The sequence below is a fragment of the Cryobacterium psychrotolerans genome (assembly GCF_900101115.1).
GTDB lineage: Bacteria > Actinomycetota > Actinomycetes > Actinomycetales > Microbacteriaceae > Cryobacterium > Cryobacterium psychrotolerans.
The window spans coordinates 1-57,671 of the sequence record NZ_FNFU01000014.1 but is presented as its reverse complement, the minus strand read 5'-3'; the positions used below and the strand labels follow the sequence as shown (position 1 = coordinate 57,671).

General features: G+C 69.6%; 46 protein-coding genes, 1 tRNA gene and 2 pseudogenes (1 of these 49 running past the window's edge). 27 read left to right on the top strand and 22 right to left on the bottom strand.

The window, feature by feature from the left end:
- The 4 genes from BLQ39_RS11655 to BLQ39_RS11640 form a co-directional block, all read left to right on the top strand.
- Window positions 1-537 carry the 3' portion of a phosphocholine cytidylyltransferase family protein gene (locus BLQ39_RS11655; protein ID WP_092324172.1) on the top strand. The gene continues 156 nt to the left of window position 1, outside the view, so the window shows 537 of its 693 coding nt (coding positions 157-693); its start codon lies off the left edge, out of view; the stop codon is at window positions 535-537.
- Between the two features lie 117 nt (window positions 538-654).
- The gene (locus tag BLQ39_RS11650; protein ID WP_241982932.1) at window positions 655-1,455 is read left to right on the top strand and encodes an ABC transporter permease; all 801 of its coding nucleotides are present in this window, start codon (window positions 655-657) and stop codon (window positions 1,453-1,455) included.
- Window positions 1,455-2,201 carry an ABC transporter ATP-binding protein gene (locus BLQ39_RS11645; RefSeq protein WP_092324169.1) on the top strand — a complete coding sequence of 249 codons (747 nt, stop codon included), beginning with the start codon at window positions 1,455-1,457 and terminating at the stop codon, window positions 2,199-2,201. Before BLQ39_RS11650 ends, BLQ39_RS11645 begins: the two co-directional genes overlap by 1 nt.
- A 149-nt stretch (window positions 2,202-2,350) precedes the next feature.
- Window positions 2,351-2,668: a hypothetical protein gene (locus tag BLQ39_RS11640; RefSeq protein ID WP_134575400.1), complete on the top strand. Its 318-nt coding sequence runs from the start codon at window positions 2,351-2,353 to the stop codon at window positions 2,666-2,668.
- Here BLQ39_RS11640 and BLQ39_RS11635 read toward each other — a convergent pair.
- Window positions 2,665-2,979, bottom strand: a complete 315-nt coding sequence (locus BLQ39_RS11635) for a helix-turn-helix domain-containing protein (RefSeq protein ID WP_092324165.1) — start codon at window positions 2,977-2,979, stop codon at window positions 2,665-2,667. The genes BLQ39_RS11640 and BLQ39_RS11635 overlap by 4 nt on opposite strands.
- Window positions 2,980-3,133: 154 nt before the next feature.
- Here BLQ39_RS11635 and BLQ39_RS11630 point away from each other — a divergent pair, with 154 nt between their 5' ends.
- Entirely contained in the window at window positions 3,134-4,036 is a 903-nt protein-coding gene (locus BLQ39_RS11630; protein WP_134575401.1) for a hypothetical protein, read from the top strand.
- A gap of 54 nt (window positions 4,037-4,090) precedes the next feature.
- Here the strand turns inward: BLQ39_RS11630 and BLQ39_RS11625 are convergent, their stop codons facing one another.
- The 7 genes from BLQ39_RS11625 to BLQ39_RS11595 all read right to left on the bottom strand — a co-directional run bounded on the left by BLQ39_RS11625 (window position 4,091) and on the right by BLQ39_RS11595 (window position 11,471).
- Window positions 4,091-5,425 carry a CDP-glycerol glycerophosphotransferase family protein gene (locus tag BLQ39_RS11625; RefSeq protein ID WP_135109431.1) on the bottom strand — a complete coding sequence of 445 codons (1,335 nt, stop codon included), beginning with the start codon at window positions 5,423-5,425 and terminating at the stop codon, window positions 4,091-4,093.
- 34 nt (window positions 5,426-5,459) lie between these two features.
- Window positions 5,460-6,362, bottom strand: a complete 903-nt coding sequence (locus tag BLQ39_RS11620) for a glycosyltransferase family 2 protein (protein ID WP_092324161.1) — start codon at window positions 6,360-6,362, stop codon at window positions 5,460-5,462.
- Complete coding sequence (locus tag BLQ39_RS11615; protein WP_092324160.1) at window positions 6,349-7,161, bottom strand: CDP-alcohol phosphatidyltransferase family protein; 813 nt, start codon at window positions 7,159-7,161, stop codon at window positions 6,349-6,351. Before BLQ39_RS11615 ends, BLQ39_RS11620 begins: the two co-directional genes overlap by 14 nt.
- A gap of 2 nt (window positions 7,162-7,163) precedes the next feature.
- Window positions 7,164-8,162 carry a glycosyltransferase family 2 protein gene (locus BLQ39_RS11610; RefSeq protein ID WP_092324197.1) on the bottom strand — a complete coding sequence of 333 codons (999 nt, stop codon included), beginning with the start codon at window positions 8,160-8,162 and terminating at the stop codon, window positions 7,164-7,166.
- A 181-nt stretch (window positions 8,163-8,343) separates the two neighbouring features.
- Complete coding sequence (locus BLQ39_RS11605) at window positions 8,344-9,936, bottom strand: S1C family serine protease (RefSeq protein WP_092324158.1); 1,593 nt, start codon at window positions 9,934-9,936, stop codon at window positions 8,344-8,346.
- 120 nt (window positions 9,937-10,056) lie between these two features.
- A complete protein-coding gene (locus tag BLQ39_RS11600; protein WP_134575411.1) occupies window positions 10,057-10,785 on the bottom strand; it encodes a hypothetical protein in 729 nt (242 codons plus the stop codon).
- Between the two features lie 110 nt (window positions 10,786-10,895).
- Window positions 10,896-11,471, bottom strand: a complete 576-nt coding sequence (locus BLQ39_RS11595) for a hypothetical protein (RefSeq protein ID WP_092324155.1) — start codon at window positions 11,469-11,471, stop codon at window positions 10,896-10,898.
- Between the two features lie 106 nt (window positions 11,472-11,577).
- Here BLQ39_RS11595 and BLQ39_RS11590 point away from each other — a divergent pair, with 106 nt between their 5' ends.
- Window positions 11,578-12,786 (top strand): aminotransferase class I/II-fold pyridoxal phosphate-dependent enzyme, encoded by a 1,209-nt coding sequence (locus BLQ39_RS11590; protein ID WP_092324154.1) that lies wholly within the window; start codon window positions 11,578-11,580, stop codon window positions 12,784-12,786.
- Between the two features lie 83 nt (window positions 12,787-12,869).
- Here BLQ39_RS11590 and BLQ39_RS11585 read toward each other — a convergent pair whose 3' ends face one another.
- Window positions 12,870-13,943, bottom strand: coding sequence for an alkene reductase (locus BLQ39_RS11585; RefSeq protein WP_092324152.1), 1,074 nt, complete (start codon window positions 13,941-13,943; stop codon window positions 12,870-12,872).
- Between the two features lie 129 nt (window positions 13,944-14,072).
- Here BLQ39_RS11585 and BLQ39_RS11580 point away from each other — a divergent pair, with 129 nt between their 5' ends.
- On the top strand, window positions 14,073-15,065 hold the full coding sequence (locus tag BLQ39_RS11580; protein ID WP_092324151.1) for an alpha/beta fold hydrolase: 993 nt from the start codon (window positions 14,073-14,075) through the stop codon (window positions 15,063-15,065).
- Here BLQ39_RS11580 and BLQ39_RS11575 read toward each other — a convergent pair.
- On the bottom strand, window positions 15,062-15,289 hold the full coding sequence (locus tag BLQ39_RS11575) for a hypothetical protein (RefSeq protein WP_092324149.1): 228 nt from the start codon (window positions 15,287-15,289) through the stop codon (window positions 15,062-15,064). The two genes, BLQ39_RS11580 and BLQ39_RS11575, sit on opposite strands and share 4 nt — an antisense overlap.
- 214 nt (window positions 15,290-15,503) lie before the next feature.
- Between BLQ39_RS11575 and BLQ39_RS11570 the strand changes: the two genes are divergently transcribed.
- Window positions 15,504-15,890, top strand: coding sequence for a DUF7882 family protein (locus tag BLQ39_RS11570; protein ID WP_241977186.1), 387 nt, complete (start codon window positions 15,504-15,506; stop codon window positions 15,888-15,890).
- Window positions 15,891-15,909: 19 nt separating this feature from the next.
- Here BLQ39_RS11570 and BLQ39_RS11565 read toward each other — a convergent pair whose 3' ends face one another.
- Window positions 15,910-16,755, bottom strand: coding sequence for a carbon-nitrogen hydrolase family protein (locus BLQ39_RS11565; RefSeq protein ID WP_092324148.1), 846 nt, complete (start codon window positions 16,753-16,755; stop codon window positions 15,910-15,912).
- A 147-nt stretch (window positions 16,756-16,902) separates the two neighbouring features.
- Between BLQ39_RS11565 and BLQ39_RS11560 the strand changes: the two genes are divergently transcribed.
- The 9 genes from BLQ39_RS11560 (at window position 16,903) to BLQ39_RS11520 (ending at window position 27,365) form a co-directional block, all read left to right on the top strand.
- Window positions 16,903-17,577, top strand: a complete 675-nt coding sequence (locus tag BLQ39_RS11560) for a response regulator transcription factor (RefSeq protein ID WP_092324146.1) — start codon at window positions 16,903-16,905, stop codon at window positions 17,575-17,577.
- Window positions 17,574-18,953, top strand: a complete 1,380-nt coding sequence (locus tag BLQ39_RS11555) for a sensor histidine kinase (RefSeq protein ID WP_092324145.1) — start codon at window positions 17,574-17,576, stop codon at window positions 18,951-18,953. Before BLQ39_RS11560 ends, BLQ39_RS11555 begins: the two co-directional genes overlap by 4 nt.
- Window positions 18,954-19,018: 65 nt before the next feature.
- On the top strand, window positions 19,019-20,563 hold the full coding sequence (locus BLQ39_RS11550) for a glycosyltransferase family 39 protein (protein ID WP_134475827.1): 1,545 nt from the start codon (window positions 19,019-19,021) through the stop codon (window positions 20,561-20,563).
- 4 nt (window positions 20,564-20,567) lie between these two features.
- Window positions 20,568-21,323 carry a polyprenol monophosphomannose synthase gene (locus tag BLQ39_RS11545; RefSeq protein WP_092324142.1) on the top strand — a complete coding sequence of 252 codons (756 nt, stop codon included), beginning with the start codon at window positions 20,568-20,570 and terminating at the stop codon, window positions 21,321-21,323.
- 116 nt (window positions 21,324-21,439) lie between these two features.
- Window positions 21,440-22,132, top strand: coding sequence for an NUDIX hydrolase (locus BLQ39_RS11540; RefSeq protein ID WP_092324140.1), 693 nt, complete (start codon window positions 21,440-21,442; stop codon window positions 22,130-22,132).
- A 70-nt stretch (window positions 22,133-22,202) separates the two neighbouring features.
- Window positions 22,203-23,582, top strand: a complete 1,380-nt coding sequence (nadA, locus tag BLQ39_RS11535; protein ID WP_092324138.1) for a quinolinate synthase NadA — start codon at window positions 22,203-22,205, stop codon at window positions 23,580-23,582.
- Window positions 23,583-23,584: 2 nt separating this feature from the next.
- Complete coding sequence (gene nadB / locus BLQ39_RS11530; RefSeq protein ID WP_092324136.1) at window positions 23,585-25,354, top strand: L-aspartate oxidase; 1,770 nt, start codon at window positions 23,585-23,587, stop codon at window positions 25,352-25,354.
- On the top strand, window positions 25,348-26,208 hold the full coding sequence (gene nadC / locus BLQ39_RS11525) for a carboxylating nicotinate-nucleotide diphosphorylase (RefSeq protein WP_092324135.1): 861 nt from the start codon (window positions 25,348-25,350) through the stop codon (window positions 26,206-26,208). Before nadB ends, nadC begins: the two co-directional genes overlap by 7 nt.
- An 11-nt stretch (window positions 26,209-26,219) precedes the next feature.
- Window positions 26,220-27,365: a cysteine desulfurase family protein gene (locus BLQ39_RS11520; protein ID WP_092324133.1), complete on the top strand. Its 1,146-nt coding sequence runs from the start codon at window positions 26,220-26,222 to the stop codon at window positions 27,363-27,365.
- 96 nt (window positions 27,366-27,461) lie between these two features.
- On the opposite strand, the gene BLQ39_RS11515 is transcribed toward BLQ39_RS11520, so the two are convergent.
- On the bottom strand, window positions 27,462-28,187 hold the full coding sequence (locus tag BLQ39_RS11515; RefSeq protein ID WP_092324132.1) for a maleylpyruvate isomerase family mycothiol-dependent enzyme: 726 nt from the start codon (window positions 28,185-28,187) through the stop codon (window positions 27,462-27,464).
- 244 nt (window positions 28,188-28,431) lie between these two features.
- On the opposite strand from BLQ39_RS11515, the gene BLQ39_RS11510 reads away from it, so the two are divergent.
- Window positions 28,432-29,862 carry a short-chain fatty acid transporter gene (locus tag BLQ39_RS11510; RefSeq protein WP_092324130.1) on the top strand — a complete coding sequence of 477 codons (1,431 nt, stop codon included), beginning with the start codon at window positions 28,432-28,434 and terminating at the stop codon, window positions 29,860-29,862.
- A gap of 128 nt (window positions 29,863-29,990) precedes the next feature.
- On the opposite strand, the gene BLQ39_RS11505 is transcribed toward BLQ39_RS11510, so the two are convergent.
- The 4 genes from BLQ39_RS11505 to BLQ39_RS11490 form a co-directional block, all read right to left on the bottom strand.
- On the bottom strand, window positions 29,991-32,366 hold the full coding sequence (locus BLQ39_RS11505; RefSeq protein WP_092324129.1) for an MMPL family transporter: 2,376 nt from the start codon (window positions 32,364-32,366) through the stop codon (window positions 29,991-29,993).
- 130 nt (window positions 32,367-32,496) lie between these two features.
- Window positions 32,497-32,570, bottom strand: a tRNA-Met gene (locus BLQ39_RS11500).
- A 162-nt stretch (window positions 32,571-32,732) separates the two neighbouring features.
- On the bottom strand, window positions 32,733-35,633 hold the full coding sequence (locus BLQ39_RS11495; RefSeq protein ID WP_241982933.1) for a UPF0182 family membrane protein: 2,901 nt from the start codon (window positions 35,631-35,633) through the stop codon (window positions 32,733-32,735).
- Window positions 35,634-35,747: 114 nt separating this feature from the next.
- Window positions 35,748-36,851, bottom strand: a complete 1,104-nt coding sequence (locus BLQ39_RS11490; RefSeq protein ID WP_092324127.1) for a YlbL family protein — start codon at window positions 36,849-36,851, stop codon at window positions 35,748-35,750.
- A 132-nt stretch (window positions 36,852-36,983) separates the two neighbouring features.
- Between BLQ39_RS11490 and BLQ39_RS11485 the strand changes: the two genes are divergently transcribed.
- Window positions 36,984-38,339 (top strand): zinc-dependent metalloprotease, encoded by a 1,356-nt coding sequence (locus BLQ39_RS11485; protein WP_422386380.1) that lies wholly within the window; start codon window positions 36,984-36,986, stop codon window positions 38,337-38,339.
- A gap of 186 nt (window positions 38,340-38,525) precedes the next feature.
- Window positions 38,526-39,302 (top strand): annotated as a pseudogene (locus BLQ39_RS16160) (TOMM precursor leader peptide-binding protein); the annotation flags it as partial.
- Window positions 39,303-39,309: 7 nt separating this feature from the next.
- Here BLQ39_RS16160 and BLQ39_RS11475 read toward each other — a convergent pair.
- Both BLQ39_RS11475 and nudC read right to left on the bottom strand, forming a co-directional pair.
- On the bottom strand, window positions 39,310-41,025 hold the full coding sequence (locus BLQ39_RS11475) for an ATP-dependent helicase (RefSeq protein WP_092324124.1): 1,716 nt from the start codon (window positions 41,023-41,025) through the stop codon (window positions 39,310-39,312).
- The gene (gene nudC / locus BLQ39_RS11470) at window positions 41,022-42,005 is read right to left on the bottom strand and encodes an NAD(+) diphosphatase (RefSeq protein ID WP_092324123.1); all 984 of its coding nucleotides are present in this window, start codon (window positions 42,003-42,005) and stop codon (window positions 41,022-41,024) included. The genes BLQ39_RS11475 and nudC overlap by 4 nt, the downstream gene beginning before the upstream one ends.
- A gap of 115 nt (window positions 42,006-42,120) precedes the next feature.
- Here nudC and BLQ39_RS11465 point away from each other — a divergent pair, with 115 nt between their 5' ends.
- Entirely contained in the window at window positions 42,121-43,374 is a 1,254-nt protein-coding gene (locus BLQ39_RS11465; protein WP_092324121.1) for a phosphotransferase, read from the top strand.
- Here BLQ39_RS11465 and BLQ39_RS11460 read toward each other — a convergent pair.
- Both BLQ39_RS11460 and BLQ39_RS11455 read right to left on the bottom strand, forming a co-directional pair.
- A complete protein-coding gene (locus BLQ39_RS11460) occupies window positions 43,275-46,727 on the bottom strand; it encodes an ATP-dependent helicase (protein ID WP_092324120.1) in 3,453 nt (1,150 codons plus the stop codon). The two genes, BLQ39_RS11465 and BLQ39_RS11460, sit on opposite strands and share 100 nt — an antisense overlap.
- Entirely contained in the window at window positions 46,724-49,972 is a 3,249-nt protein-coding gene (locus tag BLQ39_RS11455; protein ID WP_092324118.1) for an ATP-dependent helicase, read from the bottom strand. Before BLQ39_RS11455 ends, BLQ39_RS11460 begins: the two co-directional genes overlap by 4 nt.
- A 98-nt stretch (window positions 49,973-50,070) precedes the next feature.
- Here BLQ39_RS11455 and BLQ39_RS11450 point away from each other — a divergent pair, with 98 nt between their 5' ends.
- Window positions 50,071-50,295 (top strand): DUF3107 domain-containing protein, encoded by a 225-nt coding sequence (locus BLQ39_RS11450; RefSeq protein ID WP_092324117.1) that lies wholly within the window; start codon window positions 50,071-50,073, stop codon window positions 50,293-50,295.
- 8 nt (window positions 50,296-50,303) lie between these two features.
- The gene (locus tag BLQ39_RS11445; protein WP_092324115.1) at window positions 50,304-50,612 is read left to right on the top strand and encodes a hypothetical protein; all 309 of its coding nucleotides are present in this window, start codon (window positions 50,304-50,306) and stop codon (window positions 50,610-50,612) included.
- Window positions 50,613-50,670: 58 nt separating this feature from the next.
- Here BLQ39_RS11445 and BLQ39_RS11440 read toward each other — a convergent pair whose 3' ends face one another.
- The gene (locus BLQ39_RS11440; RefSeq protein ID WP_092324114.1) at window positions 50,671-51,387 is read right to left on the bottom strand and encodes a ferritin-like fold-containing protein; all 717 of its coding nucleotides are present in this window, start codon (window positions 51,385-51,387) and stop codon (window positions 50,671-50,673) included.
- Window positions 51,388-51,559: 172 nt separating this feature from the next.
- On the opposite strand from BLQ39_RS11440, the gene BLQ39_RS11435 reads away from it, so the two are divergent.
- Window positions 51,560-53,101 carry a DEAD/DEAH box helicase gene (locus BLQ39_RS11435; protein WP_092324112.1) on the top strand — a complete coding sequence of 514 codons (1,542 nt, stop codon included), beginning with the start codon at window positions 51,560-51,562 and terminating at the stop codon, window positions 53,099-53,101.
- A gap of 373 nt (window positions 53,102-53,474) precedes the next feature.
- On the opposite strand, the gene BLQ39_RS11430 is transcribed toward BLQ39_RS11435, so the two are convergent.
- Window positions 53,475-54,344, bottom strand: coding sequence for a PHP domain-containing protein (locus BLQ39_RS11430; protein ID WP_092324111.1), 870 nt, complete (start codon window positions 54,342-54,344; stop codon window positions 53,475-53,477).
- Between the two features lie 78 nt (window positions 54,345-54,422).
- Between BLQ39_RS11430 and BLQ39_RS11425 the strand changes: the two genes are divergently transcribed.
- The 3 genes and pseudogenes from BLQ39_RS11425 to BLQ39_RS15990 form a co-directional block, all read left to right on the top strand.
- Window positions 54,423-55,484, top strand: a complete 1,062-nt coding sequence (locus tag BLQ39_RS11425) for an endonuclease/exonuclease/phosphatase family protein (protein WP_092324109.1) — start codon at window positions 54,423-54,425, stop codon at window positions 55,482-55,484.
- 198 nt (window positions 55,485-55,682) lie between these two features.
- Window positions 55,683-57,221: an aminopeptidase P family protein gene (locus BLQ39_RS11420; RefSeq protein ID WP_092324108.1), complete on the top strand. Its 1,539-nt coding sequence runs from the start codon at window positions 55,683-55,685 to the stop codon at window positions 57,219-57,221.
- Window positions 57,222-57,371: 150 nt separating this feature from the next.
- A pseudogene (locus tag BLQ39_RS15990) lies at window positions 57,372-57,671 on the top strand (hypothetical protein); the annotation flags it as partial.

Sequence of the window (57,671 nt, the reverse complement as noted above, 5' to 3'; positions counted from 1 at the left end):
ATCGTTGTCGGATACAAGCTCGAGCACATCATCGAAGCGTTCCCGCAGGCATCCTTCGTGTACAACGAGCAGTACGACCAGACGAACACGTCGAAGAGCCTCATGCGCGCCTTGCAGGCATCCGCGCCCGGCGGCGTGCTGTGGATGAACGGCGACGTCGTCTTCGACCCGGCCATCCTCGACCGCGCGGCAGCCATGATGGCCCGCGACCAGTCGTTCGTCATGGTCAACACCGACAAGGTCTCTGACGAGGAAGTCAAGTACACGACGAGCGCCGAGGGATACATCAAGGAGCTCTCCAAGACCGTGAAGAACGGTCTGGGCGAGGCCGTCGGCATCAACTACATTTCCGCCAAGGACAAGGCGATGCTTCTTCGCCACCTCGCCAAAGTCGGCGACCAGGACTACTTCGAACGCGGAATCGAGCTGGCGATCGAGAAGAACCGACTCCTCGTCGAGCCCGTCGACATCTCCGACTTCTACGCCGTCGAGGTCGACTTCGCCGAAGACCTGGAGCGCGCAAACCTCTTCGTTTAGTCAACCGCGGCACGAGATCTGAAATAGGACGGGTGCAACCGGGCGAACAGCCCGGCTGCACCCGTCTTTCACGTCTTCCGTTCGGGGGCCGGGGCGGGCGCCCCTACGATAGACCGCGTGAGTAGTTACGCCGAAGTGCGCCCCGAGCAACGCACCCCGTTCGCGCGATACCGCCATTCGCTCTGGCTGCTCACCCAGCGTGACCTGCGGGTGCGCTACTCCACCTCGGTGCTTGGCTACTTCTGGTCCATACTCGACCCGCTCGTGATGGCCGGCATCTACTGGTTCGTCTTCACCCAGGTCTTCGACCGCACGGTCGGCAATGATCCGTACATCGTCTTCCTGCTCGCCGCGCTCCTGCCGTGGATGTGGTTCAACGGGGCGATCTCCGACTGCACGAGAGCGTTCCTGCGCGAGGCGAAGCTCATCCGTTCCACACGGATACCGCGCACGATCTGGGTCAACCGACTCGTGCTGTCCAAGGGCATCGAGTTCCTGGCATCCGTTCCGGTGCTGGTGATCTTCGCGGTGGCCTACGGCGCCCCCGTGACCCAGGGCATATTCCTCTTTCCGCTCGCCATCCTGATCCAGACGGTGCTCACGGCCGGAATCGGGCTCATGGTCGCGCCACTGGTCGTGTTCTTCCGCGACCTCGAACGCGCCATCAAGCTCGTGCTGCGCTTCCTCTTCTACGCGTCCCCGATCATCTACGCCACGAGCGACCTTCCGTCCGGGCTGCAGACCTGGGCCGCCTTCAACCCGCTCAGCGGACTGTTCAGCCTCTACCGCGCCACGTTCTTCCCGGAACAGGTCGACTGGTTCGTGGTCGGCGTGAGCGCCGTGATGTCGCTGATCTTCCTCGCCCTCGGCCTGTTCGTCTTTGCACGCACGGAGCGCGCCGTATTGAAGGAGATCTAGTGGCGGCCCCCGTGATCGCACTGACCGATGTCGGAATCCGGTTCCGCCGGAATCGGCGCGGACGTCGAAACTTCAAGGATCTCTTCGCCGGCCGGAAGCGCCGCAGCCGCCCGGGCGAGTTCTGGGCGCTGCGCCATGTCTCGTTCACGGTGCAGCGCGGGGAAGCGATCGGTGTCGTCGGCCGGAACGGCCAGGGCAAGTCGACGCTGCTCAAACTCGTCACCGGCGTCGTGCTGCCCGACGAGGGCACCGTGCACGTCGTCGAGGGCGTGGCTCCGCTGATCGAGATCACCGGTGGATTCGTGGACGACCTCAGCGTGCGCGACAACGTCTACCTGACCGCCGGTCTTCACGGCATGACCCGCAAGCAGATCGACTCGCGCTTCGATGACATCATCGAGTTCGCGGAGATCGCGGACTTCATCGACACCCCCTACAAGCACCTCTCGAGCGGGATGAAGGTACGCATCGCCTTCGCTGTCATCTCACGCCTCGAGGAGCCCATCCTGCTGGTCGACGAGGTGCTCGCCGTCGGAGACAAGGCGTTCCGCGAGAAGTGTTACCGGCGCATCGAGGAGCTGCTCGCCGGCGGACGCACGCTCTTCTTCGTCTCGCACAACGAACGCGACCTGCGCCGGTTTTGCACACGCGGTCTCTACCTCGACAAGGGCGACCTCGTTCTCGACGCGTCCATCACTGAGGTGCTCGCCCGCTACAACGCCGACTACGGCATCAAACCAGCCTGACCTCGCCCCGCGGTCCGGCCGGGGTGCGGCGCGCAGCCCGGCCCGGCGTCTCCTCCACAGGGGCCGCCCCCACCGCCTTGCCATCGCATCCGCCGGCCGGCGCCGCGGGACGCGCCGGCACGTCGGATGCCGCCGCTACCGTGACCGCCATGACAGCCAACGACAAACAACGGGTGCGACGCCTCTCCTCGACTCCCCTGCCCATGGCCTACCGCGTGCCCTGGCGCGTGGACCGCCGCCACGCCCCCACCTACCTCCTGGTCAACGCCGGGCCCGAGCCACTCTGGGGCGTGTCCGCGAGCATCGTCGGCGCGGCCGTTATGGGCGCCTCCGCGCCGCGGCGACTGCTCCCCGGCGAGGCTCTCCCCGTCACGGTTCGCGGCCGCGAGATCGCACGGGACACCGTGCTTGTCGTGCGCTGGTTCCGGCCGTGCGGTGACGAGTACCTGTGGCGGGTGAGCTTCTAGCCGCGTCCCCGGCGCGCCCGGGCTTCCTGCTCGCGCCGGAAGTCCAGGGCCGTGTAGCTGTCGCGAGTGGGCGGCAATTGCTCGTCCGTGAGCCCGACGAGCAACTCGCTCGGCTCCAAACCGAGAACGACGGCCAGCCGGATGAGGGTGTGAAAGGTCGGGTTTCCGTGGCCGCGGTCGATGCGCGCGTAGTTGGACACGTTCAGCCCGGCGAGGTGAGCCACCGTCTCCTGGTTCAGAGAGAGGGCGAGCCGCCGTTCGCGGAGCCGGAGCCCCAGGATCCGGGACGCTTCAGATTTCGGCTCAGGCATCCCTCATGTTTAGTTGCACGGTTTCTTAGGCACCAGATTGTCTAGGCGCAGGGCTTTTATGCGTGACGAGTCCCGACAGGCTCGACCACCGGAGGGGTCCCGACCACCGGGGGCGCATGCGTAAACTCGAGGGACGACCATGGAGGGATGCGCAATGGCCAGGAAAGCGAAACCGATCATTTCGGAAACGGGCGGGACGCCCATGGGCGGGCAACTGCCGTCCGGGGTCGCCAAGGGGTTCGACCGCCTGATGGCGATCCATCGCCCGGCGGTGCTCGCTCACATCCGTGACATCCGTCGCCGCAACCCCGGCGCGACCCCCGATCAACTCATCGTGATCCTCGAGCGGCGCTACCTGACAGCGGTCACGACCGGGGGCGCCGCCGTTGGCGCAACCGCCGTCATCCCGGGAGTCGGTACCGGCATCACACTGGCCCTCTCCGGCGTGGAGACGGCCGGGTTCCTCGAAGCGACGGCCCTCTTCGCGCAGTCGGTCAGCGAGGTGCATAACATCGCCATCGAGGACCCGGACCGCGCTCGCGCGCTGGTGATGACCATGATGCTCGGCCGTGAAGGTTCGGATCTCGTACGCCAGCTCGCCGGGCAGTTCTCCGGAGGCGGAACCGCCAGGACCGCGTACTGGGGGGAATTGGTCACCACCAGCATGCCGCGCGCGATCCTCGGGCCGCTCACCGACCGACTGAAGAGCGCGTTCATCAGGCAGTTCGCGGCCAAGGGCGGCGCAAGCCTGATTGGCAAGGCAGTTCCGTTCGGGATCGGCGCCGTCATCGGCGGGGTCGGCAACCGCATCCTGGGCCGGAAGGTCGTGCTGTCCTCCCGCCTGGCCTTCGGGCAGCCCCCTCAGCACTACCGCCAGGAGCTTGACCCTCGTGTGCGCGAGATCACGGTCGGTGCCGGCCGGATGGCCCAGCTCGGCCAGGGCGCGCGCTCGGCGCTGCCGCGGGCCCTGCAGCGGCGGAAGCCTGTCCCGCACGCGGACCTCATGCCCGAACCGCCCGCCGGACCGGTGGTCCCGATTCCGCCGGCCGGCGGCTGAGGCGGCCGGGGCGGCCGGGGCGGCTGGCGCGGCTGAAACGACTGTGGCGGCTGACTAGGCCGCGTCGCTGCCCTCGGTGTCTTCGCTGGCGCCTTCGCTGGCCTCTTCGCTGTTGCCGTCGCTGCCCTCGAGCATTCCTCGCTCGTCGACGACTTCCGGTTCGCCCGCGTGCAGCGCGGCGAACCGCTCCCACTCGTCCATCAGGTGCTGCACCGCGGCGTGGAACCGGGCCGTGGCCGCTCCCGGCGTGGTGTCGCCGAAATATCGCTGCACCCACACAGCAAGGCGCGCCTCGGCCGTCGGGTCGTGCGTCAGCCGATCCACGTCAGCCACGACGTCGGCGGCGTCGGCGGAGTGCAGCCACTCGCAGTCGGACAGGTAGCCGCTCGTGTCGATTTGCGCGACCGGGTTCAGCGGCCGGGTCACCATGAGCGGCTTGCCCGTGGCGAGCCGGTCGTAGACCATCGCTGAGATGTCGACGATGGCGACATCGGCCGCCGAGAGCTGCCAGCCCAGGTCTGCCCCGGTGTCGTAGATGTGCTGGGCCGAGGAGTCGCGGGCATTGGCCGCCTCGATCGACGCGATGATCTGCTTGTTCGCCGCCGCGTAGACGGAATCGATGACGCCGCTGCGGGGGTGCGGGCGGTAGATGACGCGGTGCCGTCCGGTGCCGAGCAGCGCCGACACGAGGGCGACGCCGTGCGTCGCGATGGAGCCGTAGGCGGCCGCGGGGCGGTCGCCTTCCCATGTCGGGGCGTAGAGCACCACCTGGCGCTCATCCGGCGCGTAGGGCAGCTCACCGGTGAAGTAGTCGGCCTGGGGCCGCCCGATCTTGATCGCCCGCTTATCGAAGTCGTAGTCCCACAGCACCTTGTTCAGCCGCGCAAGCGCGGCATCGCCGGCCACGAACGAGTAGTCGTACGCCTTGAACTGGTTGGTGACCATGTACATTTTGTCGCTCTCACCGTGATTGATGAAAACGTGCCAGCGACGCCCGTAGCGCATCATCTGGAAGTTCCTGGCGTTCTGGTTGACGTAGAAGACGATGCGGATGTCCTGGTCCGCGATCACGTCCTCGAGGTCGGAAACCTTGCGCACGTGGGCGACGGGGAGGGGCGATTCCTCCAGGAGCGTGAGGGTGCCGCCGCCGGTACGGCTCAACACGAGCACCGGCCAGGTCTCGGCCAGCCTGGCGAGCGGCTTGTACCACTGGCGCATCTGGTACATGTTGACCGGGCCGTCGGCGAAGTACACGGCGATCTTGAAGTGGTTCGCCGGTAATTCCACACCGGCCTCGCGTCGTTCCCGCAGCAAACGCGACACCTTGCGGGACGAAACGGCGTCCTTGACCAGCTTGAACGCAAGCTTGATGTCTTTTTTGATACCCACGTTTCCAGCCTACCCAGCCTGCGGCGGCGAAGAGTCAGACGACAGGAGGGCGCCCGGCCAGCGTCATGCGCCAGAGCGTGCGGGCGGACAGGGGACGGTGCTCCCCCGGGTCGGTCGCCCATCCTTCACGCCAGCCCTCGAACCAGGCCGTCAGGGCCGGCCTGTTGCGTGCCCAGCGCAGCACCTGGATGGCGGTCCACGACCCGACGTAAATCGGGATGAAGAACGCCGGCAGGTTCCGGCGCGCCAGCCACACCCGGTTGCGAGCGTTGAGCCGGTAGTACTCGGCGTGCCTGGTGGGGTGCATCACGGGGTGATTCGCCTCAAGGTCGCCGGCGTACCAGACGCGGAGCCCCTGGTCCCAGACCCGCCAGGCCAGTTCGATGCCCTCGTGGGCGTAGAAGAATGGTTCTGCCCAGCCGCCGGTCGCGTCGAAGACGGCGCGCGGCATCAGCACGGCGCCCTCCCAGACGGAGAACACGTCGCTTGAGTGGGTTGCCTGGCCCTTGAGGATGCGCGGGATCCACCGCCGGGGTGAGCCGGGGTCCCCGGGGTCGACGACCCGGGGCTGCAGCAGGCCGATGCTCGGGTCCGCACGGAGTTTGTCGATCGCGTCGATCAGGAAGTTCGGGTCGGGAATGCTGGCATCGTCGTCGAGGAAGAAGAGGAACTCGCCGCTGACCTGCGAAACCCCGCGGTTGCGGCCGGCCGGGATGCCGAGGTTCGTCGGCAGCCCGAGGGAGGTGACCTCCTTGGGCAGGCCGGTCGGCTGCCAGCCGTTGCCGACGCAGACGATGTCGAGGTGCACCCCCTGCTGGGCCAGCAGGCTGCGGATGCCGCGATCCAGGTCATCCGGCCGCGTTCCCTGCGTAAGCACGACGACACCGACGGTGGGTGTCGAGTTCGGGGCTGGAGTGTTCCGGCTAGGAGCGGACACGCTTGGAGGCCATGATTGCGACGAAGTGGCCGATGAGCGCCAGGAAGGCAAGCGGGACCAGGGCGATCAGCACGGCGCGGTCGACCAGCGGCTGGCCGGCGAAGAGGCCCACGAGGGCGGCGACGAAGATCAGCATGGTCAGCTCGACCGAGTGGTACAGCCGGTGGAAGGGCAGGAAGCGGGCCAGGCGACGGAGTTTCACGAGGGTGCCGGAGGTGGGCGCCTTCTCCCCGTGTGTGTCGGCGAGCTTCGTCAGGCCGGCGTTGGCCCGGGCGACGTGGACCATGTCGTTGAGCGCTTTGTTCAACACGATGATGAGCGCGAGCAGGACTCCGAGGGTCGTCCAGAGGAAATCCGCCGGGGCCTCGAACGGGTACGCGGCCGCACGGATGCCGAGGGCAATCGGGATCAGCGCCTCGGTGCTGTAGTGGCCGACCTTGTCGAGGAAGACGCCGGCGGGCGAAGACGTCTTGCGCCAGCGGGCGACCTCGCCGTCGCTGCAGTCGATGAGCATCTGCAGCTGTCCGAGAACGAGGGCGAGCAGGGCCCCCCAGATTCCGGGGATGAGGAGCGCGGCCGCGGTCGACCAGCCGACCAGGATCATCAGGCCGGTCACGCCGTTGGCCGAGATAGGAGTCTTCAGCAGCATCCACGTGACATACGGAGAGAGGTCGCGCAGGTAGAGCGAGGCCGTCCAGTGTTCGGCGTTGGCACGCAGTCGAACCTCGGGCGGTTGCGCAACGGCGCGGAGCTCGGCGATGGAGGAGGGCCGTGCCGCCGCCGGGGTGCCTGGCGTCATAGTTACCTTCCCGCGTGTGCGGTGATGTTGCTCGTGAGTTTGAGGTAGCCGAGCACGAAGCCGACGCCCCAGCAGAAGTGGATGCACGGCAAGACTACGAGAAACCAGAGGGCAGCACGAAACCCGTCGGGGCGCGTCACCGCGATCGTAGCCGCCAGCACGAAGACGAGGTAGACGGTGGGCATCACGAAACCGAGCAGCATCCACGGTGCCGTGCCCGCAATGAGCTGCACGAGCCCGGCGATTCCGAGCAGCAGCCCGATGGTCACACCGACGACCATGACGGGTGGCACGAAGTAGCGGAGGCCGTTGGACTCGGGGAAGCGCCGTGCGAGCTCTCCGCGCCACAGCCCGGTCGACAGCATCTGGCGGGCCAGGCGGGACAGGCTGGGTCGGGGGCGGTAGAGCACCTTGAGCCGGGGAGTGAACCACACCGAGCCGCCGGATTCGCGTAGGCGCCGGTTGAGTTCCCAGTCCTGGCCGCGCTTGATGCTCTCGTCGAACAGGCCGACGCTGAGGATGCTTTCGCGTCGGAAACAGCCGAGGTAGACGGTGTCCGCCTCGCCCTCTTTGCCGCCGACGTGGAACGGTGTGCCGCCCAGGCCCACGCGCGTGCCGTAGGCGCGGGCGACGGCTTTCTGGAAGGCGGTGACTCCCTGGGCGTCCATGATGCCGCCCACGTTGGCCGCGCCGGTGCGCTCGAGGGTCTCCACGGCGATGCGTGCGTAGTCAGGGGGCAGCACGGAGTGCGCGTCGACACGGATCACGACCGGGTAGTGCGATGCGCGGATCGCGGTGTTGAGGCCCGCCGGGGTTGATCCGACCTCGTTCGTGACCACCTGGATGCGCGGGTCGATCGCCGCCATCTCTTCGACGAGCTCGGTGGTCCCATCGATGCTCGGGCCGAGGGCCAGGGTGACTTCGAACGGCCCCTGATAGTCCTGCTGGAGGAGGCTGTCGACGGCGGCGCGCACATGCGAGGCCTCGTTCAGCACGGGCATCACATAGGACACGCCGACGAGCAGTTCGTCTGCGTTCTGGGGCACCGGGCTGGCCGTCTTTCCGTTTGTGGGGCGGGTCGCTAGAGCCTATCAGGCACCGTATTTCACCCGGGGATGTGCGGACGCGACTGCGCCGCCGGTGTTGAGCCGGCGGCGCAGTCGCGTGGGAAGGAGCGATCGGTCAGCTGGTGAGCTCACCAACCGTGACGGACACGGTGACCGCCTTGCCGTCGCGCACGTAGGTGAGCTTGGCATCGGCACCCGCGGCGAGGGCGCGCACCTGGGCGGTCAGGTCGTTGGCATCGGTGATCGGCACCCCGTTGAAGTTGGTGACGACGTCACCCGACTCCAGGCCGGCCTTTTCGGCTGCGCCTCCGGAGGAGATCTCCTTGATGAGCGCGCCGACGGTCGCACTGTCGGCGTCGCTGCTCGCACTCGTGACCGAGGCGCCGAGCAACCCGTGGGTTGCCTTGCCGTCGGCGATGAGCTCGTCAGAGATGCGCTGGGCCAGGTTCGACGGGATGGCGAAGCCGACGCCGATGCTGCCGGCTGCGGCTTCGGAACCTCCGCCGGCGTTGGCGATGGCCACGTTGATCCCGATCAGCTGGCCCTTGCCGTTGAGCAGCGCGCCGCCGGAGTTGCCGGGGTTGATCGCGGCATCCGTCTGGATGACGGGCAGGGAAATGCTGCCACCCGACTGGCCGGACTGCGGCTGCTGGCTGCCGTCCTCGTTCGGGATGTCGAAGTTCCAGAAGTCGAACGGGTTCTGGCCGTCGTTCTGGTCCGGCGTGGCCTCTTCGGTCTTCGGCGCGGCGGAGGAGGCGACCGTGATGCTGCGGTTGAGCGCGCTCACAATCCCGTTTGTCACGGTGCCGGCCAGCCCCAGCGGTGCGCCGATGGCGATCGCCGTGTCGCCGACGTTGAGCTTGGCCGAGTCGGCCCAGTCCATCGCCTTGAGCCCCGAAGCATCGGTCAGCTTGATGACCGCGAGGTCGGAGACCGGGTCGGTACCGACGAGGGTCGCCTTGTACAGCTTGCCGTCCTGGCCGGTCACCGAAATCTTCGCGTCGGCCACGGCGCCGTCGAGGGTCACGACGTGCGTGTTCGTGAGCACGTAGCCGTCTTCGCTGAGGATGACGCCGGAGCCCGTGCCGCCGGCACTGCCGCTGGCCACGCTGATCGTGACGACGCTCGGCGATGACTTTGCGGCCACCGCGGTGATTTCGTTAACGCTTTCGCTGTTGTTGACGACGACGTTGCCGGGTCCCTCGGCCTGGCTGACCGGCACGCCGCTGCCCTGCTGGGTCAGGACCAGCGCGGTGACGCCGGCACCGGATGCGCCGCCGACGAGGGCGCCGATGGCCAGGGCCGCGATCAGGGCGACGCTCCCCTTGCGTCGCTCCTTCGGCGGGGCGGAGCCGAGCTGTTCGGTCGGGTAGTCGCCGGGGTATGCGGCGGTCGCCTGGGCCTGCGGCGCGCCCTGGACACCGGGGCCCGCGGCGCCGGGCACCGGGAACGGGCGTCCGAACGCATCGGTGCCGTAGGACTCGGTCGGACCGGTCTCGTTGAATTTGGGGGCCGTGGGGGCCGAGGGGGCCGTCGGTTCGGCGGGGACCTCGGGCGTGCCGTAGCCTCCGGATGCCTGCGGCCGGGCCGGCGGAGCATCCGTCACGGGAGGCGCGACGGGCGCGGCCTCGACGGGCGCAGACCCGGCGGGCTCGGCGGCCTTCGGCTGGTCTGGAGTGCTGCCTGGTTCTTCAGTGCTGTCGGTCATGGTGTGCTCCTTCCAAGCGTTGCCAGCTTTGCGCCCGAACCTGAACGTTTTATATGCACAGACTGAGAGCGTCCCATGACGAGGCCGTGACCTTACCCGGGGTGGCGCGGCTGCGTTCGGTCAGCAGCCGGGGCCGCTCGGGTTGCGGGTGCACTCCCGATCGACCAGCACGGTTCTCGCTGTGCCGGCGCGGGCGGTGATCGGGTTAGCCGGCACGGCCAGCGTACCCCCAATGCCCCGCCACGGCTGGCCCGCGAAACGGTACTGGGCCGAGTAGTCGACAGTGAGCGCGATGACGAAATCCCCGGCATCGAGGTAGGTGTGGCTGGTCGCCGTTTCCGAGAACTCGGGCAGGTGCAGATCGGCCCAGCTGGCCCCGCCCGTGGCCGAACCGCCCGTCGTTCCGTCGCCGTAGGCCCAGCGGTAGCCCGCGGGCGTGAACCTCACCTCGGCGGGGAACCCGAGCAGCAGTCCCGACCTGGTGTGCGCGGATGCCGCGGCGAAGAAGTTGGTGGGGAGCCCGATCACGATCCAGCCGTTGGGTTCCATCCCCTGGGTCGGGATGACGGGCTGGAAGTTCACCAGGTCGCTCATGCTCACCACGAGGCTCGGGTCGCAGGGCGATCCCGGCGCGCAGTTGACGAAGAAGGGGTCCCGCACGATCACCAGCGGGTCCACGACGGTGACGGTGCCCTGGTCGCCGTTCTGGTCGGGGTTCTCATCGGTCTGGGCCCCTCCGTCGGCCCCGGGAGGCGCTCCACCGCCTCCGCCGGAGTTGCTGTCGAACCCTGCCGACAGGTCCACCCCGCCGTGGTCGAACACGCCGTTGGCTTCCGGGCAACTGCCCATTTGTACGTCTGCGCGACTGCAATCCCCGCCCGCGGCCGACGCCGCTGGCGGGCCCCCGATCGACAGAATAATTCCGATGAGCACTACTATCAACGCGGCCTGTCGGATCATCAGCAGATCCCCGCGCCTTGCCAGACGTCGGCACTTGCAACGAGGAGTTCTACGGGATCCGTGGATGCGAGATCGAATGACACCTCGAAAGGGGTGCGATCTGGCCGACTCGGCGAAACCACGGATTGACCGCGTGAGTCCAGGAAGTCCACCTCAGACACGTCTGAACACAGGTACACGGTGAGCACTCCGCGACCCTGCACCGTAGCGTCACCGCGCGACTGAATTGTCATGTTTGAGAACAGGCTCCCGCCCGTGCTTCTCAGTCCTTTTGCCTTGGTTCGCCCGTAGCTTTCGATCTCAAGTTCCGCGAGGCGTGTCGACGCGTATCCCTTGATGCGCTCTGGACCGGACCCCCCATCCATAAGAATCTGATCGGACATGTGTAGGTAGCCGGCGTAGGCCTTCTTGGCAGCGGCGAGTGCTTCCTCGTCTGACGCGAAGACCGGGGCATCCGTGGCGGCGGCCGTGTGGCCGGGAACGGGAGTCGGCGCCGGGGCACACGCGGCGAGCGCCGGCAGCGCGAGCATCACCGTGGCGCACACGGCGAGTAGGTGATGGGACTGAGTCCGCATGCGCTCACGCTAGGGCAGAAGCCCACCGCAGCGCGCGATCTATCCACAGGGTCCGAGACACGAGGCGACGACACATGTCGTAGCTTGGACCCATGCAGGTGACACGATGACGATTCCCGGCGGCTGGCAGCGCACGGCCCGCGGGGCCGGACTCCTCGCCGATGACGGCAGCGTCACCGCGAGCATCTTCGCCGAGATGAGCGCCCTGGCCGGTCGAACCGGAGCCATCAACCTCGGCCAGGGCTTCCCCGACGAGGATGGGCCAACCGAAGTACTCGAGGCCGCCCGGAAGGCGATCGCCGACGGAATCAACCAGTACCCGCCGGGGCGCGGCATGCCGGTGCTCCTCGAGGCCATCGCCCGGCACCAGCACCGGTTCTACGGCCTCACCGTCGACCCCGGATCCGAAGTACTCGTGACCGCCGGCGCGACCGAGGCGCTCGCCGCCACGATGCTCGCGCTCCTCGGGCCGGGCGACGAGGTCGTCACGTTCGAGCCGTTCTTCGACGCCTACGGCGGACTGATCGCGCTCGGCGGGGGCATCCATCGCACGGTGCGGCTGCGTGCCCCCGATTTCCAGCCCGACCTGGATGAGCTTCGCGCCGCCGTCACCGACCGCACCCGCCTCATCGTCGTGAACAACCCGCACAACCCGACCGGCGCGATCTTCCCCCGGGAGACGCTCGAGCTCATCGTGGAACTCGCGCACCGGCACGACGCGATCATCGTCACCGACGAGGTCTACGAGCACCTCACCTTCGGCGAGCCCCACGTGCCCGTTGCGACCCTGCCCGGGGCGAGGGAGCGCACCATCTCGATCTCCTCGGGCGGCAAGACGTTCAACACCACCGGCTGGAAGATCGGCTGGCTCACCGCGCCCGCCCCGTTGGTGACGGCGATCCTGGCGGTCAAGCAGTTTCTCACCTACGTCAATGGGGCACCGTTCCAGCCGGCGATCGCCACCGGCCTTGACCTGCCCGACACCTTCTTTGCCGGAATCGCGGCGGACCTCAGAACCAAGCGCGACGTTCTGGCTCGCGGGCTGACAGCCGCGGGGTTCGGCATCACCGTGCCGCAGGGGTCTTATTTCATCGTCGCGGATGCCGCGCCGCTGGGTTACCCGGACGGCGCGGACTTCTGTCGCCGGCTGCCCGATCTCGCCGGGGTCGTCGGGATTCCGATCTCGGCCTTCTGCTCCCCGGAACACCGGGCCGAGTACGCGTCGCTCGTGCGCTTCGCGTACTGCAAGAAGCCGGACCTGCTCGAACAGGCCGCCGCCCAGCTGTCCGGTATCTCGCGGGGTTCCGCCCACTGAGTTGCGGACAAAGTACCTTTACCAGCGACATGAAGGTGCGATGTCCGCAACTCAATCGGGAGGCGGGCGGATGCGGCGGGTGGCTAGTGGACCAGCGCCGGGTAGTCGGTGTAGCCGGCCGCACCGTCGCCATAGAAGGTCAGCGGGTCCGGCGTGTTCAGCGGCAGGTCTTCCAGCCACCGGCGCACGAGGTCGGGGTTGGCGATGGCCGGGCGCCCGACGACGACGGCGTCGGCGAGCCCGTCCGTCAGGAGCCCCCGCGCTTCGTCGCGGGTCGTGACGGTGCCGAAGCCGCTGTTGATGAGCGCCGGTCCGCCGAACCGTGCCCGCAGCTCCTGCACCAGCTCACCGGCCGGGTCCTTGTGCAGGATGCTCAGGTAGGCGAGCTTAAGCGGGGCGATCGCGTCGACCAGGGCGCCGTAGGTGGCCAGCACGTCCGCGGCATCCGGCTCGAGGGCATCCTGGATGTTGTGCTCCGGCGAGATCCGCAGACCGACGCGCCCGGCGCCGATGGCCTCGGCCACGGCCGTGACCACCTCGGCCACGAAGCGCGCCCGGTTGGCCGGGGATCCGCCGTAGGCGTCGTCACGCACGTTCGAGGCCGGGGAGAGGAATTCGTGCAGCAGGTAGCCGTTGGCGGAGTGAATCTCCACGCCGTCCAGGCCGGCCGCGATGGCGTCCCTGGATGCCTGGATGAACTCGGCAAGGATGCCCGGCAGCTCATCCGTGGCGAGCGCCCGTGGCACCGGGAATGCCTGCTTGCCGTCATAGGTACGCGTTTCGCCGTCGATCGCGATCGCGCTCGGTGCGACGACCTCGCGGCCACCATTCGTTCCCTCGTGCGAGACACGTCCGGCGTGCATGACCTGCGCGACGATGAGGCCGCCTTCCGCGTGCACCGCCTCGGCCACGTTCTTCCAGCCCTCGAGCTGCTCCGGCGTCACGAGGCCCGGCTGACCGGGGAAGGCCCGCCCGGCATGGCTGGGGTAGGTGCCCTCTGAGACGATCAGCCCCAGCGACGCCCGCTGCCGGTAGTGCTCCACCACGAGCGGCCCGGGCACGCCCGCAGTTCCGGAACGCAGGCGGGTCAGGGGAGCCATGACCATCCGGTTGGACAGTTCCAGCTCGCCGAGGGTCAGGGGGGTAAACAAATTCACAGAGAACTCTTTCCGTTGAAGCGGTAGTACGTGGGGGAAGCGGGTTCCCCCTGTCGCCAACCTCGCCGTCCACAGCCCTATTCCGCCACCCGGCCAATCCACAGCCCCCGCCGGCGCCGAACTCCAGCCATGAGCACCCTGTTCCCGCCCACGCGACCCGCAGCGGAGCGCACGCCAATTCCCTCGGGATACTGCCCCTTCCCGATCACGACGGATGCCCGGACGTTCGGCCTGGCGACCAGTTCCGTGGCGGTGGGTTCGGGCCCCGTCACGGTGCGGCACGGCCGCCGAACGGGCGGCGACACCGCAACGATCCTGCTGCACGGCGCGGCCGGGTCGTGGTCGACCTGGACTCCCCTGCTGCGCGCCGCCGACGCGCTCGCGACCGGCGATACGCCGTCCGGCGCCTCCCTCGGCGACCTGATCATCCCGGACCTCCCGGGCTGGGGCGACACTCCCCTGCCGAGCGACGAGGACGCGCTCACCACCGAGGCGATGGCGGCCCTGGTTGCCGAGCTCGCCCGGGCGCTCGGCTACAGCCGCTGGGTGGTGATCGGCCACTCGATGGGCGGCTTCATCGCGCTGGAGCTGGCCTCAGCCGAGGTGCGCGCGACGGTGTCCGTCGGCCTGGTTTCGGCCACGACGTTCTCGGTGATCGAGAGTGTCCGGCATCCGCTGGCCCGGTTCACGCTGCTGCCCGGATTCACCGCGCTCCGCCAGGTCATGCGGGCCCTCGGCCTGGCCGGGCGGGCCGGCACGGCGTTCGTTCGCGGCCTCGAACGGATGTCGCTGCTCCGCCCTCTCGTGGCGCCCCTGTTCAGCCGGCCCGGCCTGATCAGCGCCAGCGTCGTCGCCGCCCTCGGCGCCGAGGCCCGCCCGCGCGCGTTCGGCCGCGCCTCGAGGCGCGCCGGAGACTACGACCCCGAGTCGGCGTGGTCACGCATCGAGTGCCCGGTGCGTGCCCAGCAGGGCGACACGGATGTCTTCGTCGCCGACTCCGACGCCGCGCGGCTGGGCCGCGTCATCCGCGACTTCACGTCCTGCACTCTGGTCGACACCGGACACTTCGGGCACATCGAGCGGCCCGAGGAGACGCTGCGTCTGCTCCCCCGCCGAGGCTAGGGAACCCTGGACACCTTGTTCTCGACAGCGGCCAGGCGTGCGTCGAGCGCGTCGAGGCGAGCCAGCACCTGCCGATTGACCTGAGCGTTGTCCTCGCCGGCCCGCGTGGCGCCGGTTCCCGCCAGGGCGATGTCCTTCTTGTTCTTGAAGTACATCGCGAAAATGGCGATCGTGATCCCGCCGATGATCGCAGCCAGGGGTATTGAGTAGACCCAGTAGTCCATGTCAGTGCGTCCTTTCCCGGTGCGGGCGCCGACTCAGTCGTTCTGACACCCGCTGGGCCACACCCTACCCACGGGGCCGCCCGGTGTCGCTTCTCTTGCGGTGGGCTTGTGAAGCGAGGATAGTTGAGAGAACCTCCAGCTCCTTTGTGAGTGGTTATAATCGCTTTCATCAGCTTCCGGAACCCCAATTTACCGACCGACTGAAAGCGGCACCATGGGCTCGTTGACATACGACAGGGTGACAGTCGATTTCGATGATCGAATTCTGGCTCACTTGCAGATCGTCATTGTGCAGAAGCTCCGCCGGGGCGAGAGCTTCCTGCTCTCCTGGAGGAATGCCGCGGAGGTCGGTGACGGCCGCAGCTCAGCCTGGCTGCACCCCGCCATCCCGCTCTACTTCAAATTCTCGGGAGGCCAGCCTCCCTCGATCAATCCGCTGTGGCTCGCCCAACTCACCCGCTCCGCCAACAGCTCGCAGGGGCTCGTGGCCACCGGTGAGGACCGCTCAATGGTCGAACCGGCTCATTCCTCCCGGCCCGAAGCCTCGTTCCACATCCACGCCGCTCCAACCTCGCAGTCGACCGTGGCAAGAGAAGGCTGAGCCGTGCTGCCGGCCCAGGCTAGCGAGGGCCGACGCCGAATCGACGCAGGGCGAGAGCCGGGTTGAGGGCCCGCACGGCCGCGATACGCTGCGCCGAGACCCAGGCCACCGCGACGTCCGTCGCCTCGCCGATCGTCACGAGTTCGACGCCCATCGGATCGACGACCATGCTGTTGCCCGCCCCCACGGGCGGGGCGTGGTCCGCTGCGGCCAGATAGATCGTGTTCTCCAGGGCGCGGGCCGTGACGAGTGTGCGCCAGTGGTGTTCTTTCAGCGGTCCGCGCACCCACTCGGCCGGCACCAGCACGAGCTCGGCCCCCGCGTCGACGAGGCGCCGGGTCACCTCGGGGAACCGTATGTCGTAACAGGTCTGAAGTCCGACGCTCAGGCCGGCCAGGCCGAACGTCTCCGGCGGCTCGATCTCGCCCGCCAGCACCCAGTCGGATTCGCGATCGCCGAAGGCATCGTAGAGATGAAGCTTGCGGTACTTCGCCACCAGGCGCCCCGCGGGGTTCACCGCGACGACGGTGTTGGAGAACCGCTCCCGCCCTGCGGTCTGCTCCAGCATCCCGGCCACGACGTACACGCCGAACTCCGCGGCCAGCTCGCCGAGCGCGACCACGAACGGGCCGTCCAGCGGCTCAGCCGCGGCGACGAAGGCCGGCCCCATCACCGGCTCGAAGAAGGCCGAGTACTCGGGGAACACGACCAGGGCCGCCCCGCGGTCGACCGCGGTTGCGGTGAGCGCGCGCATTGCCCGAAGGTTCTCTGCCCGGTCGGCTCCCGGCCGGAACTGCGCGACGGCGACCCCGATGGCGGCCGCGGAGCCGGCGGCGGGAAGGCGGGGGGGCAGGGGATGTTTCATGGCGCCAGCCTATCCGCGGTGCGGCGGTGCGGCGGTGCGGCGGCCGTGCGGCGGCCGTGCGGGCGTTCCGAATGGGCGGGGTCGCGATAACTGCATCACGTCGTGGCACCATGTGGGCAGGGCTCAGCCGACGCAGAGGACGTGACGATGAGGATCCTGGTCGTGGAAGACGACGATCAGATGGGCGAGCTGATCGAGCGCGGGCTCAGCGCCGAGGGCTACGACGTCGTTCGGGTGTCCAACGGGGTCGACGCCCTCATCGCCGCATCCGCCGACGGGTTCGCCCTGGCTGCAATCGACGTGATGCTTCCGCACATGTCCGGATTCGAGATCTGCCGCCGCATCCGCGAAACCGGCAACACGATGCCGTTGCTCCTGCTCACAGCCCGGGACACGGTTGACGACCGCGTGTTCGGGCTGGACAGCGGGGCAGATGACTACCTCACGAAGCCGTTCGCCTTCCCCGAGCTCACCGCCCGGGTACGCGCACTCCTGCGGCGTCACGCGATGGGGACGCCTCCGATCCTGGAGCTGGGCGCGCTCGTGCTGGATTCGCGCGACCTCACCGTGACGGTGGCCGGCCGCCCGGTACCGATGAGCCCCAAGGAAGGGGCACTGCTTCGCCTGCTCTGCAGCCGTGCCGGAACCACCGTGAGTCGGACGACGATCCTGGAAGAGGTCTGGCACGGCACCGGGCACATCGACCCGAACATCGTCGACCAGTACGTCAGCTACCTGCGTCGGAAGATCGATCCGAGCACTTCCGGAGTGCGGATCGTGACCGTGCGCGGCTCGGGGTACCTGGCCGAGGCGGCGGAATGAAGGGGCTGCGGGCGCTCTCGATCCGCGCCCGCATCACCCTGGGAAGCCTGCTGATCGCCGCGGTCTTGTTCGGCATTGCGGCCACGTTCTTCCGGCTCGAGGTGCAATCGATCCTCGATCAGACAACGGCGACGTTGCTCGAAAACGACACGGCGCCGGTCGCGGCCGAGCTCGGCAACGACCCGACCCGGGCGCCGGACCCGGCGGGCGAGGGACAGCTCATCGCCGTGGTGGATCCCAACGGCACCGTTCGGGTGAGCTCCCTTCCCCGGAGCCTCATCAAACGCATCTCGTCACTGGTCACGCTGGGCGACGATCCCGAGCTCGTCGATACCGGCAGGAACACCTATCGCGTCGTGGCAGAGCAGGTTCGCACACCGGACGGAACCTGGATTGTCGTGGCCGCCCGCAACCAGGAAGCGTTGACGCTGCTCCTCGACGAGCTCACCCGGGTGCTCATGATCGGTGCCGCCGTGCTGCTGGTCGGCTTCGGCATCGCGTCCTGGCTGCTCACCGGGGCCGCCCTGCGACCGGTGAACCGGCTGCGAGCAGAGGCAGAGAGCCTGAGTTCGAGCGGGTCGGGGGCGCGGCTGGCGGTGCCACCGGGTCGCGACGAAGTCAGCCTGCTCGCCGTCACTCTCAACACGTTCATCGGTGCGCTGCGTCGCGGCATCGACCGGGAAAAACAGGTCGTGTCGGATGCGAGCCATGAACTTCGCACTCCCCTGGCCGTTCTCAAGGCCCAGCTGGACCTGGCCCACCTGGATGCCGGCGACGCTGCCGCTCTCGAGCGGGACATCGATGAGGCATCCGCCACCGTTGACCGGCTCACTCGACTGGCCACCAATCTGCTTGAGTTGTCGAAGTTGGAGAGCGAACAGACCAGGCCCGAAATCAGCTGGACGGACCTCACCTCCGAGATCACGGCCTCAGTCGACCGGGCGCGCGCCGTCCAGGACAGTCGCGGCCTCGAAGTGGGCTACGACACCGGCGGCGCCGATCCCGCCGGCCGCTACCCGATCTCGCGCACGAACCTCGGCCAGCTTCTCGACAACCTCATCTCCAACGCAATGACCGCCATGGACGGGCACGGGACGGTGACGGTGACGGTGAGTGTTCGCCAGGACGACAGTGCGGCGCTGCTGACGGTCGCGGATACCGGCCCCGGGATGCCCGACGAATTCATCCCGCTGGCCTTCGATCGGTTCTCCCGCCCGGACCCGTCCCGCGCGGGCACATCCGGTGGCTCCGGCCTGGGTCTGGCCATCGTGCGGGCGATCGTCGATCGGGCGCACGGATCCGTCGAATTGCGAAACACCGACCCCGGGCTGTCCGTGCTGGTGAAGCTCCCCCGCACCACGCCGGGAAGTCTGTGAAACTTCGCAGGAATACCGCTCTGATCCGCATGCAAAATTCACACGACCCGGCCTAGATTCGGGGCGTGACCTCCGTACTCGCCCCTCCGATGACCGCCGCCGCCCCTCGGCTCCGGTCGGCCGGGGAGCGGACATTCGCGCCGACCGCCGCCCTCCTCGGGCTGGTCGGATTCGTCGTCTCGGCCGCAGGGTCGTGGCAACCGTCGTTGTGGGGAGACGAGGCAGCGAGCGTCATGTCGGCGGAAAGGCCGTTGCCCTCCTTGTTCCGGATGCTCGGACACGTGGACGCGGTGCACGGCGGCTACTACCTGTTCCTCCACGTCTGGATCCGGGTGTTCGGTACCTCCGAGCCGGCGGTCCGGCTTCCCAGCGCCATCGCCATCGGTGCGGCGGCCGCGGGAACCGCAGTGCTGGCGCGGAACCTGTTCGACGCCAGGGTCGCGGTCATCGCTGCGCTCGCATTCGCCGTGCTTCCCCGCGTGACGTACATGGGTGCGGAGGCGCGATCGAGCGCCCTCGCGAGCGCCGTCGCCGTGTGGCTGAGCGTCTTGCTCGTGCTGGCCCTGCGCGCCGACGAGAAGCCGACCTGCCACCGACTAGCGCTGTGGACCGGCTACGCCGTGCTGTGGGCCGCCGGGCTCTACCTGTTCCTCTACCTGGCCCTGCTGATTCCCGTGCATGCCCTCGCGGTGCTGCTGCTCGGGCGCACGCGGACGCGGGGCATCCCCGCGCTCGGCCGTTGGGCCGTCGCAACAGGCGCCGGCCTCGCGCTCGCAGCCCCGATCCTCTACTGGGGCGTCAGCCAACGCCATCAGGTCGACTTCCTCGGCCGCCGCCCGCTGCCGACGCTGGACGACGTCGCCGTGCTCCAGTGGTTCGGGAACGCCGCGGTCGCCTCCGCCGCCTGGGCACTCATCCTGTTCGCCGTCGTCAGGGCATTCCGCGGGTGGCGGCGACGGGAGGCCGGCAGGGCCGCGTTCCCCGGGGCGCTGGCGACGATGCTCGCCTGGCTGATCATCCCGACCGCGGTCCTCGTGCTCGGAACCTGCCTCGGCGCGCCACTCTACTCGCGCCGCTACCTCTCGTTCTGCGCCCCCGCTGCCGCGATCGCCCTCGCAGCGGGCCTGGCCGCGATGCGGTGGCGCTGGTCGCATGCGGCCGGGGTGCTCCTCATCGCCGTGCTCGCCGTGCCGACCTATCTGGCCCAGCGCGGGGAGTTCGGAAAGAACGGCGGCAGTGACTGGCGTCAGGCCGCCGCCGTCCTGCAGGAGGAAGCCACTCCGGGCGACGCCGTCGTGTTCGACGAGAGCGTCCGACCGTCCCGGCGGCCGCGGGTGGCGATGCACGTCTACCCCGCCGCCTTCCGCGGCCTCCGAGACATCACCCTCGCCCAGTCGTATCTCACTGCCGCCGGCCTCTGGGATCGCACGGTGCCGCTCTCCGCCGCCGTCGGTGCCCTCGACGGCTCCGACACGGTCTGGCTGCTGCAGAACCAGGGCAGCCGAACCAGCACGCGCGGCAGTGACGTCCGGACTCTCCGCGAACACGGCTTCACGGTCGCCGAGGTCACCGTCGTCCACCGCACCCTGATCATCGAAATGACAAGATAGCACTATGCCGCAGACGCTCGTCATCATCCCGACGTACAACGAACGAGAGAACATCCAGTCGATCGTTGCCCGCGTGCTGTCCGCAGTTCCCGGCAGTGAGGTTCTGGTCGTCGACGACGCCTCCCCGGACGGCACGGGCGAACTCGCCGGCGCGCTCGCCGCCCGGCACCCGAACGTGCACGTGCTCCACCGTCTCACCAAGGAGGGCCTCGGCGCCGCCTACCTCGAGGCCTTCACCTGGGCTCTTTCCCGCGGCTACGACAGGCTGGTGCAGCTGGATGCCGACGGCTCGCACCTTCCGGAACAGCTGCCCGACCTGCTCGCCGCGGCCGAAACGGCCGACGTGGTGCTGGGATCGCGCTGGGTGCCCGGCGGAGCGGTGCGCAACTGGCCGTGGCACCGCCTCGCCCTGTCGAGGGGCGGGTCGACGTACTCCCGCATCCTGCTGAATCTGCCGCAGCAGGACGTGACCGGCGGCTTCCGCGTGTACTCCGCGAACGCCCTCGAGCGGATGCAGCTCAATCGCGTCGACAGCCTCGGGTACTGCTTCCAGATCGACATGCTCCTGCACGCCGTGCGGGCCGGGCTGCGCGTGGTCGAGGTTCCCATCACGTTCATCGAACGCACCCACGGCACGTCGAAGATGAGCGGCGCGATCGTTCTCGAGGCGATGGCCAGGGTCACCCGGTGGGGTCTGACCGGCCGCGGGATCCGCCGCCAGGGCGCAGCGGCGCCGACGCCCTCGTCTCGTCTGGGCTAAAGCCGGCCTCCCCCGGCCACTCCGCGAGGTAACCGGTTGGGAGTTATGGTCATTGTGACTATATGATGGAGTCCTGCAGTTAGAGTCACTATGACCTTTACCTAGTGGGTGCCCCTATGACGTCACAGAACCAGGCCACGCTCGCCGTGTCGACGGTGATCTTTGCCCTGCGCCCAGACGAGGCATCCGGACTCATGACGCTGTGGCTGCCGCTCGTACGGCGCATCCGGGAACCGCACCTCGGCCAGTGGGCGCTGCCGGGCGGCTGGCTTCCGGGCGACGAGGAACTGGCGGCGGCGGCGTCCCGGACCCTGCGGGAGACGACGGGCCTGACTCCGAAGTACCTCGAGCAGCTCTATACCTTCGGCGACCTGGGCCGCTCCCCCGGCACCCGCGTGGTGTCGATCGTCTACTGGGCGCTCGTGCAGTCCGACGAGGCCGCGCTGGCCGCCGTCGGCGAGAACGTGCAGTGGTTCCCCGCCGACCGGCTGCCCGAGCTCGCCTTCGACCACAACCGCATCGTCGACTACGCGCTCTGGCGCCTCCGGACGAAGGTCGAGTACGCCCGCATCGCGCACGCCTTCCTCGGCGAGACCTTCACCCTCGCCCAGCTGCGCGACGTGCACGAGGCCGTGCTGCAGAAGCCGCTCGACCCGGCGAACTTCCGGCGCACGGTCGAGGCGTCCGGCACGGTCGTCGACACCGGCCAGCACCTTGCCGGAGCCCGTCACCGCCCCCCGCGCCTGTACCGATACAACGATTCCAGCCGCCTCGCCGACCAGGGGCCGCTCGGCCCGTCCATCGGCTGAACCACACGCCTCGCCTGACCCGACACATTCGCACCCTACCCACCTGAACCCGAGACCAAGGAACAACGCCATGACGATTGCATCGGTTGACCGGACCATCCAGCTCATCACCACGGGAGAGACCGTCGGCAGCACCTGCAGCCCCGATCTCGCCACCGCCCCGTGGGAGTTCGATTCCGGCACGCCCGGCTACGGCCCCGGGTCTTCGATGGGCGACGTGATCCCGACCGGGTCTCCGCGCCAGGGCGAACTGCCGGAGCGGTACCGCACGGCCTTCACGGAGGAGCTGCGCGCGAGCATCCGGGCCGCCAAGGAGACCCTCGGCGACCGGGTGCTCGTGCTCGGGCACTTCTACCAGCGCGATGAGGTGCTCCAGCACGCCGACTTCGTGGGCGACTCGTTCCAGCTCGCCCAGGCGGCCAGGAGCCACCCGGAGGCCGAGGCGATCGTCTTCTGCGGCGTGCACTTCATGGCGGAGACGGCCGACCTGCTCTCCGGCCCGGAGCAGGCCGTCATCCTGCCCAACCTCGCCGCCGGCTGTTCGATGGCCGACATGGCCGACATCGACTCGGTCACCGAGTGCTGGGAGCAGCTCGAGGACCTGTACGGCACCGAGCCGGATGCCGACGGCCGGGTCCCGGTGATCCCGGTCACCTACATGAACTCCTCCGCGGCGCTCAAGGGCTTCTGCGGCGAGCACGGCGGCATCGTCTGCACCTCCTCGAACGCCGAAACCGTGCTCGAGTGGGCGTTCGAGCGCGGCCAGCGCGTGCTGTTCTTCCCCGACCAGCACCTCGGCCGCAACACCGCCAAGGCGATGGGCGTTTCGCTGGAACAGATGCCGATGTGGAACCCGCGCAAGCCCCTCGGCGGCAGCACGGCCGAGGAGCTGGACGACGCCCGGGTGATCCTCTGGCACGGATTCTGCAGTGTGCACCGGCGCTTCACGGTCGACCAGATCGCCACGGCGCGCATCGAGCACCCGGGCGTGCGCGTGATCGTGCACCCGGAGTGCCCGATGCCCGTCGTCGACGCGGCCGACGAGTACGGCTCGACCGACTACATCCGCAAGGCGATCGCGGCCGCGCCGGCCGGCTCGACGTTCGCGATCGGCACCGAGATCAACCTCGTGCAGCGGCTCGCCGCCCAGCACCCCGAGCACACGATCTTCTGCCTCGACCCGGTGGTCTGCCCCTGCTCGACCATGTACCGCATCCACTCCGGCTACCTCGCCTGGGTGCTCGAGGGCCTGGTCGGCACGGCGGAACGCCCGGCCGAGGTGATCAACCGGATCACGGTGTCAGCGGACGTCGCCGGGCACGCGCTCGTCGCCCTCGAGCGGATGCTCGCCGCGAAGCCGCCCGCCTCGGTGGTCGAGCCTGTCGAGACCCCCGTGGTCGCGGCCCCGGGGGTCTCGCGCGCCGATACTGTCGTCAGCGCCGAGGCCTGACCATGGGATCGGTGCTGGTTGTCGGCAGCGGCCTCGCCGGGCTCACTGCCGCGGTGCGCGCGACGGATGCCGGCCACGACGTCACCCTGGTGACGAAGGCCTCGCTGCCGGAAAGCAACACCCGCCACGCCCAGGGCGGGATCGCGGCCGCCATGTTCCGGGACGACTCCGTCGACACGCACATCCTCGACACGCTCCGGGCGGGGGCCGGGCTCTGCGATGCGGAAGCGGTGCGCGTGCTCTGTGCCGAGGGGCCGGCACGCGTGCGTGACCTGATCCGCTTCGGCGTCGACTTCGACCGCGACGACTCCGGCCTGACCCGTGGCCTCGAGGCCGCCCACTCGCGCTCGCGCGTGCTGCACGCCGGCGGCGACGCCACCGGCGCGGAGATCGAGGCGGCCCTGGTGGCGACGGTGCGGGCGCGGGCGGCGGCCCAGGGCTCCGCCGCGGTCGGCAGGCTCCGCATCCTCGAGCACACGATGCTCACCGACCTCGTTGTACGGGGCGGGCGCGTGGTGGGCGCGACCGTGGTGGGCGCGGGGGGTCTCGACATGCTCGACCACCGGGAACTCGACCACCGGGTGTTGGACGCCGACGCGGTGATCCTCGCGACCGGCGGCGCCGGTTCCCTCTACCGGCACACCACGAACCCCGCCCTCGCGACGGGCGACGGGGTCGCCGCGGCCTGGCGGGCCGGGGCATCCGTTGCCGACCTCGAGTTCTACCAGTTCCACCCGACCGCGCTGGCGATCCCCGGAACGCCGCTCGTCTCCGAGGCCGTCCGCGGCGAGGGCGCCGTGCTGCGGAACGCGAAGGGCGAGCGCTTCCTGCTCGCCGCGCACCCCGATGCCGAGCTCGGCCCCCGCGACGTCGTGGCCCGGGCCATCGCGCGCGAAATGGCCGCCCAAGGCGGCGAGCCAGTGCTGCTGGACGCCACCGGCCTCGGCCGCGAGCTGCTCGAGGCTCGCTTCCCCACCATCACCGAGGCCTGCCGCGCGGCCGGCCTCGACTGGGCCCTGGAACCGATCCCGGTCGCCCCGGCGGCGCACTACTGGATGGGCGGCATCGTCACCGATGTCTGGGGGCGCAGCTCGCTCCCCGGCCTGTACGCGGTCGGCGAGGCCGCCCGCACCGGCGCCCACGGCGCCAACCGCCTGGCCTCGAACTCGCTGCTCGAAGCGGCCGTCTTCGCCGACCGTGCCGTGCGCGCGCTCTCCCTCCCCTTAGCGCCGTCCGATCCGTTGCCCGATCCGTTGCCCGATCCGTTCTCCGAATTCGACGCAGATTTTGCGCGACACGCCGCCCTGGCCCTGCCGCGCGCGGTCACGCCGCCGGAAATGTCCGGCGAATTCGGAGGGGCCGAGCGTGACGGCGAGAGAGGCCGGGCCTCCGGATTCTCGCGGGAGGCGCTGCAGGGGCTGATGTGGGAGTCGGCCGGCGTGCTGCGAAGCGGTGCCGGGCTGGCCGCGGCAGCCGTCACCCTGGCCGGCTGGACCAGGCCCGAGACCGGGCCCGGCGCCTCCGTGAGCGCCCACGAAGACGCCAACCTGCTCGACCTCGCGCGGCTCACCGTGCAGGCGGCCCTGGCCCGTGAGGAGTCCCGCGGCGCCCACCACCGCGTCGACTTCCCCTCCGCTCGCGCGGAGCTCGCCTACCCGCTGGTCTGGGCGCTCGGGGGCGACCGGGCGACGGGTCTCACGAACCGCACACCGCTCGCAAACCACACAGACCCCGCACCCGTCATCCAGGCCGAGGAGGCCATCGCATGCTGACCAGTCACGCCATCGACACCGTTGTGCGCGCCGCCCTCGAGGAGGACGCCCCCTGGGGTGACCTCACCTCCGAGGTGCTCATCCCCGCCGGCGCGCTGGCGACCGCGCAGCTCGTGGCCCGCGAGTCCGGCGTGTTCAGCGGCGAAGCCGTGTTCGAGGCCGCTTTCCGGCTCACCGACCCGCGCATTCTCGTGCGCCGCCTCGTCGCCGACGGTGCGAACTTCGAGGCCGGGGAGGTGCTCGCGGAGGCGTCCGGTCCGGCCCGGGGCATCCTGCAGGCCGAACGGATCGGCCTGAACTTCGTGCAGCGGATGAGCGGGATCGCCACCCTCACCGCCCGGTACGTGGCCGAAACCGAGGGCACCCCGGCCCGGATCGTCGACACGCGCAAGACCACGCCGGGACTGCGCGCCCTCGAGCGCCAGGCCGTGCGCGACGGCGGCGGGCGCAACCACCGCTTCAGTCTCTCCGACGCCGTGATGGCCAAGGACAACCACCTCGCCGTGCTCGGCGCCGGCGGGCTCGGCCTCACCGAGGCTCTGCTCCAGGTGCGCGACCGGCTCTCGCACACGACGCATTTCGAGGTCGAGGTCGACCGGATCGACCAGATCGAGCCGGTGCTCGCCGCCGGGATCGACACGATCATGCTCGACAACTTCACCCCGGACCAGCTCCGCGAGGGCGTCGCGATCGTCGCCGGACGCGCGATCGTTGAGGCGAGCGGCGGGGTGTCTCTCGAGACCGTCCGCGCGATCGCCGAGACCGGCGTCGACGTGATCTCCGTGGGCGCGCTCACCCACAGCGTGCGCTCCCTCGACCTCGGCCTCGACATCGTCATCCTCACCGAGGGCTGATCGGCCCGGCCATGATCTACCTCGACAACGCCGCCACCACGCCGGTGCGCCGGGAGGTGCTCGAAGCCCTCTGGCCGCATCTGGCCGGCGGGTTCGGCAACCCCTCGAGCCACCACCGGGTGGGCGAGGCGGCCGCCCGGGCCCTGGCGGATGCCCGCCGCACGGTCGCCCGCCTGCTCGGCTGCCGTCCGGGCGAGCTCACCTTCACCAGCGGCGGAACAGAAGCGGCCAACCTCGCGGTCAAGGGCATCGCCCTCGGCGCTCCGCGCGGCCGGCACCTGGTCACCACCCCGATCGAGCATGAGGCGGTGCTCGAGTCCGCCGACTTCCTGCGCCGGCTGCACGGCTTCGAGGTCACCATGCTGGCAACGGATGCCTCCGGCCTCGTCGATCCGGACGAGCTCCGCCGCGTCATCCGCCCGGGCACCACCCTCGTCTCGGTGCAGTACGGGAACAACGAGGTCGGCACGGTGCAGCCCATCTCCGACCTCGCCCGGATCGCCAGGGACGCAGGCGCCCCCTTCCACACCGACGCCGTGCAGGCCGCCGGCTGGCTCCCGCTCAACGTGGGCGACCTCGGCGTCGACGCGCTCGGCATCTCCGGCCACAAGATCGGCGCGCCGCAGGGCGTCGGCGCCCTCTACCTGCGCGGCCGGCTGCCGATCGAGCCGGTCCTGCACGGCGGCGGCCAGGAGCGCGGCAAGCGCAGCGGCACCGAGAACGTTGCCGGGGCGGTCGCGCTGGCCACGGCGCTCCGGCTGGCCGAGCAGGAGCGCGAGGAGGCGGCCCTGCGCACGACGGAGCTGCGCGACACCTTCATCGCCGCCGTGCTTCGCGACACCCCGGGCGCCCGGCTCACCGGCCACCCCGGCCGGCGGCTGCCCGGCAACGCGTCGTTCGTCTTCCCGGGCACGAGCGGCGAGGCCGTGCTGCTCGAACTCGAGCAGCACGGCATCGTCTGCTCCAGCGGGTCGGCCTGCGCCGCGGGCAGCGACGAGCCGTCCCATGTGCTCACCGCGCTCGGGTACCCCGCCGAGGTCGCCCAGACCGCGGTGCGGTTCACCCTCGCCGCGACGACGACGGCCGAGGAACTGGCCGAGGCCGCGGCATCCGTGCGCGCCGCCGTGGACGCGGTCAGGCGTCTCGGCGCCCGTTAAGACCCCGCGCGCGCTACGCGGGTCGTGCGCCGCTGCGCGCGCAGTGCGCCACCAGCGCAACGGCGTACCGCCCGCGCAACTCGAAATCCGTTGAAGCTAGAGCCAGACCGGTGCGTCCGTGAGCTCCGTGCTCGAGGTGACGCCGTCGACGCCTCGGCCCGTCGCCCACGCGGCCAGATCTGCCAGCGACCCGGACACGACCTCCGCGTCGGCGGCCAGGTCGCCGAACACGGGCTTCGTCCCGTCGGTGGCTTCCAGCCGCAGCCCGGCGTCCTCGCCGCGCGCCTTCCAGTCGTCCGTGACGTCGGTGAGGATGTGTTCGAGCACCTCGGCCGGGATGTCGTCGAAGGATGCCCCGTCGTCCAGGTCGACGGCGTGGATCCAGACCTCGCGGGTGCGCATCCACACCGTCTCCGTGGCAGGCACCATGCGCCCGGAGGAGGTCTTCACCTGCTTGGTCCAGTTCTTCTCCGGCAGTCCGCGCCAGGCGCGCTCGAGCTCTGCGGCCGAGTGCTCGAAGAGGCGGCGCAGTTCCTTCGCGCTGAGCGCGGCCCCGTGGGCGATTTCGCTGTCGCGCGCGTCGGGCGACTCGTACATGCGCGTTTCCACACCGGTGGTCGCCCAGTCGACCAGGCGGGCAATCGCCAGGGCGTTGTAGCCGACGTGCGCCACGACGTGGCGGCGGGTCCAGCCCGGCAGCAGCGAATCTCCGTCGAGGTCGGTGTCGTAGAGTTCGGCGAGGGCCTCGGCGAAGTGCTCAGTGCCGCGCCGGACCATCACCAGCCGCTCATCGAGTTCCATGGCGGAATGGTGCTTCTTCATGAGTTCTCCTGACAACGCTGTTACGAGGACCTGATGAAATACTGTGCGAAATACCGTGCGAGCCCCACGCTACGCGACCGGCCGGTCCACGTCGGACCGCGGGCGTGAATTGACACCCGGCGACGCCACCCCTAGCCTGCCAGAGGCGCGCACCCCCGTTCGGGGGCGCCGGCGTCCGCAGCATCCGCCACGCGGCATCCGCCACGAAGACCGACGATTTACTCAACGAAGAGGTTCCGGCCGCATGACAACGCTTACACAGGACACCACGACCGAAAAGGGGCTGGCACGCGTTGCCCAGACCCTGGCCCGATGGACGGAGAAGTGGTTCCCGGACGCGTATGTCTTCGCCCTGGTCGGCGTCTTCATCGTCGCCCTCGCGGCCCTGGCCAACGGGTCCTCACCCCAGACCATCGTCGACTCGTTCGGCAACGGCTTCTGGGACCTCACCGCCTTCACCCTGCAGATGTCGATGGTGGTGTTGACCGGATACGTCGTGGCGACCTCCCCGCCGGTGGCCCGGCTGATCAACCGCCTGGCCGCCGTGCCGCAGAGCGCGGCCACCGCCGTGAGCTTCGTGGCCTTCCTCTCGATGTCGGTCTCCTTCCTCAACTGGGGCTTGAGCCTGGTCTTCGGCGGGCTGCTGGCCCGCGCCATCGCCCGACGGGTCGACCTGCGCGTCGACTACCGTGCCCTCGGCGCTGCCGCGTTCATGGGCCTCGGCGCGGTGTGGGCGCTGGGGATGTCGTCCTCGGCCGCACAACTGCAGGCCACCGAGGCCTCCCTGCCGCCGGCGCTGCTGAAGGTCACCGGCATCCTGGACTTCGGCACCACCATCTTCACCTGGCAGTCGCTGACCATGTGCGCCATCATCATCGCGCTGACCGTCGCCATCGCCCACTTCTCCGCCCCGCGCGGCGACGCGATCAAGACGGCGTTTGAACTCGGCGTCGACCTCGACGACTCGCCGGTTCCCGCGGCGCTTCGCTCCCGCCCGGGTGAATGGCTGGAGTACAGCCGCATCCTGCCCATTCTCGCCGGACTGATGACCCTGGGCTGGCTGGTCTCCCAGTTCCTGACGAAACCGCTGCTCTCCGTCGTCAGCAACCTCAACGGCTACCTGCTGATCTTCCTGATGCTCGGGTTGCTCCTGCACGGCACGCCCCGCAACTTCCTGCAGGCCGTGACCAAGGCCGTCCCCGCGACCGCGGGCATCCTCGTGCAGTTCCCGCTCTACGCCGCCATGGCGGCGATCCTCACCGGCGCGGTCGGCAACGGCGGGCTGACCGTGTCGCAGCACCTGGCCGAGTTTTTCACGAGCGTGGGCAGCGGCGGCGGCTTCGCCGTCGTCGTGGCGATCTACACGGTCATCCTGGGCATCTTCGTGCCCTCGGGCGGCGGCAAGTGGCTGGTCGAGGCCCCGTACGTGATGCAGGCGGCGACGGATGTCCAGATGAACCTGGGCTGGACGGTGCAGATCTACAACGTGGCCGAGGCCCTGCCCAACCTGATCAACCCGTTCTTCATGCTGCCGCTCCTGGCGGTGCTCGGGCTCAAGGCCCGCGATCTGGTGGGTTTCACGTTCCTGCAGTTCATCTTCCACCTGCCGGTGGTGCTGCTGCTCGTGTGGGTGCTCGGGCTGACGTTCAACTTCGTCGCGCCGGTGATTCCGTAGGTCATGCCCCCGCGAACGCGTCGCGCCGGGCGCGTTTCTCGTTGAGTTGCGGAAAAAGTACTCTCAATTTCGAAACGAAGGTACTTTCTCCGCAACTACAACCCCGTGCGGGGAGACACGTCGTCCCGTCAGGCGTGGTGTCGGCGTTCGAGTGCCGCACCCTCGACATCGACGTTGGGCATGATCCGGTCGAGCCACCGCGGGATCCACCACGCCGACCTCCCCAGCAGGTGCATGAGCGCCGGCATGAGCAGCATCCGCACCACGAACGCGTCGACGAGCACACCGAACGCGAGACCGAAACCGATAGAGCGGATCATTGTCGACTCGGAGAAGATGAAGCCGCCGAACACCGACACCATGATCAGCCCGGCCGCGGTGACCACGGATCGGCCGGCCCGGAAACCGATCGCGACCGCGAGGCGCGCCGGTGCGCCGTGCACGTACGCCTCGCGCATGCCGGAGGCCAGGAACAGCTGGTAGTCCATCGCCAGCCCGAAGAGGATGCCGACGAGGATCACGGGCAGGAAGCTCAGGATCGGACCGGGGTGGATTCCGAGCACGTCCGCGAACCAGCCCCACTGGAAGATGGCCACGATCGCACCGTAGGTGGCGAACAGCGACAGGACGAACCCGCCCGTCGCGATGACGGGCACCAGGATCGAGCGGAACACGAGGATCATGATCAGCAGCGACAGGCCGACGACGACCGCGAGATAGGTCGGCAGCACGGCGGCGAGGTTCTCGGAGATGTCGATGTTGATGGCCGCCTGGCCCGCGAGGCCGAGCTCGATGTCGTCGGCGACGGACGGCAGCGAACGGATGTCCCGCACGAGCTGCTCCGTGGACTCGCTGTTCGGCCCCCCGCTCGGCAGCACCTGGAACGCGGCGAGCGTGTTGTCGTCGGAGACCGCGATCGGGGCGACCGCGACCACTCCGTCCTGCTCGGCGAGCGTTCGTGCGACGTCGACCTGGGCCGTGAGCACCTCAGCCTCATCGAGTCCCTCCGGCAGTGCTGCGGTCACGAGGAGCGGCCCGTTCGCGCCGGCCCCGAAGGCGTTCTCGGTGGTCATGAACGCCCGGTAGGACGCCGAGTGGACAGGCTCGGAAGACCCGTCGGGCAGGCCGAGCCGCATCGACAGCGCGGGGATGGCGACGATGAGCAGCACCACGGCCGCCACAATGACGGTGACGACGGCGCGCCAGGTCGACATCGGCTTCGCCTTCGTGTCCTCGTGGTGCTCCTGGCCGATGCGCGCGCGGGCGCGGCGTCCGAGCACGCGCTCACCGAGCACCCCGAGGGCCGCGGGGGTGAGCGTGATCGAGATGAGCACGGCGATCAGGACCGCGACTGCGCCGACGGTGCCCATCAGGCCCAGGAAGGGCACGCCCGTGACGTTCAGGGCGAACAGGGCGACGATGACCGTGGTACCCGCGAAGACCACCGCGTTGCCGGCGGTGCCGTTCGCCAGTCCGATCGATTCGCGCACGTCGGCTCCCTGGAGCAGCTGCTTGCGGTGCCGGTTGATCACGAAGAGCGAGTAGTCGATGCCGACCGCGAGGCCGAGCATCACGCCGAGCACCGGTGTGACGGATGCCATCTCCACGACGCCGGAGAACGCGAGGGCGCCGAGGCTGGCGATCGCTACGCCGACAAGGGCCGTGACCAGCGGCAGGGCCGCGGCGAGCACGGAGCCGAGCATCACGAGCAGGATGATCGCGGCGAAGGCGACGCCCACGATCTCGCCGGCGCCGATGAGCTGCGGGACGGCCTGCGCCATGTCTGAGGAGAATGAAACCCGGGTGCCGTCGACTTGCTCGGACTCGAAATGGTCGATGACGGCGTTCTTCGACTCCTCCTGCAGCTCCATGCGCGGCTCGGTGAAGGCAACGTTGACGAGGGCGGTCGACCCGTCCTCCGAGACGACCCGGATCTCGTCGGCGAAGCCCAGGAGTTCGGCGCCGAGCCCGAGCCGGTCAGCCTGCCGGTCGAGCTCCTGACGTGAAGCGTCGAGCTGCGCCTGCTGCTCTGCCCGCTGCTGGTCCGGCAGCTGCTGCCCCGCGGCGTCGAGTTGCGCCTGGCCGGCGTCGAGCTGGGCGCGTGCGCTGTCGAGCTGGGTCTGTCCGACGACCAGCTCCTGTGCCCGGTCGGCGCGCTGCTGCTCGGTCTCGAAGGGGTCGATGATGTCCGCGACATCCGGCAGGTCGTCGCCGGCGGCGACGAGCGCACTGATCTGCGTTCTCTGCTCGTCGCTGATCGGCGAGCCGTCTGTGGTCTCGAAGACCACGGTGCCGGAGGCGCCGGCGAAGTCGGGAAGCTGCTCCTCGAGCTCGTCGATCACCGCACCCGACGCGGTGCCGGGGATGTCGAAGCTCGTGGCAAGACCGCTGAACCCCGCGGCGAATCCGAGGCCCGCGATGGCGAGCAGGGCGACCCAGGTCGTGATGACCAGCCAGGCCCGCCGTGCTGCGAACTTGCCCAGGCGGTAAAGCAGCTCAGCCATGGATAATTCCCTTCAACCCGGAATTATTCAGTCTATGCAACTTTTTCAGGCCGCTTGCCGCTACCGGCCGGGCCTCGAAGTAGGCAAGACAAAACCCCCGGAATCGCAATGATTCCGGGGGTTTACTTTGTTGCGGGGGCAGGATTTGAACCTACGACCTCTGGGTTATGAGCCCAGCGAGCTACCGAACTGCTCCACCCCGCGCTACAAGAACTAACTTACCACAGCCCCGAACCCGGGTCGAACCGAGCGGGCCGATTCGAGCGGATTCCCCCACCGACTTTGGCTGTTCCGGTCGAGTTTGCCCGGTGTGCGGGGCAAACTCGACCGGAACCATCCAGGTCGGCGAGGTTCGGGCGGTGCGGCCTACTGGCCGAGCAGGGCGAGCATCTTGGCGATGGTGTCGTTGAGCCGCTTGTCGGCGGCGCCGTACTTCGCGAAATCACCAGCGACAAGGGCGGCCTGCTTGTCGACGAGAGCCTGCTTGGCGACCTGGAGCAGCGACTTCAGCTCGGCATCCGTCGCCGGGTCACCGGTGGAGGACTTCGGCGGAGTCTCTTCGCCGTCTGCCGGCGGTGTGGTCGTCGGCGGAACATCCGTGTCGCCGGCGGTGGCACCCGAGTCGCCTCCGAAGAGCACGTCGAGGGATTCATCGAGCGTGTCCTCGAACGCGATCTCATCGCCGAAGGCCACGAGCACCTTCTGCAGCAGGGGGTAGCTCGTCTCACCGGTCGACTGCACGTAAACGGGCTGCACGTACAGCAGGCCGCCACCGACGGGAACGGTGAGCAGGTTGCCGTTGAGCACCTTGGACTGGCCCTGCTTGAGCAGGTTCAGCTGGGCGGAAATCGACGGGTCACCGTTGAACTTGTTCTGCACCTGGCCGGGGCCGGGAACGGTGTCTTCCTTGGGCAGGGTGAGTAACCGGAGGGCTCCGTAGCCCGCGGCGCGTTTGCCGTCTTCGGCACCGGCATCCGCATCGACGGCGAGGTAGCCGGTGAGCACGCTGCGGCTCGTGGCGCCGGTCGCGTCCGGGATGTAGGTCGAGTACAGCGAGAACGAGGGCTTGTCCTGCCCGGGCATCTGCATGGTCAGGTAGTACGGAGGCTGCAGCGTCGGGTTGCTGGCCGAGGACTGCGGGTCGTCCGGCGTGATCCAGGCGTCGTCCCTGGAGTAGAACGATCCCGGCTCGGTCACGTGGTACTGACCGAGGATCTCCCGCTGCACCTTGAACAGGTCGGCCGGGTAGCGCACGTGGCTCATCAGCTCGCCGCTCATCTCGCTCATCGGCTTGACCGTCGACGGGAAGATCTTCTGCCAGGTCTGCAGGATGGGCTCCTTGGCATCCCAGGCGTACAGCGTGACCGAACCGTCGTAGGCGTCGACGACGGCCTTGACCGAGTTGCGCATGTAGTTGATCTGGTCGAGCGCGAACGGCTGCGCCGGCGTCTCCGTGTCGGTGATCGCATCGCTCAGGCCGACGTGGGTCGAGTACGGGTAGTCGGCGGAGGTCGTGTACGCGTCGACGATCCACTTGACCCGGCCGTCGACGACCGACGGGTACGCGTCGGAGTCGACCGTCAGGTAGGGCGCGACCTTCTGCACGCGATCGACGGGATCGCGGTCGTAGAGGATCTGGGACTTCTCGTTGACCGAGTCGGCTAGGAAGATCTGCTCCGACTGGAACTTGAGGGCGAAGATCAGCTTGTTGAAGGCGTTGTCGAGCTTGGGCCCGGCGTCACCGTCGAATGTCGTGTAGGTCTGCTGGGCGCCGTCCGTTCCGGACGGATAGTCGAGCTCGACCGGCTTGGTGCCCTCCGGGGCGCCCACGATGGAGTACGCCGGAGAGCTCTCTCCGAAGTACACGCGCGGTTCGAACTTGCCGAGCGCACCGGCAGTGGGAATGCCCGATTCCATGAACACGGGCTGGCCGTCGGCCGAGCGCTGGTTGCCGAAGGCGGCGACCATGCCGTAGCCGTGCGTGTAGACCGTCTTCGAGTTCACCCAGGTGTCACCGGCCCCGAGGCCGGCGAGGTTGAGGTCACGCACGGCGACAACGGCGTCCTGGGACTTGCCGTCGATCGTGTACCGGTCGACGTCGAGGTTCTCCGGGAACTTGTAGTACTGCTTGAACTGCTCGAGCTGGGCGAACGAGTCCGTGACGAGGGCAGGGTCGAGGATGCGGATGTTGGCCGTGGTCTCCGCGTCGGCGCGCAGGGCGCCCGGCTCGGCATCCGTCGTCGCGTTGTACGGGATCTCCTTCACATCGGCCACGCCATAGGCATCCCGGGTGAGGTCGATATTGCGGTCGATGTAGGGCTCCTCCAGCGTCTTGGCGCTGGGGACCACCTGGAACCGCTGGATGACCCACGGGTACAGCGAACCGATCAACAGGCTGCTGACGATCAGCAGGGCCGTGCCGACGACGGGCAGGCGCCAGCGTCCGATGATCGCGGTCACCAGGAAGAGCACGGCCACGACCGCGGCGATGCCGGCGAGGATCGCCCGACCGGGGATGGTGGCGTTCACTTCCGTGTAGCCGGCGCCCGTGATGAGCTCCCCCGCGTCGGTCAGCGTCGAGTACTGGTCGAGCCAGATGCTCACGGCCTGGATGAGCAGGTAGAGGCTGGCGGTCACGGCGATCTGGATGCGCGCCGACTTGGAGACGAGGGCCGTGCGGCCGCTGATCCGGATGGAGCCGTAGAGGTAGCTGGTTGCGATCGCAACGAGTCCGGAGATGAGCACGACGGCCGACGCGAAGCCGAGCACGGCCTGGTAGAACGGCAGGTCGAACAGGTAGAACGAGATGTCCAGGTTGAACTGCGGGTCCTTGCGGCCGACCTCGGTGCGGTTCAGCCACATCAGGATCGGCTGCCAGCGCGTGGACGCGGCCACACCGGCGAACAGTCCCAGCAGTGCCGGGATGCCGAACATGGCGAGGCGGCGCAGCGGCTCGATGACCTGCTGGTAGCGGTCCAGCTGCGAGTTGAGCTTGGCGTAGACCGGGCGCAGCCGGTAGGCAAGCTGGATGCTCACGAACACCGGGACCGCCATGGCGACGAACCCGATCAGGAACAGGGCCGTTCCGGCCAGCCACTGGGTGGTGAGCACGCTGAGGAATCCGAGCTGGTCGAACCAGAGCACGTCGGCGTAGAGGCCCGCGAAGATGAAGAACAGCACCACCAGCCCCGCGATGATCGCAGCGGTGATTGCGAGGGGCGCTCTACCGCGTCGGGGAGCGCTTGCGGCGGCGGGCGATGACGTCACGAATTGGCCTCTTGCTCTTAGTGATAGGGGACAGACTCCATCCTAGACAAGCCCCACCGAGAGAACTCTGCGTGTTCGCTGAGGGCAGGCTGCGGACGTCAGGCTCCGCGGAGCTCACCCGGCCGGGCAGGTGGGGAGATCGCTGGTGTCGGCGTCGGTGCGGATGGCGTCCAGCGCGGCCAGGGAATCGTCCAGGGTCTCCACCGCGAACACCGTGAGCCCGTCGGGCACGTGCCCGGTGACCTCGCCGCAATTGTCGGCGGGGGCGAGGAACCACTCGGCGCCGGAGTTCTTCGCGCCGTACAGCTTCTGCCGGATGCCGCCGATCGGGCCGACCTGGCCGGACTGGTCGATCGTTCCGGTGCCCGCGACATCCGCCCCGCCCTGGAGGGCGCCGGGAGTGAGCTTGTCGATGATGCCGAGGGAGAACATCATCCCGGCGCTCGGCCCGCCGACCCGGTCGAGTTGGATCTGCACCTCGAACGGGAACTCGTAATCCATGCGGACGTTGATGCCGATGACAACGGCGCCGTTGGCATCGATCGGCGTGACCTTCACCGTGTCCTCCTCGCCGTCGCGGATGATGCCGAGGTTGGCCTCCGTGCCGGCGCCGCCGGTCTTCAGCGCCTGGCGCAGCTCCGTGACATTGGCGACGACTTCGCCGTTGACCGAGACGACCTGGTCATCCGCCTTCATCACTCCGGCGGCCGGCGAGTTCTTCGGCAACGACACCACGGAGATTTTGCTCGGGTAGTCGTAGCCGAGGTGGGTGAGCGCGGCGGCGACGGCATCCCGCTGGGAGTCGACCATCGCGGCCTGGTTGGCGGCATCGCGTTGTTCGGTGGTGACATCGGCCGGGAACGCCTCGTCGATCGGGATGACGGCCGAGCTCGGGTCCAGCCACGCGCCCGTCACTTCCAGCCAGCTCGGCCGGTTCTCGGGATCGCCGACCAGGGAGACGGTGAGCAGGTCGAGGCGGCCGTCGGTGGGGTACACCTTCTGATCAGGGATGGTGATCAGCGGGATCTCTTTGCCGTCGTGGTCCGCCGTGCCGAGCGCGTTGTAGACCGGCCCGGGCTTCTCGATCGCGTACGGAGCGGGGACGACGCCGAGGACGACGCCGGACGCGAAGGCGATCCCGAGCACCGTCCAGCCCGCTTTCCCGGCGCGCCGGGTGCGAACCGCGGGGGAAATCGGGCTAGCGCCGAAGAGGGCCAACGGGCACCTTCCGTGAGTTCGGGGGGATGTTCGCGACAGGCGGACACCGGACCCAACAGCCTAGGTCATTTCCCAGTTGCGGCCGGTGGTTCTCCGGATAGCGTAGAGGCAAGCAACTGAGAGGGGCCTGAAGTGGCCGACGACTCACGACCCGACGAGGGTCAGAATCCCGAAGACGAATTCAAAGACATGCTGCGCGACATCCTGTCGGGCGCGTCCTCCATGGACCCCAGCCAGCTGGCCGGCGCAGCAGGACTGCCCAGCGACCCGGCGAGCGTCGCCGCACTGATGAGCCAGTTGCAGGGCGCGCTGCGGGGCGGCGGCGGCATCAGCTCGGACGTGGCACTCAAACAGGGTCAGGATCGCGCGGCGGCCGGGCAGGTCACCACGACGCCCGAGCAGCGCACGCAGCTCGACCAGGCCTTCCACATCGCCGCGCTGTGGCTCGACGACGTCATCTCGGTGGCCGAGCTGACGACGGAGCCCAAGCTGATGACGCGCAAGGAGTGGGTCACCGCCACGATGCCGATCTGGAGCCAGCTCGCCGAGCCGGTCGCGACCAGCATCTCCGATTCGCTCACCCGCGTGCTCACCGAGCAGGCTCCGGAGGAACTCCAGGGCATGATCGCCAACGCCAGCCAGGTCATGCGCAGCATCGGCGGCACACTCTTCGCGATGCAGCTCGGCCAGGTCGTCGGCCAGCTCGCCAGCGAGGTGGTCTCCGGCGGTGACGTCGGCATTCCGCTGCTCAGCGATTCGCAGGCCGCGTTGCTCCCCCAGAACGTCGCCGAATTCGGCGCAGGGCTCGATGTGCCCGCCGACCAGGTGCAGATCTACCTGGCCGTGCGCGAACTCGCGCACGCCCGCCTGTTCCGGCACGCCCGGTGGTTGCGCCTGCACCTGATCAGTTCGATCACCGACTTCGCCCACGGCATCCGCATCGACTCCGAGCGCCTGCAGGACCTCGCCGAGGGCTTCGACCCGACGAACCCGGAGGAACTGCGCGAGGCGATGGTCAACGGGTCCCTGATCCCGCCGAAGACCGAGGGACAGCTCGCCGCGCTCGCCCGCCTCGAAACGATGCTCGCCCTGGTCGAAGGCTGGGTCGACGTCGTCACCCTCGAAGCGACCAGCCGGCTGCCGAGGGCGGATGCCATCGCCGAGATGGTCAAGCGCCGCCGGGCCTCCGGCGGGCCTGCGGAGTCCGCCTTCGCGACGCTCGTCGGGCTCGAGCTTCGGCCGCGCCGGCTGCGCGAGGCGGCCGCGATGTGGCAGGCCGTGACGGATGCCGTCGGCAACGAGGCGCGCGACTCGCTCTGGGCGCACCCCGACATCGTTCCCTCCTCGGCCGACCTCGACGACCCGAAGGTCCTGGTCGAGCGCCTGACCAGCACGGCCGCCGGCGCGCCCCCGGTCCTCGACGAGATAGACCAGGCGCTGGAGGACCTCCTCCGCGACGACGGCACCGACCGTCCGCACGAGGCGTAACCCTCTCCCTCCCCGTCTCGCTTCGCTCTTTGACGTCTCTTTTCTCTCCGACTTCTCTTCGCCGAACTGTGAGTTTGGCACCTTCGTTGGGCTCGGGAAGGTGCCAAACTCACAGTTCGGCGAGCGGGCCGGCTGGGGTGTGGATGGATCTGGCGCGGGTCGGCGCGGGTGAGGCATCATCTGCGGATGGTTATCCGACTGAATCCGCGCTACCCGCTGGTGTGGCGCTCCCCCGACACCATCCAGTTCGGCGTCGACCGCGCCCTGCTCGTGCTGCCCGGCATCACCCGGGCTGAGGAACATGTGCTCGCTGCCCTCCGCGGCGGCGTGCCCCAGGACGGCGCGGTGATGCTCGGCAGTCGGGCCGGGGCCTCCCCCGCCGACACCGCCGCCTTCCTGCGCCGGCTGCGTCCGGTGCTGGAAACCACGGTGCCGGCAACCGCGGCGCCGGGACCGAGGGCGCTCCCGGCCCCCGCGGCCACGGCACCCGGACCGAGGGCGCCAACGGTCCATGGGACCGTCTGCGTCGACGGATCCGGCCCGACCGCCGATCGGATCCGCGGGCTGCTCGGCGACCTCGGCATCCCGACCCGGCTGACCGACGCCGACCCCGCCCTGGCCATCGTCGTCGGGCACTACGTGCTCGAGCCGGCGCGTCACCGGCGCTGGCTGCGCCGCGACATTCCGCACCTGCCGGTCGTGTTCAGCGACGGTGAGGTGCGGGTGGGACCGCTTGTCGAGCCGGGCAGCGGGCCGTGCCTGTACTGCCTGGAACTGGACCGGGTCGATGCCGACCGGGCCTGGCCGGCGATGGCCAGCCAGCTCCTCGGCCGCGAGGCGCCGACCGAGTCCGCACGGGCGAGCATCGACGTGGCCGCCCGGGTGGCCGGACTCGTGCAGGACCGCCTGGCCGGCGGCCGCTCCGAACTCTGGAGCGCCTCACTGGCCCTGGACGCCCAAACCGGTGAGGTCAGGCGCCGCGAGCACCGGCCGCACGAGCGGTGCGGATGCCGATCTCTGCCAGGAAACGTGACCGTTCTCGCGGGGATCGCTGCTGCAGTCCCGATGCCGCCCAGCTCAGCGCCAGCCGCCGCCGTGCCCGCGTAATTCCCACGTACAGCAGGCGGCGCTCCTCGTCGACCTCCTCGAACGTGCCGGCGTAGCTGATCGGCACGAGCCCCTCGGACAGGCCGACCAGAAAGACCGCGTCCCATTCGAGCCCCTTGGCCGAGTGCAGGGTGGCGAGCGTCACGGCGGCCACGGTCGGCTCGTGCTGGCCGGCCTGGCGTTCCATCAACTCGTCGGTGAACTGGCGGAAGGTGGTGCCGGGCGGGGACTGGTCGACGAGGCCCATGATCGCGTTGAGCGACTCCCACCGGTCGCGCACCGCACCGGGCGCCTCGGGCGCCGAGTGGCTCCAGCCGAGCGAGCGCAACACGTCGCTGACCGACTTGAACAGCGGCTCACCCACGATCGAAACGGATGCCGCGCGCAGCGACATCACCGCCTGCTTGACTTCCTGGAGGTCGAAGAACCGCTTGGACCCGCGGATCTGGTAGCTCACGCCGACGTCGCCGAGGGCCGTCTCGAGTGCCGCCGCCTGCACATTCACCCGGTAGAGCACGGCTATATTCTCGGGCCGTGTGCCGGCCTCGATCAGTTCGACGATGTGCTGGGCGACGCCGCGGGCCTCGGCCATGTCGCTCGAGTACTCGCGGACGGACGGTTCTGCGCCGGCCTCGGTCACCGCGGCGTGCAGTGACAGCGCGCCCGGCCGCCCGCGCATGAGCTGGTTGGCGGTGGCGACGATCGGCGCGGTCGACCGGTAGTTCTGCTCGAGGCGCACCACCGTGGCATCCTCGTAGCGCCTGGGGAAGTCGAGCAGGTAGTCGCTGCGCGCGCCCGCGAAGGAGTAAATGGTCTGGCTGGCGTCGCCGACGACGCAGAGGTCGCGGCGATCGCCGAGCCAGAGCGCCAGCAGGTCGTGCTGCAGCGGCGACACGTCCTGGTATTCGTCGACCACGAAGAACCGGTACTGTTCCCGCACCTGCATGGCGACGGATGCCTCCGACTCGATCATGCCGGCCATCGCCAGCAGCACGTCCTCGAAGTCGATCTGCTTGCGGCCGTCCTTGAGGTGCTCGTATGCCTCCTGCATGGCGACGACCTGGCCCAGGTCGAGCCGCCCGGGCAGGCTGCGCGTGTGCGAGCCGGAGCCGTACTTTTCGATGCTGAGCCCGGAGGTTTTGCGCCACTCGATCTCCGCCGCAAGGTCGCGGAGGGTGGCCGTGTCGAGCTTCAGCTTCAGGGATTCGGCGGCGTGCCCGAGGAGACGACCCTTGCCGTCGAGGATGCGCGGGGCCTGCCCACCGACGACGTGCGGCCAGAAGTAGTTGAGCTGGGACAGCGCGGCCGAGTGGAACGTGCGCGCGGCCACTCCGCCGGCGCCCAGCTGGCGCAGCCGGCCGCGCAGTTCGGAGGCGGAGCGAGAGGTGAAGGTGAGCGCCATCACCCGGTTGGGCGCGTACGCGCCGGTCATGACGCCGTAGGCGATCCGGTGGGTGATCGCGCGCGTCTTGCCCGTTCCCGCCCCGGCGAGCATGCACACCGGCCCGATCAGGGCCTCGGCGGCCACGCGCTGTTGTTCATCGAGCCCGGCGAGGAGCGACTCGGGGGTCAGGGTCATCCGCGCACCCAGTCAGGCCCGGGGGCGATCGGTTCGCCGAGCCACTGCTCGAGCATGCCGCGGGCGATCGACGACGGGCCGGGCAGCACGACCGTGCCGGTGGACGCGCGGAGCTCGTCGCGGCTGAACCAGCGCAGCTCGAGGATCTCCTCGCCGTCGGGGAGCAGCCCGTCGGCGTGCTGGCCGTCGTCGAGGCGGGCGGTGAAACCGCACATCAGCGAGGCCGGGAAGGGCCACGGCTGCGAGCCCATGAAGACCGGATCGGTCACCCGCAGTCCGGTTTCCTCGAACATCTCCCGGATGACGGCCGCCTCGAGCGACTCTCCCGGTTCGACAAAGCCGGCCAGGAGGGAGTACCGGTTGTTCTCCCACATCGCGTTCGAGCCGAGCAGGATGCGATCGGCGGAGTCGGTGATCAGCACGATCACCGCCGGGTCGGTGCGGGGGAAGACCTGGCTGCCGCAGGTCGGGCAGCGCCTCGTCCAGCCGCTGTCTTCGACTGTGCTGGCGGTGCCGCAGCGCGGGCAGTGCGTGTGCGACTTGTGCCAGTTGAGCAGGCCGAGCGCCTCGGCGAACGCCCCGGCGTCCCGGTCGGACAGAGATGTCGCCAGCTCCCGGAGGCTCGCCCAGCGAGACTCGTCGGGCTCGAGCGCCCGCGCCGCGTCATCGCCGAGTTGCGCGGCGACCAGCGGCGTGCCGACGGGCTCGGCCGAACTGTCGTCGAGGGAGAGCCCGAGGTAGATGCGCAGCTCGCTCGGCGGCAGCCGGTCGGGCGCGAGCAGGGCGAGCCGGGGGACGTCGTCGCCGCTTTCGTGCTCGCCCCGCCCTGCAATCAGAGCCTTGCCGTTCCACAGCGCGACAACGCGGGTGCGGGCATCCGCCCACAGTGCGTCAAACAGTTCGGGGTTGGCGCGCGCCGAATGGTCCCGGTCGACCGCGTGTCGGGACAGCGGCAACCGAGTCGTGAAGGCGAACGACATGGACAACCTCTCCGGGTCTGGCAACGGATTTCGGCCCGATCTCGGCAACCTGTGAAGTCGCGTGCAGGCGTGGCGATCGGTGACGCCGGACGGAAGTCGACCTAACCTAGAAGGCATGGCCAGATCCCCCCTCACTCTAGCCGCGTTGGCCACCTCCGCTGTTGCGGAACTCGACGTCGCCCAGGCCCGCGCGCACAGTCTTCGCTCGCACGGTCGCTTCGATTCCGCACTGCTCGTCGGCCGTGACGGCCGCCGGCTGATCATCCGCGTTCCCAGGTCCCAGGCGGCCGAAACCGAGCAGTCGGCCGATCTCGTCGCCCTGCGCGCGCTGACCATCGGCAACCGCAGCCGCCTCCCCTTCGACGTGCCCCAGTTCGTCGGCCAGGCGCCGGCCGGCGGAACCCGCGCGGTCGTCTACGAACTGCTCGCCGGTGACACCTTCGACGCGGATGCCCTGACCGGGCATGCCGGGGTGTCGGGCTCGATCGGCCGCGCGATCGCGGCGATCCATGGCCTGCCGACCGCGTTCGTCGGCACCGCGGGCCTGCCGCAACAGACCGCAGCGGAGTGTCGGGCCGCCGCCATCGACGTGATTGACCGTGCCTCGGACACGGGCTACCTCCCGGCCGCCATCCTGCGCCGGTGGGAACAGGCCACGGACGATGAGGCGCTCTGGCAGTTCCCGCCGACCGTGATCCACGGCTCCCTGTCGGCCGAATCCTTCCTGATCACCGACGATGCCGTGTCCGGCATCCTGGGCTGGGCCGGACTCAGCGTCGGCGATCCCGCTCGCGACCTGCACTGGCTTCTGGCCGCGCGAGGCAGGGAAGCGGAGGCCGCGATGAGCGCCTACTCCACCGCCCGGCAGGGCAGCGACTCGCGGATCACCCAGAGGGCGATGCTGTACGCGGAGATGGAACTGGCGCGGTGGCTGCTGCACGGCACCGCGACCCGCAACCAGGCCATCGTTGACGATGCCGTGGCGATGCTCGACGGGCTGGTCGAAAACGTGCACAGCCAGACGATGCATCCGCTGTCCCCGGCCACCGCCCCGGTCCTGGACCTGTCAGCGGTCGAATCGATGCTGCGGTCGACGCCGCGGGGCGAGCCCCGCCCGGGCAACGGATCGGCCATGCAGACCGACGCCTACGACCTGTCGGAGTTCCGGAAGAGCGAGTTCGACGACGGCGAATCCGACCGCGGCGCCCGAGACAACGGCGCCCGGGACAATTCCGGCCGGAACGACTCGGCCGATACGGGCGCGATCGATCAGCCGCGCCTCTTCCACGACTCGGAGGCGGCGACGGGACCCGTCGACATCGGCGCCACGACCGACGACCAGGCCAACACGAGGTCCTCCTCGGAGTAGAGCCTGTGCGGCACCACGATGGTGTCGTCGGCGACGAAGTAGAAGACGGCGTCGACCAGTTCCGGGTCGATCCCCTTCCAGCGCGCGTAGGCGAGGCGGTAGAGGGCGAGCTGGGTCTGCTTGAGTTCGAGGTCGGCGGCGTTCCGGGGAGCCTTGCCGGTCTTCCAGTCGACGACCTGGTAGCCGGTCTCGGTGCGGTAGACGGCATCGAGCTTGCAGATGAACACCTGGCCGCACATGACGTGGTGGATCTCGAGTTCCACCTCTTCGGGCTTCCGCCCGGCCCATTGGGACCGCTCGAAGGTGGCCTTGAACCGCTCGAATTGCTGCTCTTCGGCCAGCGCCGCATCGTTAACGGATCCGGTGGCGCTGTCGAGGTCGCCGTCTCCGGCGCCATCGAGGCCCGAATCCAGGTCGAAATCCAGGTCGAGTTCCTGCGGGCCCGCATCGACCAGGTCGCCGGAGCCGACCCCGCCGGCCCGGCGTTCCACCCACGAGTGGAACAGGGTGCCCAGGCGGGTCGCGCGGTAGGGCTTCTCCGGCATGGGCCGGCGCAGCCCGGCGGCAACGGCGGCGGGGTCGTCGAGGTAGTCCTTGAACCGAGACGCCGGGATGCGCGTGGGGAGCGCCATGACACCGGCCCCCGCCTGCCGCAGCGCCCGTTCCTCGAGCAGGAGGGTGACGTCGCGCGACCAGATCGTGGGGCGGTCCTGGCCCGAGTCCCTGGCGCCGCGCACGAGGTCGGCCGCCGCCTCAACGAACGGTCGGCGGGTGCCCAGCGGGTCGAAGGGCCACGACTCCCGGCCAACGCCGGCCGCCTCGGGCTTCTCGGAGTCCGCGCTGTCCGCGGCGACGGGCTCGATGAGCCCGGCGTCGGAGAGCTCGACGAGGAAGCGGCTGGGCTTCCGGATGGTCAAGCCGCCGCCCCAGAAGGAGCCCGTGAGCAGCAGCTCCCGCTGGGCCCTCGTCGTCGCAACGTAGATGAGGCGCCGTTCCTCGGCGGCGTGCCGGTCGCCGAGCTCGGCCTTGTACCGGGCGAACTCGGTGTCGAAGGACTTCTGGGTTTCGTGGCCGGAGTGGAGCAATTCCGGCAGCTCTGCCCTGTCGCCGCGCATCGGATAGGGCAGCTCGCCGAAGCGGAGCCAGCCGGCCCCCTCTTTCGCCTTGGCCGGCAGGCTGTTCTCGGTGAGGTTGGGGATGGCGACGAAGTCCCATTCGAGCCCCTTGGCGCCGTGCACGGTGAGTAGCTGCACGGTGCCCGGCTCGGACGCCTCGCCGCGGGGGCCCAGGTCATCCTGCCGTTCGGCGCGCGCCAGCCAGCGCAGGAAGCTGCCCAGGGTGCCCTGCTCGTCGCTGTCGAGGAAGGCGGTCACGGTGTCGTGGAAGGCGTACAGGTTCGCCAGCCCGCGGCCGTGCGACTCGTTGGCCACCAGCTCGACGTCGAGCAGCGTCTCCTGTTCGATCAGCCGCACGAAATCGAGCAGCGGCAGCCCGGCCCGGGAGCGGAACCAGGCCAGTTGCCGGCCGGCCTCGCGCAGGCGACCACGGCCTTCCTCGCTGAAACCGGCGAGCTGGCCGTGCGTTTCGGAGGCGGTCGCAACGAAATCGAGGGCATCGACGAGGGAACTCACGTCGTCGCCGGCGACGGATGCGCGGATCTTCGCCTTCAGCTCGTCGCTGACCGCCTTCTGCGCCCAGTCGTGGGAAGCGAGCCAGGACGCGACCCCGGCGAGCGCCTGGAGGTCGCGCGGGCCGATGCGCCAGCGGCCACCGCTGAGCAAACGCACCAGTTCGCTGCCCGCCGAGGGGTCGTGCGCCACGCGGAGCACGCTCACCACGTCGGCGACCTCCGGGGTCGAGAGCAGGCCGCCGAGTCCGAGCACGTGCGCCTTGACGCCGTTCGCGCGCAGCACCTCGGCGAAGAACTCCATGTCGCGCCTGGCCCGGAACAGCATGGCGCCCGAGCGCGATCCGCCGTCGAGCCGGGCGGCGAACCACCGGGCGACGTGGTCGGCCTCCTCGGCCATGGTCTCGAGCATGAGGCCTTCGACCCGTCCGGCCTCCTTGCCGCCGGGCACCTTGAGGGTTTCCACCTGGATGCCGCCGGGCCTGGCCCGGAGCGCCTCGCTGAGCGGCGCCACCAGGGTGTTCGCGGCGTCGAGGACGGAGGCCGGGTTGCGCCAGGTGTAGGAGAGGGACATGGACGGGCGGCTGCCCGGCCCGGCGTCGGCACGGTCGGCACGGTCGGCACGGTCGGCACCGTCGCCACGGTCGGCACGGTCGGCACGGTCGGCACGGTTGAAGTCGGCGCGGAAGCCGAGCAGGTTCGCCGAACTGGCGCCGCGCCAGCCGTAGATCGACTGGTGGGGGTCGCCGACGGCCATGACCGGATGGTCGGCGAAGAGCGTGTGCAGCAGCTCTGTTTGCAGCACGGAGGTGTCCTGGTATTCGTCGAGCAGCACGATGCGGTGCTGGTCGCGGGCGCGGACCCCGACGCCGGCCACCTTCCGGCACACCTGCAGGGCGAGGGCGACCTGGTCGGAGAACTCGATCAGGCCGAGGCGCCGCTTCTCGAGCTGGTAGCGGTCGGCCAGTTCGGCCAGCACCGGCAGCGGGGCGACCGCCGCGAGCGAGCCGGTCACCGAGTCGTAGGGCTTCTTCTTGGCCGCGGACCCGTACGGGAGGTCCGGCAGGTAGTCGAAGCCGGCGGCCAGCCCGGCGAGGTCGTGCGACCCGGCCGGCTCGCCAGGGACGAACGGCGCGGGATTCTCGGCGAGCGCCCGGCTGAGCCGCAGCACGGCATCCGTCACCGTGTCGAGGTTCTTGCCGAACGGCACGAGCCGGTCGTCGCCGTGCTCGATCACCGTGCGCCGGGCCAGCAGCCACGCGGAGGTCTCCGAGAGCAGCACCGATTCCGGCTCCCGGCCGAGCAGGAGGGCGTTGTCGCTGAACAGGCGGCTGGCGAAGGAGTTGTACGTCGACACCGTGGGCGTGTCGAACAGGTCGGAGGAGTCGCGGGAAACACCGTCGCCGACGATGCCGGCGGGCCGGGGCATCAGGCCAACCTTGTCGAGCTGCGCGATGCGCAGGTTGATGCGTTCGGCCAGCTCCCCCGCCGCCTTGCGGGTGAAGGTGAGGCCGAGGATCTGGTCGGGGGTGGCATGCCCGTTGGCGAGCAGCCAGAGCACCCGGTTGGCCATGGTCTCGGTCTTGCCGCTGCCGGCGCCGGCGACGACGAGGGTGGGCACGAGGGGCGCCTGGATGACGGCCTGCTGTTCGGGGGTCGGCGTCGGCTTCGCCAGCGCCTCGGCGATCTGCACGGCCGAGACGGAGGGCGGGATGGTGGGATTCATGAGCTGACCTGCTTGATGACGTGGATGCGGCAGGACCCGAAGGACCAGGGGTCGAGACAGTGGTTGGCGATCTCGGCGAGGAAGACGGCGCCGCCCATGACCTTCGCGTCGTCGCCGACTCGGGTGCGGAACGTCTCGATCTGCTCCGGGGTGAAGGCCTGCTGGGTGGGATTGCGGTAGTTCTGCTTCTGTGTGCCGGAGGACACGATGAGCAGCCGGGCGCCGGCCAGCTCGGTGCCGGGCGGGATGCCGGCGATCGCGCCGTCATGGAAGGCGAGCTGGTAGGCGCCGAGCTGGGGATGCTCGGCCACCCCGGCGTCGGCGATGGGGTCGCCCTTTCCGGTCTTCAGGTCGACGATGACGGCTCGTCCGTCGCTGAGCTGCTCGACCCGGTCGACCGTGCCGGACAGCACCGCCCCGCCGACCTCGAGGGTGAACCGGCCCTCCGCGCTGAGCAGCGTGGTTCCGGCCCGCCCGGCGTCGCGGAGGTAGGCGGCGAGCCGGTCGACGAGGGTGCGGGCCTCGAGCTTCTGCAGCCGCGACTGCCAGTCGGCGTCGAAGACCAGTTCCCCCCACCGGGCCTCGACGTCGTTCCACAGCGACTCCGGGCTGATGTCGGTGGCGTCCTCCATGACCTTGTGGATGATCGTGCCGAGGTTGGCTGCCGTGCTGCCGCCTCCGCCGCCGACCTGGCCGATCATCCAGTGCAGCGGGCAGGTCTCGACGGCGGACATCTTCGACGGGGAGACGCGCACCGGACCGTCGCCGGCATCCGGGTCGTTGAGCGGGCGGGATGTGCTCTGCTCCCGGATGCCGTACCACTCGAGCGGGTCGGCGCCGGCGACCGATTCCCGGGCGAGGCGGGCCAGGGTCGCCGCGGCATCCTGCGCCCGTCGGCTGGTCAGCTCGTCGGGGTTCGCCGCTCGGCGCAGCGTGCCGGTCAGCTCGCTCCGCAACCGGCCGACCATGCCGCGCAGGGACAGCGGGTACCGGCTGAGCGCGTCGGCCTCCGTCTTCGGGTCGGGGAGAAGCCGCTCGAGCAGCCGGGTGGCGAACGCGGACGGCTGGTGGTCTTCGTCGTCGACCGCGGTCAGGAGCAGCTCTCCCCTGGCCCGGGACGCGGCCTGGGCGAACATGCGCAGCTCGTCGTGCAGCACCGCCCGGCGGGGGTCAGGGTCGGGGTTCTGGTGGCCGGCCGCGGCGGGCAGCTCGCCGGCTCCCAGCAGGGAACCGCGGATGCGCAGGTCGGGCCAGACGTTCTCCTGGAGGCCGGCGAGCACGACCACCTCGAATTCCCGGCCGATGGTCGCGCTGGGAGTGGATACGACGACCGCGTCGCCGAGGGCCCGGGGCGCCAGCGTGTCTTCCGGCACGTCGGTGTCGACGAGGTGTTCGAGGAAGAGCACCGGCGGGGCAGCCGGCGTGCGCTCCACGAACCGTTGGGCCGCGGCGAAGAGGGCCACAACAGCGTCGAGGTTGCGGTTGGCCTCATCGGCGACGATCCCGGTGCCGGCCGACTGGTCGAACCAGGTGTCGGCCAGGCGGCTGCGCTGCCACAGGCCCCAGAGGAGTTCTTCGATGGTCGAGCCGGAACGATACTCGGCGGCGGCCGTGCGCAGGCTCTCGCCGAAAGCGGCGGTCTTGCGGGCGGTGCGGTTGTCGATCAGCGCGAGCGCGCCGGGCACGGTGAGCGCCTCGACGAGCAGGTGGTCGGGGCTGCGCTCGTTGTCGGGGCGTTCGTCGTCGGACCCCAGCGCCTGCTGGCGGAGCGCCGCCCGCAGCCGCCGCAGGGTGATCGGGTCGAGGCCGCCGAGCGGTCCGCGGAGGAGGTCGGCCGCCGCATCCGCATCGAGGGGCCGACGGCCGAGCGTCACCTCGAGGGCGAGGATGAACGCCCTGACCGCGGGTTCGTCGCGGAGGGCGGTCTGCGCCGTCGCAACCTGGGTGGGGACCTCGAGCGCGGCCAGTCCCTTGGAGAGTGCAGGGACGAGCGAGCCGGTGCGCACGATCACGGCCATCTGCCCCCACGGGACGCCACCGATCACGTGGCGCTCCCTCAGCCGGCGGGCGATCACCGCCAGCTGCTCGGCCGGGCTGGCGGCGATGGCGGACTGCACGGCCGGCGCGGGCGGGGCCGGAAGCGGGTGCGGCTGCGGCTGCGGGTGAGGCGCTGCCGGACTGAGCAGCACGGAGCGCTGGGTTCCCGCGGCCGCGGCTCCGATCCGTCCGGTGATCTCGTGCACGACCGCCCGAAGGGCAGCGCCGTGACGGTGCACGTGGCCGAGGGTGAGGGTCTGGACCGTGCCGAGGCCGAGGTACGCGCCGAGCCGGCCGAGGGCATCCGGGTGGGCGCCGCGGAAGGAGCCGGTGCTGATGTCGGGGTCGCCGAACGCGACGACGGCGACACCGCGCGCGGCGAACTCGGCCAGCAGCGCGAGCGTGCCCTGCGTGGTCTCCTGCGCGTCGTCGAGCACAATCAGGCGCAGCCCGTCCAGGGCGCCGAGCGCCCCGGGTGCCCCGGTTCGCGCGTTGACCCGAGGGACGCCCCGCACGACCGCCGCCGCGTACTGGGCGAGTTCGGTGGAGTCGTATTGCCCCGGCCGGGTCTGGTCTTTCACCTCTTCATAGCCGCGGATGAACTCCGCAGCCGCCACCCATTCCGGCCGATCGGCGCCGTGGCCGAGGGCGGCCAGCCGCGCCGGGGTCACGCCGTATTCCACGGCGCGCATCATCAGATCGCGCAGTTCGGTGCGGAAGCCGCGCAACCGCCTGACCTCCGGCCCGAGCGGGTCGGGCCAGTTCGGGCCGGTGCCGTCGAAGAGGTGGCCGGCGAGCAGTTCGGCGATGATCTGGTCCTGCTCACCGCCGGTGAGGAGGGTAGGGGCCGTGCCACCGGCGCGCGCCTCGGCGTCCCGCACGATCTGGAAGGCGAGCGAGTTGGCGGTCCTGGCGAGCGGGCCGTTCGTGGGCACGCCGAGCCGCAGGGCCAGGCGATCGCGGAGCGAGGTGGCGCCGGAGCGCGTCGGAACCAGCACGAGCACCTCGCTCGGCGAGTACCCGCGCCGGAGCACGCGGTCCGCGACGAGCTCGACCAGCGCGGTCGTCTTGCCGGTTCCGGGGGCCCCGATCACGGCGGCGGATGCCCCGTCGGCGATGTCGAGGACGGCCCGCTGGGTGTCGTCCAGGTGGTGGGCGTCGGCCGAGGGATCGGGGTCGGTACGGCGCTCGAATCCTGGGGTGGTCACGAATTCAAAGCTAGCGGGTTCCGCCGACAGTGAACGGTGGCGGGGCGGCCGGGCGTTCTGTCGTACTCTGGGCGGACAGGCTACGAAAGGCGCATCTGGTGGATATCCGTATTGGCATCTTCAACTCTCCCCGTGAGATCGGTTTCGAGACATCGCAGCCGGCGGCCGAGATCGAGGAAACGGTGACCAAGGCTCTCGCCGGGTCCACCGGCTACCTGAAGCTCTCCGACGACAAGGGAAAGGTCTACATCATTCCCACGATCGGCCTCGCCTATGTCGAGTTGGGCTCTGAGACCTCGCGCCGCGTCGGCTTCGTCGCCTAGCAGCAGCCGTGGAACTCCTGTTCGTGGCCCTCGGCGGGGCCATTCTCGGGCTGGCCGCACGGTACCTTCTGCCCGGTCGTGACTTCCACGGGGCCGTGCTGGTGCCCGCGGTCGGAACGATTGTCGCATCCGTCGTCTGGGTCGCCCTGACCTGGCTCGGCTGGAACTGGGACGGTGGCTGGATCTGGTGGGTCACCCTCGGCCTGTCGGCCACGGCCTCGGTCGCGGTGGACATCGTGCTGCACCGACGGCGCGAACACGCCGACCGGGAAATGCAGCAGCGCCTTACGACGGCCGAGGCTGCGCACACCGCCTGAGTTATTCCGGGCGGCGCGTCAGGCATTCGGTCGGCGCGTCAGGCTTTCGACCGGCGGGTCAGGCCGTGAGTCCCAGCCCGTCCATCCGGCGGGTGTGCGCCGCGATGAGTTCGGTGAAGACCGGCTCGATCCGGGACTCTTCGGTGCCCGATGCGGACGACAACGCCATCGCCGACCGAGCGACCAGCAGGGTGTCCCCCACGAGCCGTCGACCCCACATGGCCAGGCGTGAGGCCAGGGTCGGATCAGCATTGATCGCAGCCTTGAGCTCGTGCACGAGCACCTCGGTGCCGGCATCCTCGCCGAGCAGGTGCGCGATCCGAGGGCCGACGTCGCCGGGCAATCCGTCGGCCAGCCGGATGAAGAAGTCGTCGAGCAGTCCGCCGGTGAGATAGCAGCTGAGCAGCACCTCGGGCCAGTCGGCGCCGGTGGTCTTCTGTCGGTAGAGGTCGAGCGCGGGCGCGAACGGGCCCATCTCCACGGCGGGCTCGCCTCCGCGCCGGCGGATCTCGTTGATCAGGCCGTGGTGCTTGGAGAGCGCGCGGCCCGCTGCGGCGCTCAGGCCCTCCCTCGCTGCCAGGTCCGGCGCGGTTGCGACCGCGGAGGCGAGGCTCTCGAACACGGCAAGCTCGAAGTAGGCGGCCTGGCCGAGGTAGGGCATCACCCGCGGCGTGAGGTCGCTGATGTCGACTTTCGTCGTCGACTGCTTCACCCTGCGGGCGCTCAGCCGGGGTGTCTCCGACCGCTTCGGACGCTTACCAAACCACGAGATCACGGGCTCAGCTTAGGACAGCTCGACGCGCCGCGCAGCGCCGGAGCCCCGTCAAGGCCGGTTCCCAGCGGCCGCCCGGTAAGCTGGACTCACGCCATCGGCATGGATCGGTGGCAGTGCGCCTGAAGCAAAAGACGGGCGCATCCCGCTTCAAGCTAATGACAGGCATACATTCGTGACTTTCTCCGAACTCAATATCGATCAGGACATGGTTCAGGCTCTCGCCGACAAGGGCATCCTGGAACCGTTCCCCATCCAGGTGCAGACCATCCCCCTCGCCCTCAGCGGCCAGGACATCATCGGCCAGGCCAAGACCGGCACCGGCAAGACCTTCGGCTTCGGCCTCCCCCTCATCCAGCGCCTCGGCCGGAGCCCGGCGCCCGGAGTGCAGGCGCTCGTCGTCGTGCCGACCCGCGAGCTGTGCGTGCAGGTCTCCGAAGACCTCGAGCTCGCCGCGAAGAACCGCGACACCACGATCGTCTCCATTTACGGCGGCAAGGCCTATGAAGGCCAGATCGAGGCCCTCAAGGCCGGCGCGCAGATCGTCGTCGGAACCCCCGGACGCCTGCTCGACCTCGCCAGCCAGCGCCTGCTGAGCCTCGCCAACGTGCAGGAAATGGTGCTCGACGAGGCCGACAAGATGCTCGACCTCGGCTTCCTCGCCGACATCGAGAAGCTCTTCGCCCAGACCCCGGCCACCCGCCACACCATGCTGTTCTCGGCCACGATGCCCGGCCCGATCGTCGCCCTCGCGCGCCGCTTCATGAACCGGCCCATCCACATCCGCGCCACCGACCCCGACGAAGGCCTGATGCAGGCCAACATCGAGCACCTGGTCTACCGCGCGCACAACATGGACAAGGACGAGGTGATCGGCCGCATCCTGATGGCCGACGGCCGCGGGAAGACCGTCATCTTCACCCGCACCAAGCGCGCCGCCGCGAAGCTCGTCGAGGAGCTCGGCGACCGCGGCTTCAACGCCACCGCCGTGCACGGCGACCTGAACCAGGAACAGCGCGAACGCGCCATGGCCTCGTTCAAGGCCGGCAAGAAGGACATCCTGATTGCCACGGATGTCGCCGCCCGCGGCATCGACGTCGAAGACGTCACCCACGTGATCAACCACACCATCCCCGAAGACGACAAGGCGTACCTGCACCGTGTCGGCCGCACCGGCCGCGCCGGCAAGACCGGCATCGCCGTGACCTTCGTCGACTGGGACGACATGCACAAGTGGACGCTCATCAACAAGGCGCTCGACTTCGGCACCCCCGTGCCGATGGAGACGTACTCGTCCTCGCCGCACCTCTTCACCGACCTGAACATCCCGGTCGGCTCCAAGGGCCGCCTGCGGGCCACCCCGATCAAGGAGGTCGTCGCCGGCGCCGCTGGGGGTCGCTCGGACTCCGGCCGCTCCGGTGGCGCGGGCCGCTCCGGTGGCGCCGGTCGCTCCGCCGGTGCGGGCCGTTCCGACTCGGGCCGTTCCGACTCAGGCCGTTCAGACCACGGGCGCTCCGGCGACGTGGCCGGCGGCCGTCCGCCCCGCACCCGCACCAGGGTCAGCAGCAGCACCAACCCGGATGCCCCCGCGGCCACGCCGGCGGCCGGCACCCACGATGGCGGAGGCGCCGAGCACCACGACGGCAACAGCGCTCCCCGCCGCCGCAGCCGCAGCCGTCGCCGCTCGCCGCAGGCCGGCAGCACCGGCGCGGTCTAGACCGGCCGTCTCTCCCTCACCCAGCCGCAACTGAGTTGCGAGAAACCACCCTCCCGGCGCCAGGGAGGGTGGTTTCTCCGCACCCGCACCCGCACCCGCACCCGCCGCGCAACTGAGTCGCGGACAAAGTACCTTCCCAGCGCCAACGAAGGTACTTTCTCCGCATCTCAACCCTGAGACACCTCGCGACCCATTGCGCGCGGGCTGACGACACTGAAGGCAGCAGGCAGCGGGCAGCAGGCAGAGTGCAGCAGCACTCGCGCATCCGCCAGCGCAACGAAACTGAGTCGCGGACAAAGTACCTTCCCAGCGCCAACGAAGGTACTTTCTCCGCATCTCAACGGATGGTGACGCGCGCGGCCGGGCGACCGCGTCAGCCGTAGATCGGCGGGGTGCCCGTTCCCTGCTCGATGATCTGCTCGAGCACCTCGGACGACGTCGTGTTCTCGCCCAGCCGGTTCGGCTTGCCGGTGCCGTGGTAGTCGCTCGACCCGGTCACGGCCAGTCCGTACTTGGCCGCCAGCTCGTACAGGCGCACCTTGGCAGCCGGCTCGTTTTCCCGGTGCTCCAGCTCGAGTCCGAACAGCCCCGCCTCGACCATTTCCGCGAGCCGCTTCTCCGGAAGCATGTGCGCCAACCCGCGCGTCGCCGGATGCGCGAGCACCGGTACTCCGCCGGCCGCCCGAACCAGGCGAATCGCGAAGAGCGGATCGGGAGCGTAGTGCGGCTGGTAGTACCCGGCCTCCCAGTGCAGGATGCCGGCGAAGGCCTCGCTGCGAGTGAGGACCAGGCCGCGCGCGACCAGCGCGTCGGCGATGTGCGGTCGGCCGACCGTGGCGCCCTCCGTCGTCTGCGCGAGGACATCGTCCCAGGTCAGCTCGTAGTCGGCCCCGATCCGTTCCACCATCTGCTCGGCCCGGGTGAGTCGCGCCGCGCGGATCCGTGCCGTCTCCGCAACGATTCCGGCATCCGACGGGTCGAACAGGTAAGCCAGCAGGTGCACGCTGGTGAAGCGCTCGCGGGTGCTGAACTCCATGCCGCGGATGAGCGTGATGCCCACTTCGCCGGCCATCCGAGCGGCCTCGGGCCAGCCGGCGGTCGAGTCGTGGTCGGTCAGCGCGACCGTGCCGAGGCCGGCCGCCGCGGCCGCCCGGATCAACTGGGACGGGGACTCCGTGCCGTCCGAGACGCTGGAGTGGGTGTGCAGGTCGATGGGACCCCTGAAACGCCGCTCGCCTGCCATGCCCCCATGCTAGTTGGGCGGGACGGCCGGGGCGTGGCTGAGCCGACTTCCAGCAATCTCGCCTAGCCTGAACAGGCCATGCCTACCCGATTCCTCAGCGCCCTGATTGTCATCGGGGCCTCCGTCGCCCTGCTGATCCTCAGCTGGCCGCAATTCTTCGGGCTGCAGAACACCTGGATCATCGCCCACGCGGTGTCGCTGCGCGGCCTCATGCTCGTCGGCGCGGCCGCGCTCGTGGTCGTACTGCTGCTGATCATGCTCTTCCGCCCCCTGCGCGCCCTGGCCGGGCTGCTCGTGGCGGCCCTCCTCGTGTTCGGCGTTGCGAACCTCGCCATTGTGGCTTCGCGGGGCATCGGACCGGATGCCGCGGTGCCGGCCGCGGCCGAGACCAGGTCTCCGGCCGAGGAGGCAGGCACGGCCCAGCGCGTCACCGTGCTCAGCTGGAACACCCTCGGGGACGCGCCCGGGGCCGAGGAGATCGCGAAGCTGGCCCTCGAGCAGGATGCCGACATCCTCACCCTGCCCGAGACGACCGAGAAGACCGGTGTGGCCATCGCCGAGGCGATGCGCGTCAGCGGGCGGCCGATGTGGGTGCACACCGTCGCCTTCGACCTCGTCTCGAAGGCGCGATCGACGACGCTGCTGATCAGCCCGGAACTCGGCGACTACGAGGTGACCAGCGCCGCGGGCTCCGGCCCGCCGGGCAACACCAACGTGCTGCCGACCGTCGTCGCCGCCCCGACCGACGGGAAGGGACCGACGGTGATCGCCGTGCACGCCGTCTCGCCGATCCAGTTCGAAATGTCGAACTGGCGCTCCGACCTGGACTGGCTGGCCACCCAGTGCACCGGCGACGACATCATCATGGCCGGGGATTTCAACGCGACGATCGACCACATGGCCGGTAGGGCTCCGGTCGACTCGGCCGTTTTGGGCGACTGCCGGGATGCCGCGTTGTCGGCCGGATCTGCGGCCGTCGGCACCTGGCCGGCCTCAGCGCCGAAGCTGCTGGGGAGCCCCATCGACCACGTGCTCACGACCCCGAACTGGCAGGTCGACAGCATGAGCGTGATCGGCTCGCGGGACGCCTCCGGCAGCGACCACCGTCCGATCGTCGCCACCCTCTCCCTCGCCCCCTGACCCGCGCGTCCCCGCGCCGCGCCGCCGCCGCCGCGCCGCCGCCGCCGCCTCCTATGCCGCCGAACTGTGAGTTTGGCACCTTCCCGACGGCCACGAAGGTGCCAAACTCACAGTTCGGCGAGAGGAACGAGCGGAGGCACGAGCCGAGGACGGGCCCGCGCTCAGCGGATGCGCGACGAGCAGTGGGAGAATGGCGCAATGGCCTCTACCGACACTGTGATCACCCCCGTCCCCCGTTCGAACGAGAACCGCTCCACCACACCGAATTCGGACGTCTTCAAGTCATATATCTCCAGCCAGTGGGCGGACCGCACTGACGCGGTCCCCACGGCCCGGGAGCAGGCTCCGTTTGCCGCGGCCCGCCGCGCACGCCTGTCCGCGCTGTACCCGGGACAGCGCCTGGTCGTCCCCGCCGGTCGTCTCAAGCAGCGCTCGAACGACACCGACTACGCCTTCCGTGCCCACTCGGCCTTCGCGCACCTCACCGGCTGGGGCGCCGACGCCGAGCCCGGCGCCGTGCTCGTGCTCGAGCCGACCGCCGCCGGCCACGAGGCGACCCTGTACTTCCGCGAGGCTGCGGGTCGCGACTCCGACGAGTTCTATGCCAACGCCGAGATCGGCGAGTTCTGGATCGGCCCGCGGCCGTCGATCGAGCAGGTTTCGGCCGACCTCGGCCTGGCCGTGCGCGGCATCGCCGAGCTCGAGTCCGTGCTCCGGTCCGTCGACAGCGAGACCCTCGTCGTACGCGGCGCGGATCCCGAATTCACCGAAGAAGTAGACGAGGCCCGCCTCCGGTTCGCCGCCGACAAGGTGCTCAGCATGAACGCCTCCGACTCGCCGTTCAGCCTCGAGGTCAACGCCGAGCACGACCCGGACAAGCAGCTCGCCCGCGACCTGTCGGAGCTGCGCCTCGTCAAGGACTCGTACGAGATCGAGCAGATGCGCCTCGCCGTCGCGGCCACCGGGCGCGGCTTCGACGACGTCATCAGTGACCTGCCCCGGTCGAGCACGCACCAGCGCGGCGAGCGCCTCGTGGAAGGCGTGTTCAACACGCGCGCCCGGGTCGACGGCAACGCGGTCGGCTACGACACGATCGCGGCCTCCGGCCCGCACGCCTGTATCCTGCACTGGACCCGCAACGACGGCCCCGTCGTGCCGGGCGACATGATCCTGCTCGACGCCGGCGTCGAACTCGACAGCTACTACACCGCAGACATCACCCGCACCCTGCCGGTCAACGGCAGCTTCAGCGAGGTGCAGCGCCGCGTCTACGACGCCGTGCTCGAGGCAGCGGATGCCGCCTTCGCCGTCGTCCGCCCCGGCATCGTGTTCCGAGAAGTGCACGCCGCCGCAATGGCCGTCATCGCCCGCCGCACCGCCGAGTGGGGCATGCTCCCGGTCACTGCCGAGGAGGCGCTGCAGCCCGAGAACGGCCACCACCGCCGCTACATGGTGCACGGCACGAGCCACCACCTCGGTCTCGACGTGCACGACTGCGCGCAGGCGCGGCGCGAGATGTACATGGACGGCGTGATCGAAGCCGGCATGGTGTTCACCATCGAGCCAGGCCTGTATTTCCAGTCGGACGATCTCACCGTTCCCGCCGAGTACCGCGGCATCGGCGTGCGGATCGAAGACGACATCGTCGTGACCGCGGACGGTGCGGAGAACCTTTCCGCCGCGATCCCGCGCACCGCCGCCGACGTCGAGACCTGGATCGCCACCCTCACGTCCTAGTCGCGCGTCCTAGTCGTGCGTCCTAGTCGCGCGTCCTAGTCGCGCGTCCTAGTCGCGCCCGACCCCGACACGCCGAACTGTGAGTTTGGCACCTTCCCAGGCGGGCAAAGTCATAGGGTCAAAGCAACGCTCTGATTGATGGAGCGTTTTATGGTCAAGTTGTTTCCGCAGGCTGCTCGTGATGAGTTCGTTGACTTGGTGTGCGCGGGGGTGGGTTTGCGAGAAGCGGGCGCCAGTGTGGGCGCGTCGGTCAACACGGCGACGGTGTGGTGGCGGCAGTCTGTCGGAATGCCTCTTCGACATGCCCGGTCACGCCTCAAGATCGCTCCTGATGCCTCGGAGCACGTCCCGGACGAGTGGCCCGCCGTCGAGCAGGGTGGGGTCCCTCGGCGGTATCGGTCGTTGACCAAATTCGAGCGGGGGATGATCCAGATCGGTCATCGGAACGGG

Coding starts and splice junctions, on each gene's coding strand:
- BLQ39_RS11595 (WP_092324155.1), bottom strand. CDS start 11,471: ATGCGGACTCAGTCCCATCACCTACTCGCCGTGTGCGCCACGGTGATG.
- BLQ39_RS11560 (WP_092324146.1), top strand. CDS start 16,903: ATGAGGATCCTGGTCGTGGAAGACGACGATCAGATGGGCGAGCTGATC.
- BLQ39_RS11540 (WP_092324140.1), top strand. CDS start 21,440: ATGACGTCACAGAACCAGGCCACGCTCGCCGTGTCGACGGTGATCTTT.
- BLQ39_RS11425 (WP_092324109.1), top strand. CDS start 54,423: ATGCCTACCCGATTCCTCAGCGCCCTGATTGTCATCGGGGCCTCCGTC.
- nadC (WP_092324135.1), top strand. CDS start 25,348: ATGCTGACCAGTCACGCCATCGACACCGTTGTGCGCGCCGCCCTCGAG.
- BLQ39_RS11590 (WP_092324154.1), top strand. CDS start 11,578: ATGACGATTCCCGGCGGCTGGCAGCGCACGGCCCGCGGGGCCGGACTC.
- BLQ39_RS11570 (WP_241977186.1), top strand. CDS start 15,504: ATGGGCTCGTTGACATACGACAGGGTGACAGTCGATTTCGATGATCGA.
- BLQ39_RS11515 (WP_092324132.1), bottom strand. CDS start 28,187: ATGAAGAAGCACCATTCCGCCATGGAACTCGATGAGCGGCTGGTGATG.
- BLQ39_RS11615 (WP_092324160.1), bottom strand. CDS start 7,161: ATGACGCCAGGCACCCCGGCGGCGGCACGGCCCTCCTCCATCGCCGAG.
- BLQ39_RS11610 (WP_092324197.1), bottom strand. CDS start 8,162: ATGCCCGTGCTGAACGAGGCCTCGCATGTGCGCGCCGCCGTCGACAGC.
- BLQ39_RS11555 (WP_092324145.1), top strand. CDS start 17,574: ATGAAGGGGCTGCGGGCGCTCTCGATCCGCGCCCGCATCACCCTGGGA.
- BLQ39_RS11510 (WP_092324130.1), top strand. CDS start 28,432: ATGACAACGCTTACACAGGACACCACGACCGAAAAGGGGCTGGCACGC.
- BLQ39_RS11580 (WP_092324151.1), top strand. CDS start 14,073: ATGAGCACCCTGTTCCCGCCCACGCGACCCGCAGCGGAGCGCACGCCA.
- BLQ39_RS11630 (WP_134575401.1), top strand. CDS start 3,134: ATGGCCAGGAAAGCGAAACCGATCATTTCGGAAACGGGCGGGACGCCC.
- BLQ39_RS11465 (WP_092324121.1), top strand. CDS start 42,121: ATGGCCAGATCCCCCCTCACTCTAGCCGCGTTGGCCACCTCCGCTGTT.
- BLQ39_RS11635 (WP_092324165.1), bottom strand. CDS start 2,979: ATGCCTGAGCCGAAATCTGAAGCGTCCCGGATCCTGGGGCTCCGGCTC.
- nadA (WP_092324138.1), top strand. CDS start 22,203: ATGACGATTGCATCGGTTGACCGGACCATCCAGCTCATCACCACGGGA.
- BLQ39_RS11475 (WP_092324124.1), bottom strand. CDS start 41,025: ATGACCCTGACCCCCGAGTCGCTCCTCGCCGGGCTCGATGAACAACAG.
- BLQ39_RS11460 (WP_092324120.1), bottom strand. CDS start 46,727: ATGAATCCCACCATCCCGCCCTCCGTCTCGGCCGTGCAGATCGCCGAG.
- BLQ39_RS11430 (WP_092324111.1), bottom strand. CDS start 54,344: ATGGCAGGCGAGCGGCGTTTCAGGGGTCCCATCGACCTGCACACCCAC.
- BLQ39_RS11640 (WP_134575400.1), top strand. CDS start 2,351: ATGACAGCCAACGACAAACAACGGGTGCGACGCCTCTCCTCGACTCCC.
- BLQ39_RS11600 (WP_134575411.1), bottom strand. CDS start 10,785: ATGGGCAGTTGCCCGGAAGCCAACGGCGTGTTCGACCACGGCGGGGTG.
- nudC (WP_092324123.1), bottom strand. CDS start 42,005: ATGTCGTTCGCCTTCACGACTCGGTTGCCGCTGTCCCGACACGCGGTC.
- BLQ39_RS11520 (WP_092324133.1), top strand. CDS start 26,220: ATGATCTACCTCGACAACGCCGCCACCACGCCGGTGCGCCGGGAGGTG.
- BLQ39_RS11420 (WP_092324108.1), top strand. CDS start 55,683: ATGGCCTCTACCGACACTGTGATCACCCCCGTCCCCCGTTCGAACGAG.
- BLQ39_RS11545 (WP_092324142.1), top strand. CDS start 20,568: ATGCCGCAGACGCTCGTCATCATCCCGACGTACAACGAACGAGAGAAC.
- BLQ39_RS11605 (WP_092324158.1), bottom strand. CDS start 9,936: ATGACCGACAGCACTGAAGAACCAGGCAGCACTCCAGACCAGCCGAAG.
- BLQ39_RS11575 (WP_092324149.1), bottom strand. CDS start 15,289: ATGGACTACTGGGTCTACTCAATACCCCTGGCTGCGATCATCGGCGGG.
- BLQ39_RS11505 (WP_092324129.1), bottom strand. CDS start 32,366: ATGGCTGAGCTGCTTTACCGCCTGGGCAAGTTCGCAGCACGGCGGGCC.
- BLQ39_RS11565 (WP_092324148.1), bottom strand. CDS start 16,755: ATGAAACATCCCCTGCCCCCCCGCCTTCCCGCCGCCGGCTCCGCGGCC.
- nadB (WP_092324136.1), top strand. CDS start 23,585: ATGGGATCGGTGCTGGTTGTCGGCAGCGGCCTCGCCGGGCTCACTGCC.